Genomic DNA, 56185 nt, shown 5'->3' on the forward strand with positions numbered 1-56185 from the left:
GTGGTGGTGGCGGCGGTGGCGGGGGTGGCGGCGGCGGGGGTGGCGGCAACAACGCCAACCGTCGCCAGAACGTCCCGCTGCGGCACCAGACCTTCGACAGCAACGGCCCGGACGTCCGCATCCGCGGCAACGCCTGGCAGGTCCATGAGAAGTACCTGGCGCTGGCCCGCGACGCCGCGGCGTCGGGCGACCGCATCCAGGCGGAAAACTACCTCCAGCATGCGGAGCACTATTTCCGCATCATCACCCAGATCCAGGAGTCGGAGAACCGTCAGCGCGACGGTCGCGGCAACGGACAGGCCCACGGCCAGCCGCACCAGCCGAACCAGGATCAGGAGGAGTACGAGCAGCCCGAGGTCGAGGCCGACTCCGACGGCGGCGACGAGCGCGCCGCCGCCAACGCCTGAGGGTTCCGCCTACCCAAGCTCCACCGCGTCACCGACGGCCACCCGGCCGCCGGTGACGACGCGCGCGTAGACGCCGCAGTGCGTGTGCCCCAGGCCGCGCCGCATCGCCGTCAGCAGGTTCAACGCGCGTGAGCCGCCCTCCGGCGTGCCCGCCGGCGCCACGTCGATGGCGGCGCAGCGGCCGACCGGCTGCACCACCTCCAGCACCGACGCGCCGACGCGGATCGCCGTGCCGGCCGCCCAGTCGCGCTCCACCCAGGGGGCGAGGCCGTCGAGCCACAGGTTGGCGCGGAAGCGCCCGGGATCGACCGGCTCCTTGGTCAGCCGCTCGAGGTCGTGCACGCTGGCCAGGTTCAACAGGGAGACCATCGGCGCCTCCTTGTCGGTGAAGGCGAAGCCCTTGCCTTCCGCGATCTTCGGCGCGCCGGGCGCGGCACCGGCCATGTAGGCGGCGAAGAACTGCTCGATCAGCGTGCGGCCCATCGGCTGGTCGAGCCGGCCGCGCGCCACTGGACGGCCGTTGCGGCGGATGGTCAGCGCGCTCGTCTCCGTGTCGAACTCGGTGTCGAGCGCCGCCAGCTTCTCGTTGCGCACCAGGGTGAAGAACTCGGACTTCGGCCGCCAGCCCTCCTGGTCCATTTCGGCGGCGGGGCCGTGCAGGATCGCGTAGGTGCGGTCGAAGGGCAGCGTCCGCCCGGCCGTCAGTTCGACGGCGGGCAGATCCTCGGCGCTCAGCCCCTTGATGGGGTAGCGGCGGATGGCGGCGACGGTGGTCATACGATAGTATCTGTTGCGGCTCGCCCGGTCCTGTCAACCGCAGTGCAACAAAAGTATCACCAGTGCTCGGTTGTCACCAGTGCTCGGCTGGGGGCGCCAGCCCGCGATACTCGGCAAGGCGGCGGCGGGTGGACGCGGTGGCGTCCTCCGGCAGCCGGTCGAGGGGGAAGAACGCCACCTCGACGATCTCGAAGCCGTCGGCCTTGGGCGTGCCGCTCCAGCGCTCGGCGACGAAGACGGCGACGTGGTCGCTGGCCCCGCTGCGGAAGCGCGCGTACATGCCCAGGGGCTGCACGGCGGCCTCGACCGTCAGCCCGACCTCCTCGCGCACCTCGCGCCTCATGGCTTCGACCAGCGTCTCGCCCTTCCCCACGCCGCCACCGGGCAGGTGCCAGCCGGGGACGTAGCTGTGGCGGATCAGCAGCACGCGCTCGCCGTCAACAATGCCCCTATCAATGATTATGGCCCGCACCCCCATGGTCAGCGGCCGCGCCACCCGGTGCCACGCCCTGCGGGCGTGCCAGGCGAGGCGGAGGGGATTCAGCGGGTGCGGCATGACGGGCGTCGGCAGCGTGAGGTCGGTCATTGCGGTGGGGCCGTGCGCGGGGCGGGGAAGCCCTCACGGTAGGCGTTTCCCCACCCTGCCGGAAGCGGCGACGGGTGATTACCCCCATCGTTCGCGCGGGCAATAACCCTCCGCTCCGGGTGGTCTTGCATAGGCCGGGCTCCTCGCCATATCTACCACAGCATCCTCCTGGATCGCACATGTCGCGTGGGTCGAGGCTGACCGGGCTGCCTGGCGGACGGTCGGCGAAGCATGGAGAGTTAGGTCATGGATTTCGAGAAGTACACCGAACGCAGCCGCGGCTTCGTTCAGGCGGCGCAGACGCTTGCGCTCCGCCGGGGGCACCAGCTGCTCACGTCAGAACATCTGCTGAAGACCCTGCTCGACGACAAGGAAGGCCTCGCGGCCAACCTGATCCGCAAGGCCGGCGGCGACCCCGCCGCGGCGCTCAGCGGCGTCGATGCCGAGCTGGACAAGCTGCCGAAGGTGGAAGGCTCGGGCGCCGGCCTGCGCGGCATCACGCCGGAGCTGTCGCGCGTCTTCGAGCAGGCCGAGAAGGTGGCGGAGAAGGCCGGCGACAGCTACGTCACCGCCGAGCGCATCCTGCTGGCCCTGGCCATGGCCGACGGCACCCCGGCGGCGCGCGTGCTGAAGACCGCCCAGGTCAACCCGCAGGCGCTCAACACCGCCATCAACGAGATCCGCAAGGGCCGCACCGCCGACACCGCCTCGGCCGAGCAGGGCTACGACGCGCTGAAGAAGTACGCGCGCGACCTGACCGAGGCGGCGCGCGAGGGCAAGCTCGACCCCGTCGTCGGCCGCGACGAGGAGATCCGCCGCACCATCCAGGTCCTCGCCCGCCGCACCAAGAACAACCCCGTCCTGATCGGCGAGCCCGGCGTCGGCAAGACCGCCATCGTCGAGGGCCTCGCCCAGCGCATCGTCAAGGGCGACGTGCCGGAGGGGCTGAAGAACAAGCAGCTGCTCTCGCTCGACCTCGGCTCCATGGTGGCCGGCGCCAAGTACCGCGGCGAGTTCGAGGAACGGCTGAAGGCCGTCCTCGCGGAGATCCAGGCCGCGGCCGGCGACATCGTGGTGTTCATCGACGAGCTGCACACGCTGGTCGGCGCCGGCAAGGCGGACGGCGCCATGGACGCGTCGAACATGCTCAAACCCGCCCTGGCGCGCGGCGAGCTGCACTGCGTCGGCGCCACCACGTTGGACGAGTACCGCAAGCACATCGAGAAGGACGCGGCGCTGGCCCGGCGCTTCCAGCCGGTGTTCGTGTCGGAGCCGACGGTGGAGGACACCATCTCGATCCTGCGCGGCCTGAAGGAGCGCTACGAGGTGCACCACGGCGTGCGCATCACCGACGGCGCCATCGTCTCGGCCGCCACGCTGTCCAACCGCTACATCACCGACCGCTTCCTGCCCGACAAGGCGATCGACCTGATCGACGAGGCAGCCAGCCGCCTGCGCATGGCCGTGGACTCCAAGCCGGAGGAGATCGACGAGCTCGACCGCCGCATCATCCAGCTGAAGATCGAGCGCGAGGCGCTGAAGCGCGAGACCGACGAGGCCTCCAGGAACCGCCTCGACGACCTCGAGGAGGAGCTGGCCGAGCTGGAGCAGAAGTCCACCGAGCTGACCGCCCGCTGGCAGGCCGAGAAGGACAAGCTGAACAGCGCGCAGAAGATCAAGGAGGACCTCGACCACGCCCGGACCGAGTTGGACAACGCCCAGCGCGCCGGCAACTGGGCGCGGGCGGGCGAGCTGACCTACGGCGTCATCCCTGGCCTGGAGAAGGCCCTGAAGGACGCCGAACAGGCGTCGCAGTCCCGCATGCTGAACGAGGAGGTGCGCGACACCGACATCGCCTCCGTGGTCAGCCGCTGGACCGGCGTGCCGGTGGACCGGATGCTGGCCGGCGAGCGCGAGAAGCTCCTGAAGATGGAGGAGCGGCTGGCCACCCGCGTGGTCGGCCAGGACGAGGCCATCGTCGCGGTGTCCAACGCCATCCGCCGGGCCCGCGCCGGCTTGCAGGACCCGCACCGCCCGATCGGCTCCTTCCTGTTCCTCGGCCCCACCGGCGTCGGCAAGACCGAGCTGACCAAGGCGCTGGCCGAGTTCCTGTTCGACGACGAGACCGCCATGGTCCGCCTCGACATGAGCGAGTACATGGAGAAGCACTCCGTCGCCCGCATGATCGGCGCCCCCCCGGGCTACGTCGGCTACGAGGAGGGCGGTGCCTTGACCGAGGCGGTGCGGCGCCGGCCCTATCAGGTCGTGCTGTTCGACGAGGTCGAGAAGGCGCACCCGGACGTCTTCAACGTGCTGCTCCAGGTACTCGACGACGGCCGCCTGACCGACGGCCAGGGCCGCACGGTGGACTTCCGCAACGTGCTGATCATCATGACCTCGAACCTCGGCTCCGACGTCATCGCCGCGATGCCCGAGGGGCAGGACATCGACAGCGTCCGGTCCGAGGTGATGGAGGTGGTCCGCGCCAGCTTCCGGCCGGAGTTCCTGAACCGCCTGGACGAGGTTCTGCTGTTCCACCGCCTGACCCGCGGCCACATGGGCGGCATCGTCAGGATCCAGCTGGGCCGGCTGACCAAGATGCTGGCCGACCGCGACATCGCGCTGGAGGTCGATCCCGCCGCCACCGACTGGCTGGCCGAGGCCGGCTACGACCCGGTGTACGGCGCCCGGCCGCTGAAGCGGGTGATCCAGCGCGAGCTGCAGAACCCGCTGGCGACCATGATCCTGGAGGGCAGGGTCGCCGACGGCGACACGGTGACGGTCTCCGCGGAGGCCGGCGCTCTGACCATCAACGGCCAGCCGGTTGCCGCGCCGGTACGTTCGGCCAAGTAAAGGCCTCTGCCCTCCCCTGCCTCCGGCGGGGGAGGGTTGGGTGGGGGCAACGGTGCATTCGAGAATCCATGCGAGCCACCGACGCCGTTGCCCCCACCTAACCTCCCCCAGCGGGGCTGGGGGAGGGACCGCGGCGGCGCCTACACCACCAACTCCCTCACCAACCGCCCGACCTCGGCGATGGCCGCGTTGCGGTCGTCGAGCGAGGCCTTGGTCTGCGTGACGTAGACACTGACGACCAGCGGCTTGCGCCCCGGCGGCCAGATCACCGCGACGTCGTTCGCCGTGCCGTGGTCGCCGGTGCCGGTCTTGTCGCCAATGCGCCAGTCCTTCGGCAATCCGGCGCGCAGCCGCGCGTCGCCGGTCCTGGTCGCCACCATCCATGCGTTGAACTGCTCACGAGACGATGCGGACAGGTGGTCCCCGACGGCGAGCGCCCGGAGACTGCCCGCCATGGCGGCCGGCGTCGTGGTGTCGCGCGGGTCGCCAGGGATGGCCGTATTGAGTTCGGTCTCCCGCCGGTCGAGACGGGTGACGGCATCGCCCAGCGAGCGCACGAACGCCGTCAGCGCCACCGGTCCGCCCAGGCTGTCGAGGATCAGGTTGGCGGCGGTGTTGTCGCTCAGCGTCATCGCCGCCTCGCAGATCTCCGCCACCGTCATCCCCGCACCGACACCCTCCTTGGTCGCCGGAGAGTAGGTCACCAGATCGCCGGCCGTGTAGCGCACGCGGCGGTCCAGCCGCTCCTTGCCCTCGTCCACCCGCGCCAGCACCGCGCCGCAGGCCAGCGCCTTGAAGGTGCTGCACATCGGGAAGCGCTCGTCGGCGCGATGCCCCCAGGAGCGCCCGGTCGCGGTGTCCAGCACGGCGACGCCCAGCCGCGCGTCGATGCGTTTCTCCAGCGCCGCCAGCGTGCCGCCCAAATCCTTGTCGGCCTTGCCCGCCGCAAGCGCGATGCCCGGCCGCGCCAGCGCGCCCCCGGCGGCCAGAGCTCCCACCAGCGCGGAAAACCCGCGCCGCGTCAGAATCATCGTCACGATACCTCCCCTCACGGCGCACCAACACGCCATGGTTGTCGAACACGCCAGGAGCGTACGGAGGTTGGACGCCCCGCACAAACCACGTTATCTAGGGCGAGCCATAAATTGGATTTGGGCTTCGATGGTTCGGCCGCACCTTCCGCTCAACGCGCTGCGCGCCTTCGAGGCGTCGGCACGGCACCTCAGCTTCACCCGCGCCGCCATCGAGCTGTGCGTCACCCAGGCGGCGGTGAGCCATCAGGTCAAAGTCCTGGAACAGCGGCTGAACGTCACGCTGTTCAAGCGCCTGCCCCGCGGCCTGATGATCACGCCGGAGGGCGAGGCGCTGTTGCCGGTGCTGCGCGACTCCTTCGACCGCATGGCGGACATGCTGGAGCGGTTCGAGGGCGGGCGGGTCCGTGAAATCCTGACGGTCGGCGCGGTCGGTACCTTCGCCGTCGGCTGGCTGCTGCCGCGCCTGCCGCGCTTCCAGGAGGCGCATCCGTTCGTCGACGTGCGGCTGTCCACCAACAACAACCGCGTCGACATGGCGGCGGAGGGATTGGACTACGCCATCCGCTTCGGCGACGGCGCGTGGCACGGCACCGACGCCGTGCAGCTGTTCGAAGCGCCGCTGTCCGCCCTGTGCGTGCCCGAGATCGCAGCGCGCCTGCGGGAGCCGGCGGACCTGCTGAAGGAAACCCTGCTGCGCTCCTACCGGGCGGACGAGTGGGGCAGCTGGTTCGCCGCGGCGGGCGTCGTCGCCCCGGCGCCGCTGGTGAGGGGGATCGTCTTCGATTCGTCGCTGGCGATGATGGAGGCGGCGCTGCAGGGCGCCGGGGTGGCCCTCGCACCACCGCTGATGTTCGCGCGGCGGCTGTCCATCGGCAGCATCGCGCAGCCCTTCGACGTCCACGCGTCGCTGGGCAGCTACTGGCTGGCGCGCCTGAAGTCCCGCCCGCTCACGCCGGCGATGACGGCGTTCCGCGACTGGCTGGCGTCCGAGGCCTGACCTGCCCTACCGCACCACGCGCCAGGAGCCGTCCGGCTGCTGGCAGGCCGTGCCATGCATCGGCTGCCGTCGACCGTCGATCACGGCGGAGGTCTGGAACTCGCGGCAATAGGCGCCGCTCGGGCCGACGTAGGCCGGACCGGTCGGGTCGGCGTACAGGCCGGAGGGCGGCGGGGCGTAGACCACCGGTGGCGGCGGATAGTAGACGACGCGCGGCGGCGGTACGTAGATCGGCGGCGGGTAGGCGAACACCGGGAATCCGATGCCGACGCCGATCCCCACGCGCGCACCGTGTGCGGACGCAGGTGTGGTCAGCAGCGCCAACGCGGCGCTGACCAACAGAACCCCAACGATCTTCCGAGACATGACGCCCTCTGCCCATACGGCACAGCGTTGCGACGACCCATCCATGAAACACCCGATGCCACCCGCCGGTCCAGAGCCGACAGGGGTCCGGCACGAAAAAGGGGACCGGATGGTCCCCTTGATCGTTCGGTCGAGCCGGCTGCGGCTCAGAACTCCTTCCAATCGTCGTCCGGCGCGTCGCCGGCGTGGCGCAGCGTGCCGCCCGCCGCCTTGGGCGCCGCGGCCGGGCGCGGCGCCTGGGCGGGGCGGGTCGGCTTGATCACCCGTTGCACCGCGGCCGGACGCGCCGGCTTGGCCGCCGGGGCCTGCCACGCCGCCGGGCGGGCGACCGCCGCCTGATCCAGCTTGAAGAAGCCGACCAGCGCCTTCAGGTCGCCGGCCTGACCGGCCATCGCCTGGGCGGCGGCGGTGGTCTCCTCGACCAGCGCGGCGTTCTTCTGCGTCATCTCGTCCATCTGCGCCACGGCGGCGTTGATCTCGTCGAGCGCACTCGCCTGCTCGGACGAGGCCGAGGCCATCTCGGCGATCAGCGACGCCACCCCCTGCACGCCCGACACGATGCCCTGCAGCGCGTCGCCGGCCTTCTGCACCAGATCCACGCCGTCGTGCACCTGGCTGTCGCTGGCGAGGATCAGGCCCTTGATCTCCTTTGACGCCTGGGCGGAGCGCTGGGCGAGCTGCCGCACCTCCTGCGCCACCACGGCGAAGCCGCGCCCGGCATCGCCGGCCCGCGCCGCCTCGACCGCCGCGTTGAGCGCCAGCAGGTTGGTCTGGAAGGCGATCTCGTCGATCACGCCGATGATGTCGGTGATCTTGCGGCTGGCGTCCTCGATCCGCCGCATCGCCTCGATGGCCGAGCCGGCGACGTTGCCGCCGTTCTCCGCCGCCTTCCTGGCGTCCTCGGCCATGCGGTTGGCGCGCTGGGCGTTGTCGGCGTTGGAGCGCACGGTGGCGCCCAGCTCCTCCATCGACGCCGCCGTCTCCTCCAGGTTGGAGGCCTGCTGCTCGGTGCGCTCGGCGAGGTCGGTGGAGCCCATCGACACCTCGGACGCCGCCCCCGCCATGGCGTCGGCGGCCAGGGTGATCTGCCCGACGATCTCGCCCAGCTTGGTCGAGGTGGCGTTGACGTCGGTCTTCAGGCGCTGGAAAGCGCCCTGGTAGTCCTTCTCGATGCGGGTGTTGAGGTCGCCCTGCGCCAGGGCGCCCAACACCGCGCCGATGTCGGCGATGACGCCCTCGACGGTGTCGGTCAGGCGGTTGATGCCCTCCGACATGGTCCGGTAGAAGCCGTCCTTGCCGTCCAGGTCGATGCGCTTCGACAGGTCGCCCTTGGAGACGCCGTCGATCAGCTCGGCGATCTCGTGGCCGATAGCCTGCTCGCGCGCCCGCTGCGCCTCGGCGGCCTGACGCTCGGCCTCCAGGCGGGCGCGCTCGGCCTCGTCCATGCGCTTCTTCTCGATGGCGTTGTCCTTGAAGACCTGGACCGCCTGCGCCATCTCGCCGATCTCGTCCTTGTCGGCCAGCGCCGGGATGGTCACGGTCAGGTCGCCGTGCGCCAGGTTGGTCATGGTCTCGGTCATCGCCCGCACCGGGCGGACGATCGAGCGCGCCACCAGCCACGCCAGCAGCAGACCGACCAGCACCGCGGCAATGCCGACGGCGATGTTGGTGTTGGCGGTGCGGGCCAGCCCGGAGTCGATCTCGATCATGGTCTTGGCCAGCAACTCGAGCGCCGCCGCCTTGGTCGCCTCGGCGATCTGGGCGAACTCCGCGACGTCGCGGCCCATCTGGGCGACCACGCGGGTGGTCTCGTTGACCGCCTCCACCGTCTCGTTGAAGGCCGGCAGGTACTTGCGCACGCCGTCCAGCGCCTCGGCGGCCATCGTCTTCAGCGCCGGATCCTGGAGCTGCGCCTGCAGCGCCTCGGTGTTGGCGACGAGCAGCGCGGCCCGCTGGCGGAACTGCTCGACCCACTTCATCTCGGCGTCGATGAGGAAGCGCGCGGCGAACAGCCGCATGGTCAGCACGTCTTCCACCGCCGTGCCGGCCAGCACCGCGGCCTGGTGCTCGTTGCGGTCCTTCAGCGCCTTGAAGATGTCGGCGAGGCCCTTGCGCGCGGCCTCGCCCGCCGGGGTCAGCACCCGGTACATCAGGTCGTCACGCTTGTCGCGGGCCTGCGACATCTTGGCAAACTGCTGGGAGTAGGCGTCGAGGATGCGGCTCATCCGTTCCAGGCTGGCACGCCGCGCCGGATCGGTCGCCTTCGCCACGGCGGCGGCAAGGCCGGTCTTCAGGGCGTCCTGCAACTCCAGCACACGCTTCTGCGCCGCGTCGTCACCGGTGTTGGAGAAGGCCAGCGCGTTGCGGCGCATGTCGGCCACGGTGCCGGCGATCTCCGACACCTGGAGCGTGCCGTCGGCGATACTTGCGTAGCCGTCGAACTGCCGCTCCACCGTGCCCATCGCCTGCACGCCGATCACGACGAGCAGCACCAGGAGCACCAGGACGGAGAGAAACCCGCCGGAAATCCGCGTCGCTACCTTGAAGCGGCCGGCAAAGCTGGCTTGTTGCATGATCGATCTTCCCAACAGCAAAAGCGCGGCCGCGGCTGGCGGAACCCGCAAAGCCCCATCGGCGGTGGGGTAACATATCCCAAATGGGTTACTGAACCCTATACGAACGACTGGGACAAGATGGAGACACTCCCCCCTTCTACCGGACGGGCGCGGTCACCACGTCCACGGCGGTGCCGACCGCCGAGGTGGTGACGCTCACCGCCGTGCCGACGACGCTGGCCGCCCCGCTCACCACGCCGCAGCCGGCGAGAAGCGTCAGGGCGAGGGCGAGGACGGCGAAACGGGTCATGGCGGCGGCTCCGGCGGGACTGGGACAGGACCTGAGGGAAGCACGGACATGGCAACAGAACCGTTAACGCATGCCCGCCGCCTTTGCGAAACCGTCCGGCGCGCCTAGGTTAGCGGGAGCACGCCGCTTTTCCCCCATTCTCCCTCCAAGTCCGGTCGCCGTCCATGCTCGCTCCCGCCCCCGAATCGCCCACGATGCCCGGCCCCGGCGAGGGCGGTGCGCTCCGCATGCTGCTGCCCTACCTGTGGCCGCGCGATTCCGTGGAGATGCGGGCGCGCGTCGCCGTCGCCTTCCTGTTCCTGATCGCCTCGAAGGCGGCGACCGTCGTCATCCCGCTCTACTTCAAGCACGCCATCGACGCGCTGACGGCGACGCCGGAGCGCGCGGTGGTGGCGGTGCCGGTCGGGCTGATCCTCGCCTACGGCGCGGCGCGCGTGCTGTCGCTGGCCTTCGGGGAGCTGCGCGACGCCATCTTCTCCAAGGTCGGGCAGCGCACCATCCGGCGGGTGGCGCTCAGCGTCTTCCGCCACCTGCACGCGCTCAGCCTGCGCTTCCACCTGGAGCGGCAGACCGGCGGCCTGTCGCGCTCGCTGGAGCGCGGCACCTCGGCCATCGAGACGCTGCTGCGCTTCTCGCTGTTCTCCATCGCGCCGACGCTGGTGGAGATCGCGCTGGTCACCGTCATCCTGTGGCGGATGTTCGACGGCTGGTTCGCGCTGGCGACCTTCGTCACGGTGACCGCCTACATCCTCTACACCTTCACCGTGTCGGAGTGGCGCACCAAGTTCCGCCGCCAGATGAACGAGGAGGACCGCCGCGCCAACACCAAGGCGATCGACAGCCTGCTCAACTACGAGACGGTCAAGTACTTCGGCAACGAGGAGCACGAGGCGCGCCGCTACGACCAGGCGCTGAGCGGCTACGAGGCGGCGGCGGTGAAAAGCCAGCGCACGCTGTCCCTGCTGAACGTCGGGCAGGCGGCGATCATCGCCGTCGGCCTGACCGTGGTGATGGCGATGGCGGCGCAGGGCATCGTGCGCGGCAGCATGACCATCGGCGACTTCGTGCTGGTGAACACCTACCTCTTGCAGCTCTACCAGCCGCTCAACTTCTTCGGCTTCGTCTACCGCGAGATGAAGCAGGCGCTGGCCGACATGGAGCAGATGTTCAAGCTGCTGTCGGTCGAGCGCGAGATCGCCGACTCGCCCGGCGCCAAGCCGCTGGTGGTGACCGGCGGCGAGATCGTGTTCGAGGACGTCTCCTTCGGCTACGACCCGCGCCGCCCGATCCTCAAGGGCGTCGGCTTCACCGTGCCGGCGGGCAAGACGGTGGCCATCGTCGGTCCGTCGGGGGCGGGCAAATCGACCATCAGCCGGCTGCTGTTCCGCTTCTACGACACCTCGGCCGGGCGCATCCTGATCGACCGCCAGGACATCCGCGACGTGACGCAGACGTCCTTGCGCGCCGGCATCGGCATCGTCCCGCAGGACACCGTGCTGTTCAACGACACCATCTTCTACAACATCGCCTACGGCCGCACCTCCGCCTCTCCCGCCGAGGTCGAGGAGGCGGCGCGGCTGGCGCACATCCACGACTTCGTGATGGCGCTGCCCGACGGCTACCAGACCACGGTGGGCGAGCGCGGCCTGAAGCTCTCCGGCGGCGAGAAGCAGCGCGTCGCCATCGCCCGCACCATCCTGAAGAACCCCGCCATCCTGATGTTCGACGAGGCGACCAGCGCGCTGGACACCCACACGGAACGCGAGATCCAGGCCAACCTGCGCGAGGTCAGCCGCGGCCGCACCACGCTGGTGATCGCGCACCGGCTGTCCACCGTGGTGGACGCCGACGAGATCATCGTGCTGGAGCAGGGCCGCATCATCGAGCGCGGCCGGCACGCCGACCTGCTGGCCCTGGGCGGCGCCTACGCCGCGCTGTGGGCGCGCCAGCAGGATTCCAGCCAGGGGCCGGAGCCGGTGCCGGGCGTTCTGGCGCCGACCTGAGCGTTGCCCTTGCGCAGGCCGGCCGCTAGTTTGGCGGCCATGACGACGCCCACCTCCCCCAAGGCCCTCGCCGACGCCGTCCGCCGCGGCGAGCGCCGCGCGCTGGCCCGCGCCATCACGCTGATCGAATCGGCCAACCCGGCGCACCGCGCCGACGCCGAGGCCCTGCTGGAGGCGCTGCTGCCGCACACCGGCCGCTCGGTGCGGGTCGGCATCTCGGGCGTGCCGGGGGTGGGCAAGTCGACCTTCATCGAGGCGTTCGGGCTGCACGTCATCGGCCAGGGCCACAAGGTGGCGGTGCTCGCCATCGACCCGTCGTCGCAGCGCACCGGCGGCTCGATCCTCGGCGACAAGACGCGCATGGTGGACCTGTCGCGCGACGCGAACGCCTTCATCCGCCCCTCGCCGGCCGGCTCGACGCTGGGCGGCGTCGCCCGCCGCACGCGCGAGGCGATGCTGGTCTGCGAGGCCGCCGGCTTCGACGTCATCGTCGTCGAGACCGTCGGCGTCGGCCAGTCGGAGACGGCGGTCGCCGACATGGTGGACCTGTTCCTGCTCCTCCTTCTCCCGGCCGGCGGCGACGAGCTGCAGGGCATCAAGAAGGGCATCATGGAGCTGGCCGACGTGGTGGTGGTCAACAAGGCCGACGGCGACCTGGCATCGACCGCCCGCCACACGGTGGCCGACTACCGCCACGCGCTGGCGCTGCTGCGCCACGGCGGGGCGTGGCGGGTGCCGGTGCTGAGCTGCTCGGCCTTCCACAAGAGCGGCATCGACGCGGTATGGGCCACCATCGGCGAGCACCGCGCCGCCATGGAGCAGGCCGGCCTGCGCGCCCAGCGCCGCGCCGAGCAGGCCCGCGCCTGGCTGTGGAGCGAGATCCGCGAGACGCTGCTCGACGCCTTCCGCCGCCACCCGCAGGTCCAGGCCGCCCTGCCGGCGCTGGAGGCCTCCGTCACCGCCGGCACCCACATCCCCACCGCCGCGGCGCGCACGCTGCTGGAGCGCTTCCTGGGGCGGCCGGTGACCAACTCCGATTGATGGGGCCGATTGACGGATTATGCCGCAGCGCAATATTTCTGTTGCACTGCGGTATCCGGATCCCTACCCTGACGCTCGGCGAAGTGCGGGTGCCGTTCTGCTCGGCACCGAGGCAGGGTCTTGTCCGTGAGTTATCCGGGGCGGCCGGCCGGGATCGCCTTTAACTCACTCAGTATTCGAGGGACTTCATCCATGAGCACGAACCTTCTGGACATCTACGCCCAGGCCGGCGCGCTGGCCAAGAGCAACGCCGAGACCGCCGCCGCCCGTTCGGCCCGCATCGCCGGCCTGATCCAGGACGGCGCCCGCCGCTGGGCCGAGGGCGTCACCGCCCAGCTCGGCGAGACCGCCAAGCTCGTCCAGGACCTCGGCAAGGTGCGCAGCCCGGCCGACGTCGCCGAGCTGCAGCGCACCCTGCTGGTGACCGCCTCGACCCGCGCCGCCGAGAACGTGAAGGCCTTCGTCGAGCTGTCGCAGAAGATCGCCGCCGAGGTCGCCGCCCCAGTGGCCGCCGCTCCCCTGGCCGTCGCCAAGGCCGCCCCGGCCAAGGTTGAGGCTCCGAAGGCCGCCGCCCCGGCTCCGGCCCCGAAGGCTCCCGCCGCCAAGGCCGAGGTGAAGACGGCCGAGCCGAAGCCCGCCGCCAAGGCTCCCGCTGCCAAGGTCGAGGTGAAGGCCGAGGCCCCGAAGGCCGTCGCCGCCCCGGCGAAGGCCGAGGAGAGGAAGCCGGCCCCGAAGGCCGCCGCCAAGCCGGCCGCCAAGAAGGCCGCGCCCGCCCCGAAGGCCGCCCCGAAGGCCGAGGTGAAGCCCGCCGCCAAGCCCGAGGCTCCGAAGGCCGCCGCTCCGGCCCCGGCGAAGGTCGAGGCCCCGAAGGCCGAAGCCCCCAAGGTCGAAGCGAAGCCCGCCGCCGCGGCGCCCGCCCCGGCCCCGAAGGCTGAGGTCAAGGCCGAGGTGAAGGCCGAGACCAAGCCGGCCGTCGCCGCCGAGTGACACCGGCATCACCGACGCCTCCGCCGGCCGGGGGCGTCGGTCTCCGAATCCCGATCGGGCGCGCGCCGGAGTCTTCCTGCCTTGACGGGCGCGCGCTTGTTCGACTATAACGCCGGCCTTCTCTGGACGGAGCGCCGTCCGAGACCGGATTTACATTGTTAAAACGAAGGAACCGTCCGATGGCTCGTCGGTGCTCCGTGACCGGCAAGGGCACGCAGTTTGGCAACAACGTCTCGCACGCCAACAACAAGTCCCGCCGCCGCTTCCAGCCGAACCTCCAGGAGACCTCGGTGCTGAGCGACGCGCTCGGCACGTCGGTCCGCCTGCGCCTGTCCACCAACGCGATCCGCACGATCGAGCACAAGGGCGGCCTCGACGCCTTCCTGCTCGACGCCAAGGACGCGGTCCTGAGCCTCGACGCGCGCCGCCTGAAGCGCCGCATCGCCAAGGCCCTGGAAAAGGCCGCCGCCTAATCCGGCACCGGGATCGCCGGGGAGACGCGAGCTCCCCGGCCGCAAGCCTGCCGCGGATCACCGTGGCGGGCTTTTCTCGTTTGGGCGCGTGCCTTGAGCCCTCCCTCGCCTCCGGCGAGGGAGGGTGAATTACCCTATTCCACGCTGTCCGGATCCGCCGCGTCCACGACTCGCCGTGCGATGTCGTAGGCGAACCCCGCCCGCCCCAGCGCCGCCAGGTCCTTCTCCCGGTGCGCCGCACGCAGTTCCGGCAACCGGTACGGTCCGAGTCGCCGCCGCCGCGCCAGCGCCAGGGCGGCCGTGAGGTCGAGGTCGCCCTCCACGTCCTCCTCCACCCGGCCGAGCGCTTGGTCGACATGGTCCCGCCCCACCCCCTTGGCAGCCAGCTTTTCGCGGATGGCGCGGGTCGAGGCGCCGCGGCGGTGCAGGCTCTCCGCCTTCATGCGGGCGTAGCCGGCGTCGTCGAGCAGGCCGCTGCGCCGGTAGCGCTCGATCAGCGCGTCCACCCAGCCGGCGCCCTCCTCGCGGTCGGTGCCGTGCGCCTGGGCCGAGCGCTCGACCTTGCGCATCAGCACGCGCCGCAGGTTGGCGGCCGAGCTGGCGAAGCGCTCCAGGTAGTGCAGCGCCGCGTTCTCCAGGTACTGCGGCGTCACCCGCTTCGGCGGGGGCCTCTCCCTGGAGCCTTTCTGGTCGTCCGTCATGACAGCCTTTCCTCGCGGCGGGTTGCGGCACCGCGATCCGCGCCCTAATCTCCAACGCCCCAGCGTACAACGTGAAACGATGACTCATCCGCTTCCTCCCATGCCGCGCACGGTCGGCTCCGTCAACTGGGTCGGCCTGTGGACGCTCTACGCCCGCGAGGTGCGGCGCTTCATCAAGGTGCACCAGCAGACCGTCTGGGCGCCGGTGGTCACCACGCTGCTGTTCTACGCGGTGTTCGCGCTGGCGCTGGGCGGTGCGGTGCGGGTGGTCGGCGGCGTGCCCTACATGGAGTTCCTGGCGCCCGGCCTGATCATGATGGCGATGACGCAGAACGCCTTCGCCAACACCTCGTCCTCCATCGTCATCTCCAAGGTGCAGGGCAACATCGTCGACATCCTGATGCCGCCGATGGCGCCGCTGGAGCTGGTGCTGGGCTTCGTCGGCGGCGGCGTCACCCGCGGCGTACTGGTCGGCTTGGTGACCGCGGTGGCGATCCGGCTGTTCGTGCCGTACCACGTGGCGCATTGGGGCTTCGTCGTCTACCACGCGATCATGGCGTCGATGCTGCTGTCGCTGCTCGGCCTCGTCGGCGGCATCTGGTCGGAGAAGTTCGACCACATCGCCGCGGTGACCAACTTCGTGGTGACGCCGCTGGCCTTCCTGTCGGGCACCTTCTATTCGGTGGAGAGCCTGCCGCCGGTGTTCTGGTGGCTGGCCCACCTCGACCCGTTCTTCTACATGATCGACGGCTTCCGCTACGGCTTCATCGGCCGCTCGGACGGCACGCTGGGCCTGGGGATCGCGGTGATGGCGGCGATCAACGCCGGGCTGTGGTGGCTGGCGTGGCGGATGCTCAGCACCGGGTACAAGCTGAAGGCGTAGGAGCTTGGCGTAAATCAAGCACCTTCTCCACTCGTCATCCCCGCGAAGGCGGGGATCCAGAAGAGTTGGCAAAGCCACAAGGCTGCAAAGCGCCCTGGATCCCCGCCTTCGCGGGGATGACGGCCAAAGAAGTTCTTGGACAAGGTGGGCAGGTGCCTAACACGACGCCTATCGCGCTTAGCCTCAACTGACCACGCGCACCGCCCCCGTAGGACATCGATATCGGGTTGTCCGCGCCACCGAAAACGTGATAGGCTATATTTCCTATAAATTGAGCGATAAACCGCAGCGGCACCCTCAAATGAGACACCTCCCCGAATCGCGTTTCATAGCGTTTCACGGCGTCTCATCCAACCACGGCGAAGCCCCGCCATGCCCTGACGGCGTAGCCCATCCGTTGACAGAGCGAAGTGATCTCAGGATAGTGGCCGCCTTCCGTCGGGCGGGGTGCCCGCCGGACCCTTTTTTATTGGGGGAATGCCCGTGATTCCGGTCGTCATGCCCACGTACTCCCGTCCCGACATCGAGTTCGAGCGGGGTGAAGGCGCGTATCTCTTCGATACCGCCGGGCGACGATTCCTGGATTTCGCGTCGGGCGTCGCCGTCAACGCGCTCGGCCACGCGCACCCGCATCTGGTCAAGGCGCTGACCGAGCAGGCGCAGAAGGTCTGGCACATCTCCAACCTGTTCAAGGCCGCGGGCACCGCCGGGCAGTACGGGCTGGCGCAGCGGCTGGTGGACGCCACCTTCGCCGACACGGTGTTCTTCACGAACTCCGGCGTCGAGGCGTGGGAGTGCGCGGTCAAGGTCTGCCGCAAGTACCAGTACGAGACCGGCCACCCCGAGCGCTGGCGCATCATCACCTTCGAGCAGGCCTTCCACGGCCGCAGCACCTCGGCCATCTCCGCCGCGCAGCAGGAGAAGCTGGTCAAGGGCTTCGGCCCGCTGGTGCCGGGCTACGACCTGGTCGCCTTCGGCAACCTCAACGAGGTGCGCGCCGCCATCACGCCGGAGACCGCCGCCATCTGCGTCGAGCCGGTGCAGGGCGAGGGCGGCATCCGCGTCGGTTCGGAGGATTTCCTGCGGGGCTTACGCGCCGTGTGCGACGAGTACGGCCTGCTGCTGATGCTGGATGAGATCCAGACCGGCATGGGCCGCACCGGCAAGCTGTTCGCGCACGAGTGGGCGGGCGTCGCCCCCGACGTCATGGCGGTGGCCAAGGGCATCGGCGGCGGCTTCCCGCTCGGCGCCTGCCTCGCCTCCGAGAAGGCCGCGGTCGGCATGACCGGCGGCACGCACGGCTCCACCTACGGCGGCAACCCGCTGGCCATGGCGGTGGGCAACGCCGTGCTCGACGTCGTGCTGGCGCCGGGCTTCCTCGACGGCGTGGAGCGCATCGCCGGCGTGCTCCAGCGCCGCATGGAGGATCTGGTGCGCAAGCACCCCGCCATCTTCACCGAGGTGCGGGGCAAGGGCCTGCTGCTGGGCCTGAAGTCCGTGCCGACCAACACCACCGTCATCGAACGCCTGCGCGCCAACGGCCTGCTGAGCGTCGCCGCGGGCGACAACGTGGTCCGGCTGCTGCCGCCGCTCGTCATCGGCGAGGCCGAGGTCGACGAAGCGATCGGCATTCTCGACCGCACCGCACGGGAGCTGGCGTCATGAGCGCGCCCCAGAACAAGACGATCAGACATTTTCTGGATCTGCACCACTTCGACACCGCCACGCTGCGCGCCATCCTCGACGACGCCGCGACGATGAAGCGCAACCGCGCCGCCTACGCCGACCGGCTGCGCGGCCGGACGCTGGCGATGATCTTCGAGAAACCGTCGACCCGCACCCGCGTGTCGTTCGAGGTGGGCATGATGCAGCTCGGCGGGAACGTCGTGGTGCTGAAGCACGACGACATGCAGCTCGGCCGCGGCGAGACCATCGCCGACACCGCGCGCGTGCTGTCGCGCTACGTCGACGCCATCATGGTGCGCACCGGGCCGGAGACCCGCCTCCAGGAACTCGCCGCGCACGCGGCTGTTCCGGTGATCAACGGTCTCACCAACGAATCGCACCCCTGCCAGATCATGGCCGACATCCAGACCTTCGAGGAGCGTTGCGGCCCCATCGCCGGCCGCATCGTCGCTTGGACCGGGGACGCCAACAACGTCGCCACCAGCTGGGTGCACGCCGCCGTGCGCTTCGGCTTCACGCTGCGCCTCGCCTGCCCGAAGCCCCTGCGCCCGCCGGCCGCCCTCATGGACTGGGCGAACGCGGAGGGCACCGGCGCGGTGGTCAACATGGACACCCCCGAGGAGGCGGTGCGCGGCGCCGACTGCGTGGTCACCGACGCCTGGGTGTCGATGAACCACTCCATGGAGGAGAAGCAGGAGCGCTACGACGCGCTCGGCCCCTACCAGGTGAACGAGCGCCTGATGGGGCTGGCCAAGCCGGACGGGATCTTCCTGCACTGCCTGCCAGCGCACCGCAACGAGGAGGTGACCGACGCCGTCATCGACGGCCCGCGGTCGGCCGTCTGGGACGAGGCGGAGAACCGCCTGCACGCTCAGAAGGCGGTCCTGGCCTGGTGCATGGACGCATGACGGACGCGGCGGTGACCAATCCGGCCCCTCAGAATCCGGCGGTGGACGACCTCGTCCAGCCGTTCCAGATCGAGGCGTCGCACCTGCGCGGGCGCATGGTGCGGCTTGGGCCCGCGCTGGACGAGATCCTCGCCCGCCACGCCTACCCCGACGCGGTGGCGAAGTTCCTCGGCGAGACGATGACGCTCGCCGTGCTGCTGTCCAGCATGCTGAAGTACGAGGGCATCTTCACGCTGCAGACCAAGGGCGACGGCCCCATCAAGCTGATGGTGGTCGACGTCACCTCGGTGGGCGACGTGCGCGCCTACGCCCAGTTCGACGAGGAGGAACTGCGCAAGGCCGGCGACGACGTGGACATCGCCCCGGCCCCGGCGCTGCTCGGCAAGGGCCACATCGCCTTCACGGTGGACCAGGGCCAGCACACCGACCGCTACCAGGGCATCGTCGAGCTGTACGGCAAGACGCTGGCCGACTGCGTGCAGCACTACTTCCGCCAGTCGGAGCAGATCGACACCGGCCTGACCGTGACGGTCGGCAAGAGCGACCAGGGCCACTGGCGGGCCGGCGGCATCATGCTGCAGCGCCTGCCCGAGCAGCAGCCGGGCGCCGGGGTGCAGCTCTCCAGCGACGCCGAGGACGGCTGGCGCCGCGCCATGGTGCTGATGGCAAGCACCACGTCGGACGAGCTGCTGGACCCGGACCTGCGCGCCAACGAGCTGCTGTTCCGCCTGTTCCACGAGGACGGCGTGCGGGTGTGGCCGCCGTCGCACCTGCGCTTCGGCTGCCGCTGCTCGCGCGAGCGGGTGGTGACCATGCTCTCCAACCTGCCCCGCGCGGAAGTCGAGACCATGAAGGTCGACGGCACCGACGAGGTGGAGGTGGTCTGCCAGTTCTGCTCCACCGCCTACCGCTTCGACGACGCCGCACTGGACAAGGTGTACGAAGGGAAAGGCGGCTCCTCCGCGTGAGGTAATGCCGCACGGGCTGTTCTCCCCCTGTCAACAATTGTCAGGGGGAGGTGCGCCATGCGCACGTCAGCCTTTGTGTTCCTGTCGGCCTTTGCGCTGCTGTCCACCGCCGGCTGCGCGCAGACGAACGACTTGTTCGGCGGGTCATCCTCGCAGGCCTCGCAGCCGCTCACCCAGCAAAACACCATGAGCGTCGCCTCGCTGACTCCGCAGGAGATGATGGGCAAGAACGTCATCACCAACAATGGCCAGAAGATCGGCGAGGTCGAGGACGTGCTGCTGCGCAAAAACTCGAGCCGTGCATCGCACGTCGTGATCGGCGCCGGCGGCTTCCTCGGCATCGGCGAACACAACGTGGCGCTCGACGTCGACAAGCTGCGCTGGTCGGGCGACCACAACGCTCTGGTCGCCATGAACACGACCCGTGACCAGATCGCCAACCTGCCCGAATACCATTACGACGGCAGCGTGGTGTCGCTGAACCGCCCGAAGGGGAGCTACTGATAGGACTCCTTCCGGCGCCGCGCCGGCTTGGTGCGGCGCGGCGCCGGGGGTATACAGGGACGCTTTTCCTTCCCCTCCCCGACCGGAGAGAGCATGCCGTCCCGCCGTTCCCTTCTTCTCGCCGCCGCGGCGTCCGTGACGCTCGCCGCCTGCCAGAGCGCCGCGCCGGTCCGTCCCGCCCCGCGCGCGGTCGATTTCTCCGCCTTCGGCCCGATCGTGCTGAACGCCGCGACGATCGACGTCGTCGACGCCACCCGCCCGGCGGCCGGCGTGCACGTCGAACCGCGCGCCGTCACCCCGCCCCTGGAGGCCATGCGCCAATGGACCGCCCAGCGCCTGCAGGCGGCCGGCCGCGCCGGCTCGGTGCGGGTCACCGTGCGCGACGCCAGCATCGTCGAGGTGCCGCTGGCGAAGACCAAGAGCGGCGTGACCGGCTACTTCACCAACGAGCAGTCGCACCGCTATGATGGCCGCGTGGAGGTGGAGATCACCGGCGAGGCGCCGGTGGCCGGCGGCGGCAGCTTCCGCGGCACCACCAAGGCGGCGGCCACCTACTCCGCCACGGTGGCGGAGAACGCCACGCTGCACGACCGCGACGCCACCATCAGCGAGGTGTCCCGCCGCCTCGCCGAGGAGATCAACGCCCGCCTCGACGCCGGCATCCGCAAGGACCTGACCGCCATGGTGGTGCGGTAAAAACCAAAAGGGCGGCCGGGCGCCTCCTCGGCACCCGCCGCCCTGCGGCAGCGTCGAAAAGAAAGGCCGTGTCAGGCGGCCTTCTTCACCTGGGCGGCCTCGAAGAAGACCTTCAGCAGCGTCTCGACGAACGCCGGCACGTCGTCCGCGCCGCGGGCGGTCACCGTCACGCCGTCCACCACCAGGGTCTCGTCGCTCAGCTTGGCGCCGGCCTGCGCCAGCGTCTCGGCCTGGCCCTCGATGGCGACCAGCGTGCGGCTGCGCAGCTTGCCCGGGATGGCGAGCAGCTGGATGCCCTGGTCGATGGCGGCGATCGGCTTGCCGGCGTCGAGGAAGTGGCCGACGATGCGGCGGGTGTGCGCCGACTGCTGCAGCTTGGCGACGCTGCGCTCGCCGCCCGGCAGCAGGAGCATGTCGTAGTCGGAGCCCAGCACGTCGCCAAGCTGCTTGTCGACCGGGAAGTAGTGGCCCCAGGCGCGGCCGTGCCAGCCGTTCACCAGGCCCGTTTCGGTGGAGATCGTGTGCAGGGTCGCACCGGTCTTGAGGAGGGCCCGCTGGGCCTCGGTCATCTCGACCTCCTCGAAGCCGTTGGCGACGAGGATGGCAATTCTCTTACCCGCGAGCGGCTGATCCATACTCATATTCGTCCTTTCACTGTTCATCCTGAACGGGAGACGGGCTGTGGGGCCGCGCTCCCGGTCGACCGAAGCCGCCGCGCGTGTCCTTGATCCTCGGGACGCCTAAGGGAAAGCATCCGCCCACCGCGCCGGTCGGCGCGGTGCGGCGAAGGGACCCGCGGCCGTCTATTGGGGAAAGCCGGCGCAGGGGCGAGCGCGCCCCGGTCGATGTGTTTTGAGCATGGAACACAAGTGGCCTCTAGAAGGTCCCGAGTCAATGGTTGATTCCGCAGCGCAGCGAGGAGAAACCGCGGTTTCCCAGCGTTGTCACACCCCGACAACGGCCTGGGGCTTGGCCTTGCGGCACGTTGGCGCAGGGACAGGGCGCAGTCATACGCAAAGCGGCCATGTGTGTCACGCAAGCCTTGCGGAGCAAGGATCCCGCGTCTCCCGGAACGGTCCGGCCGGAGGTGCGGCGGTTTGCACCGGTTACAATCCGGTTAATCCATTGTTCACCACGCGGCGAAAGACTCCTGCGCAGTGAAAGCCGTAGGGCGTGGCGAGGGCGGCGGCATGAGCGTTTCGGACGAGGTCGAGCAGTTCATCAGCCGCGTGCGGCGCATGGCGCGGTCGTCCTCGCTGTACGTCGTCGTCAACGTCAGCTACAGCGCCTTCCCCTTCATCCGCCAGGACCGCCAACTGCTGCGCATCCAGCTCAACGGCACGCAGGAACTGGCCGAGCATTTCGGCGCCGAGTTCTGGCCGATGCTCGGTATGGACGCCTTCGTGGTGTTTCCGGAGGCGCAGTTCCGCAAGGTGCCGGAGTTCCTCGACCGCGTCACCGCCAACTTCTTTCCCGACCGCGTGAAGGGCGACCTGGACTTCGGCCAGCTGGTGCAGAGCTTCAACGTGCCCGGCGGCTACGGCGACCTGCGCCGGCGCGCCAACGATTACCTGGAGGCCGCCGCTGCCCGCGCCTCGGCCAATCCCTGCGCCGCCGCACCGGCGCCCCCCACGCCGGCCGAGGCGCTGGCCGAACTGGAAGGCCCGTTGAGCGCGCGCGTGGTCGGCCGGCTGGAGGACGCGGTGGAGGACCTGGACATCGGCCGCTACCTGCGCAGCCAGACCGTCTACCGGGCCGACGCCGACGGCTCGTGGCAACCGTTCTACTGCGAGTACTTCACCGGCATGGAGGATCTGCACCGGGACAACTTCCCCAAGGTGCAGCTCGGCGGCCGGCGGCGGATGTTCCACGAGTTCTGCCAGTGCCTGGACGAGAAGATGCTGAGCGGCCTGTCGGTGCACCAGGCCGAGGCCGCCAACGACCGGAACATCGGCATCAACCTCGGCATCAAGTCGGTGTCCGCCCCGCTGCTGTCGACGCTGGGCCGCGCCACCGCGCGCATCGCCCGCAGCGCCGTGGTGGTGGAGCTGGACGTGCTGATGCTGCTGGAGGACGTCGCCGCCAGCCGGCGCGCCACCGCGCTGCTGCGCGAGGCCGGCCACCGCATCGCCGTGGACGGCGTGACGCTCGACCTGCTGGGCTATATCTGCCCGGAGCGCTTCGACGCCGACTTCTTCAAGGTGCACGTGGCCCGCGACCGCCTCGGCTCGCTGAGCGACCCGGAGAGCCTGGGGGCGCTGCGCCGCCTCGGCCGCGACCGGGTCATCTTCAGCCGTTGCGACCACGAAATGGCCGTGACGGTGGGCCGCGCCATCGGCTGCGACAAGTTCCAGGGCCGCCTCATCGACCAGTTGGCCGGGGTGACCGCCCAGTGATGCCGTGGCTCACCCCCCCGCCGCCGCGCGCCGCCGCTTGCGGCGCCCGGCGGCCATGAGGTTCAGCGCCTCGACCAGCGCCGAGAAGGCGATGGCGAAGTACAGGTAGCCCTTGGGGATGTGGAAGCCCAGGCCATCGGCCACCAGCGCCACGCCGACCAGCAGCAGGAACGACAGCGCCAGCATCTTCACCGTGGTGTGCCGGTTGACGAAGTCACCGACCGGGCCGGAGGCGAACAGCATCACCGCCATGGCGATGACCACCGCGGCGACCATAACCGGCAGGTAGTCGGACATGCCGACCGCAGTGATGACGCTGTCCAGCGAGAAGACGATGTCGAGGAACATGATCTGGATCACCACGCCGGTGAAGGTGGCGACGGCCCTGGCCACGCCCTCCTCCTCGTGCCCCTCGACGGTGTGGTGGATCTCCATGGTGCCCTTGGCGAGCAGGAACAGGCCGCCGCCGATCAGGATCAGGTCGCGCCCCGACACCGCAAGGGAGCCGACGGAGAACAAGGGCTGCGTCAGCGTCGCCACCCAGGCGATGGACGCCAGCAGCAGCAGCCGGGTGATCAGCGCCAGCGCCAGACCGACCTTGCGTGCCTTCTCCTGCTGGTGCGCCGGCAGCTTGGCCGCCATGATCGAGATGAAGATGATGTTGTCGATGCCGAGGACGATCTCCAGTGCCGTCAGGGTCAGCAGGCTGGCCCAGGCGTCGGGATCGGAGAGCAGGTCGAGCATGGCGGCAATTCGTTTCGCTGTGCGTCCGCGAAGGGCGTTGCCGGCCTAGATGTGGTCGCCGCCCATTCCATGCAATAGCCCAGGCAACGCTGCTTGCGCCGTTCAGGGGCCCGGCCACATACGGAAGCACGAAGACGCACCCAATTCGTCATCCCCGCGAAGGCGGGGATCCAGCGTAAGCAGCAACAGCGGCGATATGAGTCATGAGGCTCGCGGACGCGAGCACTGGATCCCCGCCTTCGCGGGGATGACGGTGAAGAAGGCTCACTCCTCCACCTTCAGCCGCTCCAGCGCGCGGCGGTCGCGCTTGCTTGGCCGGCCGGCGCTCTGCGGCCGGCCGGGGACGTCCATGGCGGTCTCCGGGGCGGGTGGCGACAGGTCCTCGTAGAGGGTGCGCGCCTCCTCCGCCGGGCCGCGGCGGCTGCCTGGCGCCAGCACCTTGACGACGCGGATGTGCCGGCCCTGCGGGAAGGTCAGCACGTCGCCGGGCTTCACCGCGTAATGCGCCTTGGTCACCAGCGAGCCCGAACACCGCACCACGCCGCCGTTGCAGACCTTGGCGGCGAGGCTGCGCGTCTTGAAGAACCGCGCGAACCATAGCCACTTGTCGATGCGCAGCCGGCCGCCGCCGGGATCGGGTTGGCCGTCATCGAAATCGTCGTCGTGGTCTGTGGTCATCCGGCACCGTGCAGTTGGCGGAGCTTGGCGAAGGGATGGTCGGCGTTGGCGGCCGGCGCCTTCTTCTTCGGGTGGCGCGGCGCGTCGGGGTGCCTGGAGCGGCGGCGGCGCCACGTCACCGCGCCATCCTCCGCCACCGAACGCGTGTAGCCCAACCCGGCGAGAACCGCCAGCAGGTCCTCGGCGCCGACGCCGATGATCTGCGCCAGCGCCGGTTCCGCCACCGGTGTCGCTTCGCCCTTGCTCTGCTTCATCATTTCGACTTCGAGACGGTCGAGCATATCGACGCGCACCGCCCGCGGCCCGGCGGCCGGGTAGCCGATGGCCTCCCAGAAGGCCGGCGGCGCGCCCTCGGCGGCCACCGACACGCGGCCGGGCGGCGGCGTCGGGGCGGGCAGCGCGCGGCCCTCGTGCACGGTCCACAGCAGCGCGCGCAGCCCCACCGCGGCGGGCTTGGCCAGCGCCGGCAGGTACAGGTGGGTGACGCCCAGGCGTACGCCGAGCTTATGGAACGCCTTGCGATCCTCGCGCGACAGCCCTTCGACCATCGCCGCCACCGGCTTGCGCGCCAGCACGCCCAGCCCTTCCATCAGCTGGAACGCCAGACCGCGCGCCGGTCCCGACAGCCCGTCGGCGTCGCGCAGCCGCAGCAGCGGCTTCAGCGTCGCGGCGACGTGGCCGCGCATCCAGGCCTCCAGCCGGGCGCGCACGCGGTCGCTCTGCGCCTGGTCGAGCAGCGCCTCGGCGTTGGGCACGACCGCCGGCGCCAGCACCGACGGCCCGGCGCCCAGCCGCGCCACGGCGATCCCCCGCCAGGACAGAACGCCGTCCTCGCCCAGCGCAAACGCCTCGTCCGGTTCGTTCTCCAGCGCGCGGACACGGTTGGCGATCTCGTCGCGCAGCGCCCGCCGGGCGGCGGTCAGCAGCGCCCGCGCCTCGTCGGAGCGGTCCGGCGCGTCGGGGATGAAGCGGAAGCCCTCCAGTTGGCCGACCGCGTGCCCCTCCACCACCACCTCGCCGTCGGCGCGGACGCCGCCCATCAGCGCCCGCCCGTCCGCCAGCGTCCGCACCAGCGTCGCCGAGCGGCGGTCGATGAAGCGCTGGGTCAGACGCTCGTGCAGGGCGTCGGACAGCTTATCCTCGATGACGCGGGTGCGCTCCTGCCAGTGCACCGGGTCCTTCAACCACGCCGGGCGGTTGGAGATGTAGGTCCAGGTGCGGATGTGGGCGATGCGCGCCACCAGCGCGTCGATGTCGCCCTCGGTGCGGTCGAGGCGGGCCACCTGCTTGGCCACCCAGTCCTCGTCCAGCCGCCCGACCGGCGCGCGCAGGTAGCGGAAGATCTGGCCGAGCAGCCGCGTGTGCGCGTCCGACAGCACCTTGCGGAAGTCCGGGACCTGGCAGACCTCCCAGAGGAGCTGCACCGCCGGCTTCCCCTTGACCAGCGCCATCACCTCCGGGTCGCGCGCCAGCGCCTGCAATGCCAAGTGGTCGTCGGCGTCGCGGGTGCGGATCAGCTCGGGGATCGGCGGGCGCGCCTCCAGCGACTGCAGCAGGAAGCCCGGCGTCTCGAAGCGCAGCGTCGAGTTGCGCCAGCTCAGCGCCTTCAGGGTGTCGAACTCGTGGTTCTCGACGCGGTCGATCAACTCGGGCTCCAGCTCGCCGACCTCGTCGGTGGTGCCGAAGGTGCCGTCGCGCATGTGGCGGCCGGCGCGCCCGGCGATCTGCCCGACCTCCGGCGCCCGCAGGCGGCGCGGCGCGAAGCCGTCGAACTTCACGATGCGGGCGAAGGCGACGTGGTCGACGTCCATGTTCAGGCCCATGCCGATGGCGTCGGTCGCCACCAGATAATCCACCTCGCCGGCCTGGTAGAGCCCGACCTGGGCGTTGCGGGTGCGCGGGCTCAGGGCGCCGAGCACCACCGCGGTGCCGCCGCGCTGGCGGCGGATCAGCTCGGCCATGGCATAGACGTCGGTGGCCGAGAACGCCACCACGGCCGAGCGCGGCGGCAGCCGGGTCAGCTTCTTGTAGCCGGAGTAGGTCAGCTGCGAGAAGCGCGGCCGGGTGATGAACTCGGCGCGCGGCACCAGCTTGCGGATCAGCGGCTGGATGGTGTCGGAGCCGAGGACCATCGTCTCCACCAGACCGCGCGCGTTCAAGAGCCGGTCGGTGAAGATGTGCCCGCGCTCCGGGTCGGCGCACAGCTGGATCTCGTCCACCGCCAGGAAATCGACGGCGCGGTCGAGCGGCATCGATTCGACGGTGCAGACCCAGTAGTCAGGATGCGGGGGGAGGATCTTCTCCTCGCCGGTGACGAGCGCGACCTTGGCCTTGCCCTTGATGCCGACGATGCGCTCGTAGTTCTCGCGCGCCAGCAGCCGCAGCGGGAAACCGATCATTCCCGTGCGGTGACCGAGCATGCGCTCGATCGCGAGGTGGGTCTTGCCGGTGTTGGTCGGTCCGAGGACGGCGACCACCCGGCCCCCCACCCCCGACGGGTCGTAGCGGGCCTCTACCATGGCTCTAAGCATTGGGGTTGGCGGCCTATGATTGCAAGCGTAAGGGAAGCCGTGTCCCGCATCGCCCTTCCCTGCATCGCCCCAATCATCGCCGATGGACCGCAGCCGCAGGACGCGCTCTACTGAACGTCTGCACAGACCAACCCAACCGGGAGGCCCCATGTTCCGCTCCGCCACGCTGGCAGCCGTCGTCGCCCTTGCCCTCTCGGGCCCGGCCTGGGCGCAGTCGGCATCGGCCATCAGCGCCGATGGGGCCGCCGCCATCCGCGCCGCCATCGCCAAGGGCCTGAAGCAGACCTTCCCCGACTCCGAGGACGAGGGCGTCGAGGTCTTCTTCGACGGCGAACCGACCGTCACCCCGGCCGGCGACCATTACGAGGTCGCGCTGCCGCCGCTCACCATCTCCGGCGAGGACGCGAGCCTGGACGTCGGCGTCATCAGGCTGAACGTGGTGCCGAAGGCCGACGCCACCTACGCGGTGGAGGTGACGCTGCCGTCGCGCATGGAACTGACCGACGAGGAGGACAAGCCCTCGGTCCTCACCATCGGCAAGCAGCGCTTCACCGGCGTGTGGAACACGGCGGTGGAGAACTTCGTCTCCGCCGACATCGCCTACGGCGACATCGCGCTGGTGCCGCCGAAGAACCAGGGCGCGCTGCGCATCGGCTCGCTGACCGCGACGCAGGACATGCGGCAAGACGGCGGCCCCAACATCTGGAGCGGCCCGGTGGCCGGCGCCATCAGCGACGTGACGCTGTCGGACAAGAAGGCGACGCTGCTGAAGATCGGTTCGGTGACCATGGAGGCCAACTACGGTCGCATGGACCTGGGCAAGGTGGGCCAGCTGAAGGCGTTGGCCACCAAGCACGCCGCCGCCGGCACCGAACCGCCGGCCGCGCAGTTCCTGCCGCTGCTGGGCGGTATCCTCGGCGACGCCACCATGCGCCTGCGCGTCAGCAACGTCGCCGCCGGCGACGCCGAGGGCCGGGTCGCCTTCGACTTCGCCGGGCTGCAGTTCGGCATCACCGACATGGACCGCGCCGCCTCCACCCTCAGCTTCGGGTTCCAGGGCGACGGCCTGAAGATCGAGCCGCTGCCCGGCCCGCAGCAGTTCATGCCGCAGCGCTTCGACGTCCAGGTCTCGCTGGCCAAGCTGCCCAACGCCGCCATCGGCCAGGCGGTGACCGCCATGGCGGCGCTGGAGGAGCAGCAGCGCGCCAAGCCCAGCGTCAAGAAGAAGGGGGCCGGGGAGAGCAAGAACGAGGCGCGCGACGCGCTGATGGCGGTGACCGGCACCATGCTGACCGAGGCCGCCACCAACGCCGGCACCGAGCTGCGGCTGGACAAGCTGACGCTCGACACGCCCGCCGCCTCCGGCTCGGTCACCGGCGCCCTGCGCATGCTGTCCAAGGCGGCGATGGGCGCCGTGGGCGGTGCCGAGGTGATCCTGCGCGGCCTGGATTCCGCGGCCGAGGCGCTGAAGCCGAAGCCCGGCGCCCAGCCGGACCCCGGCACCCAGGAGACGCTGGGCATGATCGCCATGCTCCAGGCCATGGGCCAGCAGGGCAAGGACGAGGCCGGCAAGGACATCCGCACCTACAAGTTCGAGCTGACCGAAGGCGGACAGGTGCTGCTGAACGGTGCCGACATGAGCGCCATGATGGGCATGGGCGCCGCGGCTCCCGAGCCGGCACCGGAGGCGAAGCCGAAGGGCGGCAAGAAGAACTGAGCGACGGCCTTGCACGCCGGCCGGGAATCCCACACATATCCGGCCGGATCGGCCCGGCGCTCCTCCAGCCCGAACCCTTTCCAACCGTCATCCCCGCGAAGGCGGGGATCCATACGTTCCACAGCCACGCGCTTTGGGAATTATGGATCCCCGCCTCTCGCGCAAACCTTCGGTTTGCGCTGGCGACAGGTGAATGCTTGCAGCATTCACCGAAAGCCTTCGCGGGGATGACGGTACAGGAGGGGCGCCCGGGACGCCGATCCACGTGAACCCGTCCGACCAACAATAAAGAACCAAGGTGAACCCGATGACCGAGGAACGGCTCAATTTCCAGGCCGAGGTCAGCCGCCTGCTCGACATCGTCGCGCACTCGCTCTACAGCGAGAAGGAAGTCTTCCTGCGCGAGCTCGTCTCCAACGCCTCCGACGCCTGCGACCGGCTGCGCTACGCCGCGCTGACGCAGCCCGAGCTGTCGGCCGACGACCCCAATCTGAAGGTCCGGCTGATCGCCGACAAGGAGGCGCGCACCCTCACCATCGCCGACAACGGCGTCGGCATGAACCGCGAGGACCTGGTGGAGAACCTGGGCACCATCGCGCGCTCCGGCACCGCCGCCTTCATGCGCCAGCTGACCGGCGATTCGAAGAAGGACGTCAGCCTGATCGGCCAGTTCGGCGTCGGCTTCTACTCCGCCTTCATGGTGGCCGAGAAGGTCGAGGTGCTGACCCGCAGAGCCGGCGAGGCGCAGGGTTGGCGCTGGGTCTCCGACGGCAAGGGCGAGTTCACCATCGGCGAGGCGGACAACGTGGCGCGCGGCGCCCGCGTGACCCTGCACCTGCGCGAGGGCGACGACGAGTACCTGGAGGAGCACCGCCTGCGCGCCATCGTGCGCAAGTACTCCGACCACATCGCCATCCCGATCCTCTTCGGCGAGGGCGAGGACGCCGCGGCGTTGAACAGCGCGTCCGCCCTGTGGATGCGCTCGAAGAACGAGATCACGCCGGAGCAGTACAAGGAGTTCTACCACCACGTCGGGCACGGCTTCGACGACCCGTGGCTGACCATCCATTGGCGGGCGGAGGGCGCCATCGAGTACACCAACCTGCTGTACGTCCCGGCGACCCGCCCCTTCGACCTGTTCGACCCGAAGCGCGCCCACCGGGTGAAGCTGTACGTCAAGCGCGTGTTCATCACCGAGGGCGCGGAAGGCCTGCTGCCGCCCTACCTGCGCTTCCTCAAGGGTGTCGTCGACACCGAGGACCTGCCGCTGAACATCAGCCGCGAGATGCTGCAGCACAACCCGATGCTGGCGAAGATCCGCGCCGGCATCACGCGCCGCGTGCTCGGCGAGCTGTCCAGGAAGGCCAAGGACGAGGAGGCCGCGGCCGAGTACCAGACCTTCTGGGAGAACTTCGGCGCCGTCCTCAAGGAAGGCCTGTACGAGGACTACGAGCACCGCGACGAGCTGCTGAAGCTGCTGCGCTTCCGCTCCACCAACGGCGACGGGCTGGTCTCGCTGGAGGACTACCTCGGCCGCATGAAGGAGGGGCAGGACGCCATCTACACCATCTCCGGCGACGACGTGGACACCCTGCTCAGGAGCCCGCAGCTCGAGGGATTCCGCGCCAAGGGGGTGGAGGTGCTGCTGCTCACCGACCCGGTGGACGAGTTCTGGGTGCCGGCGGTCGGCCAGTTCAAGGACAAGGCGTTCAAGTCGGTCACCCGCGGCGGCGCCGACCTCGGCAGGATCCAGGGCGGCGAGGACAAGCCGGAGGCCGAGAAGCCGCCCGAGGGCGACGTCGCCAGCCTGATCGCGCTGTTCAAGCTGACGCTGGCCGAGGCGGTGAAGGACGTCCGCCCGTCCGAGCGCCTGACCGACAGCCCGGTCTGCCTCGTCGCCGACGAGACCGACATGGACCTGCACCTGGAGCGCCTGCTGAAGCAGCACAAGCAGCTCGGCGCCGGCGAGTCCAAGCGCATCCTGGAGCTGAATCCCGGCCACCCGCTGATCAAGCGCCTGGTCGACCGCGCCCGGACCGCCGGCGCGTCCGACCAGGATCTCGCCGAGGTGGCGTGGCTGCTGCTCGACCAGGCGCGCATCGTCGAGGGCGAGGCCCTGCCCGACCCGGTCGCCTTCGCCAGGCGGCTGTCGTCGATGATGGCGAAGGGGTTGGCCTGACGCACGTGCGCGTTTGCCGTGAATAACTAGTGATGCTATATTCGGAGGTGGCCGGTGGGTGGGCCAACACCCACCGGCTGACTCCTAGCGCCTCGTGCGACGGATCCGGCGGATCGTGATCAGCCAGTCCTTCCACAAGAGCACCAGGAGAAACGGCATCCTTCGCATGCCTCTTACCTCCTTGAATGCGGCGGGTGGACCATCCACCCGCCGTCTTCCGTTTTAGCGCGACTTTCCGGCATCCGCATACGGTCGCGTGCATGGCGCGACGGTTTTTCGCGCGAATCCCCTAGAACTCCCCCTTTGGAACGCTTCGCCTCCGCACTATCTTTCTTGGGTCAGCCCCGGAAAGTGGAACCTATGCCTTCGCGGATCGAAGACCTCTGCGCCCAGAAGGGCCTCAAGATGACGGACCAGCGCCGGGTGATCTCCCGCGTGCTATCGGAGTCCACCGACCATCCCGACGTGGAGGAGGTGCACCGCCGCGCCGTCGTCATCGACCCGCGCATCTCCATCGCCACCGTGTACCGCACCATGCGCCTGTTCGAGGATGCCCAGGTCATCGAGCGGCTGGACTTCGGCGACGGCCGCGCGCGCTATGAAGAGAAGCGCGACGAGCACCACGACCACCTCATCAACCTGCAGACCGGCGAGGTGGTGGAATTCACCAGCGAGGAACTGGAGCAGTTGAAGTCCACCATCGCCCGCAAACTGGGGTACGAACTGGTCGGCCACCGCCTGGAGCTCTACGGCGTTCCACTCGGTCGCCAGACGGTCTCGCAAGACAACTCCTGATAGAACGGGATTATCCCTAGGGATTCGCCGGTCGCGCCGTCCGGAGTCGGCCGGAGCCTTGGAAACCCTTGCGGAGTGCGCCGCCCGCGGGACTGTGCGTGGCGTCCTCCGCGGTCTAGGTTCAGAATCGACCGCAAAAGCAGGGACTCCGGGCAGCCTATGGATCACCGCGACGACCCCCTTCTGGCGCCGATCCTCGCGCGCCTGGACCGCATCCACGATACCGCCGAGGCCCGTTTCGCGGCGTTCGACGAGCGTCTGCGCCGTCTGGAGCGGGAATGCGGCGAAATCATCAACCTGCTGGTCTCCATCAAGGCCAGCCTCGACTGCACCGTCGACGAACTGATCGAGGAGGCGGAGGAGGACGACGAGGACGAGGACGGCGAGTCCGAGACCGTCTGGCACTTCATTCATTGAGGACGCCATTCCGGCTGCGATCTGCTACACACGCGTCATGCGGACGGAAGCCCCCACCCTCGACCGGCCTGCCGTCGGGCAGCACCCCGGCGTCGCCTTCTTCGACTTCGACGGCACGCTGGTGCACGGCGACACCCTGCCCATGTTCATCGCCGAGGTGATCGGCCGCCGCCGCACGCAGCTGGCCTTCGCCGACGCCATACGCTCCGCCGGGCACCGCCACCTGCGCGGCCGCGGGCCGGGGGTGGACTTCCGCGGCTCGATCAAGGCGATCCTGCTGAAGCGCACGCTGCGCGGCCTGCCGCTGGCCGACGCGCACGCCGCGGCCGAGCGGCTGTCGGCCAAGCTGCGCTGGCACCCGCCCACCGTGCAGGCCCTGCGCGAGCACCGCCGCGCCGGCCGCCGCGTGGTGGTCGCCACCGGCGCGCTCGACGTCTACATGCCGTTCCTGCTGCGGGACGAGGCGGTGGACGACCTCCTCGCCACCGGCATGGAGGTGCAGGACGGCCGCCTGACCGGCCGCCTCGCCACCGGCAACTGCGTGCGCATCGACAAGGCCGACCGCGTGCGCGCCTGGCTGGCCGCCAACGGCCCGGCCAGCGAGACCTGGGGCTATGGCAACCGCCCCAGCGACCTGCCCATGCTGGCGCTGCTCGACCGCAAGATCGTCGTCCGCATCCCTTAACGGCTTCTTTACGCCTTTCCGCCAATAATGTATTACCTTGGTCAGGTATCGCCGTCCTGGCCATATGACGTGAGGCGGAGGCTTGGCCGTGTTCAGCATCGACGTGCAGATCGGGAAGGCTTCTCCAGCGCGGCTGGCCGTGGTCGCCGACGACGATCTGGAGCAGCGCGCCGCCGTCACCCGCCAGTTGGAAGCGCTGGGCTTCACCGTGGCGCAGGCCAGCGACGGCTACGAGGCGCTGTCGATCATCGGCGAGCGCGAGCCCGGCATCGCCCTGCTGCGCCGCCACGCGGAGTCCGACGACGGGGAGCGTGCCGCGGCGCTGGCCCGCATGCTGTACCCGCGCACCCGCATCATCATGACCGCCGGCCCGGCCGATGTCCGGACCGACGACGACGCCTTCACCGTGCTGAGCCTGCCGGCCGACGCCCGCGGGCTCGACCGCTGCCTGCTCGAAGCGGCGTAAGGGCACCTACCCCCCGTCGCGCACCCGGTCCCACACGCCGGTTCCGACGCCGCGCTCGCGCAGCTTGGCCTTCTGCACCTTGGCGGTCGGCGTCTTCGGCAACGCCTCGACGATCTGCACGTAGCGCGGCTGGGCATAGCGCGGCAGCTCGCGCGCGGCGTGGCGGACGACGGCCTCCGGGGTCAGCGCCGCCCCCGGGGACGGCACCACGGCCAGCATGATGTCCTCCTCCATGCCCGCCCCTTCCGAGGGCACGCCGTAGGCCGCCACCTCCTCCACCCCCTCCAGCCGGGATACCGCCGTCTCGACCTCGTAGGAGGAGACGTTCTCGCCGCGCCGGCGGATGCAGTCCTTGATGCGGTCGACGAAGGTGAGGTAGCCGTCCTCCCCCATCACCGCGGCGTCGCCGGTGTGGAACCACAGGTTCCGCCACGCCTCGACCGTCTTGTCGGGCATGCGGTGGTAGCCGGTCATGAAGCCGAACGCCGCCTTGGGGCGCACCATCACCTCGCCGACGTGGCCCGGCGGCACCGGGACGTCGGTGACCGGGTCGCGGATCTCCACCTCGAAATAGCGGCCGTAGAGCCGGCCGCAGGTGCCGGGGCGCGGGTTGCCCATCTCGCAGTACAACGGGATGTTCACCTCCGTCATGCCGTACAGGCCGATGACGTCGCGGATGCCGAATCGCTCGCGCAGCACCGCCTCGGTCGCGGCCGGGTTCGGCGCGGCGCCGACCAGGCGCAGCCGGTGCTCTCGGTCGTAAGGGCGCGGCGGCTGCGCCACCACGAAGGCGGTGACCGCGCCCAGGCTGTTGGTCACCGTGCAGCCATAACGGCGGACGTCGGAGATCCAGGCCGAGGCGCTGAACCGCTCGCGCAGCACCGCGTCGCAGCCGGCGATCATGGTGGCGAACAGCTGCATGAACAGCCCGTTGGCGTGGAACAACGGCAGGCAGACGTAGAAACGGTCCGCCTCGGTCATCGCGTAGTTGTCGATGGAGCCCAGCCCGAACAGGAAGGCGTGCCCGTGCGGCATCAGCACGCCCTTGGACGGCCCGGTGGTGCCGGAGGTGTACATCACGCAGTGCGTGTCGCCCGCCCGCGGCATCGGCCCCTCGTAGGGCCCGGCGCCACGCCAGCCCTCCAGCGCCACCAGTGCGAACGGGAAGCCGGTGGGTGCCACGGCGGTGCCGACGCTCAGCACCGTCTTCAGCGCGGTGAGCCGCGGCCCCAGCTCGGCGAAGCGGTCGAGCAGCGTCTGGTCGGCGATGGCGAGTCTCGCTCCCGCGTTCTCCAGCTGGTGCTCCAGGAAGGATCCCTTGAGGTCGGTGTTGAGCGCCACCAGCACCGCGCCCAGCCGCGCCAACCCCAGCCACACCCGCACGAAGTCGAGCCCATTGGGCAGCATCACCGCCACCATGTCGCCCGGCTTGACGCCGAGCGAGGAGAGGAACCCGGCGACCCGCGCCGCCTCGTCCTGCGCCTGGGTGTAGGTCAGCGCCGGCCCGTCCACCATGGTGACAAATGGCCGATCGCCGCGCGCCGCAGCCTGATACGCCAGCACCTCCGGCACGACCCAGCGCGCCTCGTCGCGCAGATGGGGATACATGCGACGCCCTCCCTGACCCCGGTTCTTATCTCATTGAAATGGAAGGGTAGCGGGGCGGTCGGGGCCGGGGCAAGTCATAGGGTGCCGCTCAGGGGGCTGCTCAGGCTTCCACCTCGACCGTCATCCCCAGCTCCAGTTCCAGGTCGCGGTCCGCGCGGCCACGGTTGACGGCGATCTCCACCAGACCGTTGGAGTTTGCGTACCAGAACGCCTCGCCTTCCGCGGCGGCACCGAAGGTGTGGGCGTGGCGCAGTTCGTAGCCGTTGGCGATCAGCAGCGCCGACTCCGGCACGCCGCCGGCGCGCAGCCCGGTCATGGCGTTGCCGTAGACGTCCACGTAGACGATCCGCGCCAGATCATCCGGCCAGTCCGGCCGGGCGATCTCGTCCTGGCTCAGCGGCGTCGCCAGCGGCGCGCGGCCCAGCGCCGCCCGCGCCGCAACGGGGGCGAACAGGTCGCGGCCGTGGAAGGTGTTCGACAACCGCGGCGGGCGCCAGTCGACGGCGGCGGCCTTGAAGTCCACCGCGCGTCGGCGCACCAGCTCGAACAGGCCGTTGTCCGGGCCGAAGAAGGTGCGGCCGTCGGCCTGCACCCACAGCGGCTTGCGCCCGGTGCCGACGCCGGGATCGACGACGCAGACGAACACCGTGCCGGCCGGGAACTCCGGCGCGTAGGCGGCCAGCAGGTAGGCCGAGAGCTGCGGGTCGAAGGCCGGGGCGTCGGCGAACAGGTCGATCACCGGCACACCCGGCGCCTCGCGCAGGAGCGCCGCCTTGACCTGCCCGGTGTACGGCCCGGAGAGCCCGAAATCGGTGAACAGCACGATCATGGTCGGCAATATAGCTCAGGGGCCGCCGGCCTGTAAGTCGGAGCCGTGCCGCGGCATCCTCGGCCGTGTGCCGGGGCAGCGACGGCTCGCGGCGGCGGTGGTGCAATCCGGCAATTCCCTTGGACGTTGACGGGCTCTAGAATCGACCCGGCCTTCTCCGGAGATCCCCATGTCCCCTGCCGCCCGTCGAGGCCTGCTGATCGCCGTCGCGCTGGTCCTGCTGATGGCCGATCTGGTGCACGATCTGCTGCATTTCTTCGGCTATCCGATCCATGGAGCCTTGAGTGCGCCCTGGACGGCGCTGCTGGAGATGACGGGGCCGCTTGCCGCGGCGCTGCTGCTGACCACGCTCGCCCTCCGGGAAACCGGCGCCGCCGGGCGCGCCCGCGCCGCCGCACAGGAGGCGGAGGAGCGCGCCACCGCCGCCCACCACCGCCTGACCGAGACGGCTGAGGCGATGGCGCAGAAATCCACCCTGCTGGAGGCGACCTTCGCCGCCATGACCCAGGGCATCGTGGTGTGGAGCGCCGACGGCCGCCTGCTGACCTGGAATCGCCGGTACGAGGCGCTGCTCGACCTGCCGCCGGACTTCCTGACGACCGGTCTGCACGCCGACGAGTTCCTGCGGCGGATGGCGCTGGAGGGCGAGTTCGGCGCCGGCGATCTGGACGATCTGGTGGCGCAACGCCACGCCCTCGTCGCGCTCGACGGCCGGTTCGAGCGCACGCGCCCGAACGGCATGGTGCTGGAGATCCTGATCAGCCATCTGGACGATGGCGCGCTGCTGATGACCTACACGGACATCACCGCCCCCCGCCAGGTCGAAGCGGCGCTGCGCGAGAGCGAGGAGCGCTTCCGCCAGCTTTCGGACGCCGCCACGGATTGCATCATCGTTCACGAGGACGGCACCATCGTCGACATCAACCGCGCCGCGCTGGCCATGACCGGCTACAGCGCGGAGGAGCTGATCGGCCGCCCGATCATCACCCTGGTGGCCCCCGAGGACCATGGCAAGGGCCTGAAGCGGATGGCCGACCGCAGCCAGACCCGCTTTGAGATCACCGGCCTGCGCGCCGACGGCTCGCGCTACGTCGTCGGCGGCGAGACGCGCTATGTTCCCTACCGCGGACGCACGGTGGCCATCGTCTCGGTGCACGACATCACCGCCTACCGCGACGCCGAGGCGCAGCTGCGCCGCGCCAAGGAGCAGGCGGAGCAGGCCAGCCAGGCCAAGTCCGACTTCCTGCGCATGATCAGCCACGAGATCCGCACGCCGCTGAACGGCGTGCTGGGCATGATCGGCGTGCTGCTGGACGGCCACCTCAGCGAGCAGCAGCGCACCTACGCGGCGACCGCCCGCGAGTCGGGCGAGGCGCTGCTGGCGATCCTCAACGACATCCTCGACCTGTCGAAGATGGAGGCCGGCAAGCTGGAGCTGGAGCCCGCCGGCTTCGACCTCGTCGAGCTGGTGGAGGGCACCATGGAGCTGCTGTCGCCGCGCGCCGCCGCCAAGGGCATCGGCCTCGCCGCAGCGGTGCCGGCGACGTTGCCCGCGGCGCTGCGCGGCGATGCCGGCCGGCTGCGGCAGGTGCTGCTGAACCTCGCCGGCAACGCCGTGAAGTTCACCGAGGACGGCGGCGTCGCCGTTACCGTCGCCTCCGAGGGCCTCGACGGCCAGGGCCGCGAGCGCGTGCGCTTCGAGGTGACCGACACCGGCGTCGGCATCCCGCCCGACGCGCACCCCCACCTGTTCGAGGAGTTCACCCAGGCCGCCCCGATCCTGTCGCGGCGCTACGGCGGCACCGGTCTGGGCCTCGCCATCTCGCGTCGGCTGGTCGACCTGATGGGCGGCAGCATCGGCTTCGACAGCGCGCCCGGCCACGGCAGCCGCTTCTGGTTCACCGTGCCGCTGGAACCGCAGCCCGGCGGCGCCCTCCCCGCCGCACCACCGCTGGCCGGCCGGCGGGTGCTGCTGGTGGCCCCCTGCCCGCTCAACCGCGCGACGCTGCGCCTGCAGATCGCCTCCTGGGGTGCGGAGGTGGCAGAGGCGCCGGACGCCGCCGCCGCCCTGCGCGCCGGCCCGGTCGACGTCGCACTCCTCGATACCGTCGCCAACGGCGCCGCGGCCCTGGCCGACGCCCTGCGCGAGGCTGGCGCCAAGCGCGTCGTGCTGCTCGCCGAGGTCGGGCCGGCGCCCCACCGCGCCCCGCCGGGGATCGACGCCACGCTGGTCAAGCCGCCGCGGCAGGCCCGCCTGCTCGCTGCGCTGGACGGCAACGCCGCGCCCCCCGAACCGGCCCTGCCCGCCGCGCGCCCGGCGCCGCGCCCCAACGGCCGCCGCCTGCTGCTGGTGGAGGACAGCCCGACCAACCAGATGGTCGCCACCGCCTTCCTGAAGGCCGCCGGCTACCGCATCGACGTCGCCGCCAACGGGCTGGAAGGGGTGGAGGCGGTGCGCACCGTGCCCTACGATCTGGTGCTGATGGACATCGCCATGCCGGAGATGGACGGGCTGAGCGCCACCCGGACAATCCGCGCGCTGCCACCACCGGCCGGCGCGCGGCCGATCATCGCCATGACCGCCGACACCATGGAGGGCGACCGCGAGCGCTGCCTCGCCGCCGGCATGAACGACCACGTCGGCAAGCCGGTGGACCGCGCCCGCCTGCTCGAGGTGGTCGAGCGCTGGCTGCCCCCCGAACCGGTGGCGCCCTCCGCCGACGCGGAGGACGGACCGGCGCCCGATACGCTGGACGACGAGGTGCTGGCGCAGCTCGCCCGCGACCTCGATCCCGAGCTGCTGGCTGACGTCATCCGCCAGTTCCTGGAGGAAACGCGCGAGCGCGTCGAACGCATCGCCGGGGCGGAGGCCGACGCCACGGCCCTGGCGCAGGAGGCCCATACGCTGAAGAGCACCGCCGCCACCTTCGGCGCCCAGCGCCTGTCGGCCGCCGCGCGCGAGCTGGAGATGGCCTGCCGCGGCCACGCCACGGCGGAGATCCGCACCCTGCGCCGCCAGATCCCCCGTCTCACCCGCGAGGCGGCGGAGGCGTACCGGGTGCGGGGGGTGGTGGGATAATCAAAGGCCCCTCTCCCTTGCGGTGAGGGGCTTGATGCCGTCGCTCAGCTCACCACCGCGATGTTCACCGCCGCGTCCTTGCCGTTGGCGCCGCGGGCGACCTCGAACTGGACGCGCTGGCCTTCGGCGAGGCCGTGCAGGCCCGAGCGTTGCACCGCGGTGATATGGACGAACACGTCCTTGGCGCCGGCCTCCGGCGCGATGAATCCATATCCCTTGGTGGTGTTGAACCATTTGACGGTGCCGGTGGCCATGGGCGTGCTCCGAAGACGATGAGCGCCGAGGCTAGCCTCTGCACTTGGCCATCGACAAGACCCGTCGAGGAGATATGCCGATCGACACGCCCTTCCACAATGGAATACGCCGTTTATTCCAAATCCTTTCCAGTCGAAACTTTCGATCGTCCAGTGCGATTCGGAAAGGGAACTTGAGCAAAGGGCGTATAACCCTAGATCTTGCCCTCCGCTTGCCAGGCAAGACGCTTGCGGTAGATGGTGGACGCGCTGATGTCCAGCAGCGCCGCGGCGCGCGGGATGTTGCCGTCGCAAGCGGTGATGGCGTCTTCGATGGCGTCCTTCTCGATCTGCCACAGCGGCCGGATCGTCTTCGGACCGGCGGCGGGCGTAACGGCGGCGAGCGGCGGCGGAGATGCCGCCTGCGGCGCCAGCGGCGGCGGCAGCGTGCCGGGCAGCACGGTATCGCCGTCGTGCAGCACGACGATGTTGCGCACCACGTTCTGCAGCTGCCGCACGTTGCCCGGCCAGTGGTAGAGGCGCAGCACCTGCTCCGCCTCCGGCGCGAAGCGCTGGAAGCCCTTCCCCTCTTCGCGGGCGTACTCGACGAGGATGTGGCGCGCCACCTCGATGACGTCGTCCTCGCGTTCACGGAGCGCCGGCAGATGGATGGGGATGACGTGCAGGCGGTAGTAGAGGTCCTCGCGGAAGCGGCCCTCCTCCACCTCCCTCAACGGGTCGCGGTTGGTGGCGCAGACGATGCGCAGGTCGACCTTCTCCAGCTTGTTGCCGCCGACCGGCATGAAGGTGCCGGTCTGGATGAAGCGCAGCAGCTTGGTCTGCAGGTTCGGTTCCAGCTCGCAGATCTCGTCGAGGAACAGCGTGCCGCCGTTGGCGCGCGCCGCCGCGCCCTCGCGGTCGGCCACCGCCCCGGTGAAGGAGCCCTTCATGTGGCCGAAGATCTCCGACTCCATGAGGTCCTTGGGGATGGCGCCGCAGTTGATGGCGACGAAGGGCTTGTCGCCGCGCGGGCTCTGGCGGTGGATCGCCTCGGCGCAGACCTCCTTGCCGGTACCCGACTCGCCGGTGATGAACACGGTGGCGCGGGACGCGGCTGCGCTGTCGATGATCCGGTACACCGCCTGCATCGCCAGCGATGAGCCGATGAAGCCATGGTAGCGGGTGCGGGCCAGATCCTCCCGGTAGGTGTCCACCAGCTGCGCCAGCCGCAGCCGCTCCACCGCGTTGCGCACGGTGACGATCAACCGCTCAGCCGAGAAGGGCTTGACCAGGAAATCATAGGCGCCGTGCCGCATCGCCTCGACCGCTACGTTGACCGAGCCGTGCGCGGTGATCACCACCACGGCGCAGGGCAGCCCCTGCGCCTCGATTCGGCGCAGCACCTCCATGCCATGCATGTCCGGCAATTGCAGGTCGAGCAGCACGATGCGCGGCGCCCCGTCGGACACCGCGTCCAGCGCCGCCGCCCCCGTCTCCACGGCGACGACGGTGAACGCCTCCTTCTTCAGATACTCGGCGTAAACCCGCGCCAGCGAGGGCGTGTCTTCGACCAGCAGGACGGTGGCGGGAGCGGAGAGCATGCGGTTGTGCTCGGTAAACTGGTGTCGCCACAGGCTACGACGTTTTGGGGGGCCGGCGCAAACCGCGATTCGGCACGGCCCCTCCGCATCGGTTTCACAGGATGGGCACAACCAACGGGTGACGCCCGCACAGTGGGAGTGGAATACGCATCCGACTTGTCCGCGGAGCCGCGATGGAATATCTAGATTCTACACTTCCAACCGCGTACTCCGCGAGGCGGCGTTGAGCGACCACTCCATCCTGTCCGGCAAGCGGGTCCTGCTGATCATCGCGGGCGGCATCGCCGCGTACAAATGCCTGGACCTGATCCGCCGCCTGCGCGAGCGCGGCTGCGCCGTGCGCGCCATCCTGACCAGGGCGGGTGCGCAGTTCGTGACGCCGCTCTCGGTGCAGGCGCTGACCGGCGACACCGTCTACCAGGACCTGTGGTCGCTGACCGACGAGTCGGAGATGGGGCACATCCAGCTCTCGCGCGCCGCCGACCTGCTGGTGGTGGCGCCGGCCACCGCCAACATCCTGGCGCGCATGGCCGCCGGCATGGCCGACGACCTCGCCACCACCGCGCTGCTCGCCACCGACAAGCCGATCCTGGTCGCCCCGGCGATGAACGTGCGGATGTGGCTGAACCCGGCGACGCAAGCCAACATGGCGCTTTTGGCATCGCGCGGCGTGACCAGCGTCGGCCCGAACGACGGCGAGATGGCCTGCAACGAGTACGGTCCCGGCCGCATGGCCGAGCCGATGGAGATCATCGACGCGATCGCCGACCACTTCACCGCCCGCGAGGCGCCGAAACCGCTGGCCGGCACGCGCGCGCTGGTCACCAGCGGCCCGACGCACGAGCCCATCGACCCGGTCCGCTACATCGCCAACCGTTCTTCCGGCAAGCAGGGGCACGCCATCGCCGCGGCGCTGGCCCGGCTGGGCGCCGACGTGACGCTGGTCAGCGGCCCGACCCGTCTGCCCGACCCGCCCGGCTGCACGGTGACGCACATCGAGAGCGCCCGCGACATGCTTGCCGCGTGCGAGGCGGCGCTGCCGGTGGACGTGGCGGTGTTCGCCGCCGCCGTCGCCGACTGGCGCGTCAAGGATGCGGCGGAGCGCAAGTTGAAGAAGGACGGCGGCGGCCCGCCGACGCTGGAGCTGTGCGAGAACCCGGACATCCTCGCCACCGTTTCGAAATCCGCCCGGCGCCCCACCCTGGTGGTCGGCTTCGCGGCGGAGACCGGCAACGTGGTCGCCTACGCCGAGGCCAAGCGCGCCCGCAAGGGCTGCGACTGGATCGTCGCCAACGACGTGTCCCTGGGCACCCAGACCTTCGGCGGCGACGCCAACACCGTTCACCTGATCCGCTCAGACGGAGCGGTCGAGGACTGGCCGACCTTGGACAAGGACGCCGTCGCCGACCGCCTCGCCCACACCATCGCCGACCATTTGAAGGGAACCGCTTCGTGACCCCCGTGACCGTCCCCGTTCTCCGCCTGGCCCACGCGGAGGGCCTGGAGCTGCCGGCCTACGCCACCGCCGACTCGGCGGGACTCGACCTCGTGGCCGCGGTGACGGAGCCGGTGGTGCTGCCGCCGGGCGGTCGGGCGCTGGTCCCCACCGGCCTGGCCATCGCCCTGCCGCCTGGGTTCGAGGCGCAGGTGCGGCCGCGCTCCGGCCTGGCGCTCAAGCACGGGGTGACGGTGCTGAACACGCCGGGCACCATCGACGCCGACTACCGCGGCGAGGTTGGCGTCATTCTCATGAACCACGGAGCCGAGCCCTTCACCGTCAACCGTGGCGACCGCGTCGCCCAGCTGGTGCTGGCGCGCTATGAGCGGCTCGCCTGGGCGCCCACCGACCGCCTGCCGGAAACGGCGCGCGGCGCGGGAGGCTTCGGCTCCACCGGCCATACCAATCAGAGGTCGTGATGCTGCGCATCTCCAAGAAGCTGATGTTCGCCATCGAGGCGGTGCTGGACATCGCCTACAACGCCGGCACCGAGCCGGTGCAGTCCGGCGAGATCACCCGCCGCCAGGGCATCCCAAAGCGCTATCTGGAGCAGGTGCTGCAGCAACTGGTGCGCGACGGCATCCTGGCCGGCGTGCGCGGCCCCCGCGGCGGTTACCGGCTGGCGCGCGAGCGGCGGCGCATCACGCTGGGCGAGATCGTCCGCGTCGTCCGCTCCATGGAGACCGCCTCGGACCCCATCGAGGATCCCGCGGGCTCGATTCTCGGCCACAAGGTGGTGCGGCCGATGTGGGCGGAACTGCAGGACGAGTTCATCGCCAAGCTGGAAGGGATCACCATCGAGGATCTCTGCCTGCGCGCCCGCGCCGCCGGCGTCGAAAGCGAGACCGAGGACCGGATCGACTTTACCATTTGATTCTGGTCAAGAGACGCCTAAACTCACATTTCAAGTGTGAGATATCATCAATTTACGCGTTCGAGGGGTGAAATCATGGCCGAGTTCCGCGGCAGGATCTACGACAGCATCGTCGACACCATCGGTGCCACGCCGCTCGTGCGCGTGAAGCGCTTGGCGCAGGACGCCGGGGTGAAGGCCGACATCGTCGGCAAGCTGGAGTTCTTCAACCCGCTCGCCAGCGTCAAGGACCGCATCGGCTTCGCGATGATCGAGTCGGCGGAGCGCGAGGGCAAGATCGCCCCCGGCCGCACCACGCTGGTCGAGCCGACCTCGGGCAACACCGGCATCGCGCTGGCCTTCGTCGCCGCCGCCAAGGGCTACAAGCTGATCCTGACCATGCCCGAGAGCATGTCGATCGAGCGGCGCAAGATGCTGAAGCTGCTGGGCGCCGAGCTGGTGCTGACCCCAGCGCCGGAGGGCATGAAGGGCGCCATCCGCCGCGCCGAGGAGTTGGTCGCCCAGGGCCCCGACACCTACATGCTCCAGCAGTTCAAGAACCCAGCCAACCCGGAGATCCACCGCAACACCACGGCGGAGGAGATCTGGCGCGACACCGACGGCAAGGCCGACATCCTGATCTCCGGCGTCGGCACCGGCGGCACGCTGACCGGCGTGTCGGAGGTGCTGAAGGCGCGCAAGCCCGGCTTCAAGGCCGTGGCGGTGGAGCCCGAGGACAGCCCCGTGCTGTCCGGCGGCATGCCCGGCCCGCACAAGATCCAGGGCATCGGCGCCGGCTTCGTGCCCGACATCCTGAACACCAAGCTGATCGACGAGGTGGTGCGCATCTCCAACCAGCGCGCCTTCGAGACGGCGCGCAAGGTGGCCAAGCTGGAGGGTCTGCCGGTCGGCATCTCTTCGGGCGCTGCGCTCGCCGCGGCGCTGGAGGTCGGCGCCAAGCCGGAGAACGAGGGCAAGCTGATTGTCGTGATCCTGCCGTCCTTCGCCGAGCGGTACCTGTCGACGGCGCTGTTCGAGGGGCTGGAGTAACCGCCCACCTGCCCCCACCCCTTACCCCTCCCCCTGCGCAGCGGGGGAGGGGTAAGGGGTGGGGGCAGGTGTGTTCGCTTAAGGGAACCTCCTGCGCTACACTGGCGCCCATGGACTTCACCGACACGCAGCTGCACCGCTATTCCCGCCACATCATCCTGCCGGACGTCGGCGGGGTTGGGCAGGAGAAGCTTCTGAACTCCAAGGTCCTGGTGGTGGGCGCCGGCGGGCTCGGCTCGCCGCTGCTGCTGTACCTCGCCGCCGCCGGGGTGGGCACCATCGGCGTCGTCGATGACGACGTGGTGGACCTCTCCAACCTGCAGCGCCAGATCATCCACGACGAATCCACCCTCGGCACGCCGAAGGTTGAGAGCGCCGCCGCCCGCATCCAGGCGCTGAACCCCGACGTCAAGGTAGAGGCGCACAAGGCCCGCATCACCAAGGACAACGCGCTCGACCTGATCGGGCGCTACGACGTGGTGGCCGACGGGTCGGACAATTTCGGCACGCGCTTCCTGCTGAACGACGCCTGTTTCCTCGCGAGGAAAACGCTGGTCTCCGCGGCGATGCTGCGCTTCGACGGGCAGGTCTCGACCTTCAAGGCGCACGAGAGCGGCCCCTGCTACCGCTGCATCTTCCGCGAACCGCCGCCGCGCGGGCTGGTGCCGTCCTGTTCCGAGGGCGGGGTGCTGGGCGCGTTGGCGGGCGTCGTCGGTTCCTTGCAGGCGACCGAGGTGCTGAAGGAACTGCTGGGCATCGGCGAGAGCCTGTCGGGCAGCCTGCTGATGCTCGACACGCTCAACGCCGGCTACCACCGGATCACCGTGAAGCCCGACCCGGCCTGCCCGCTGTGCGGCACCGACCGCACGCTTCACGATTTGTCGCATCACTGAGGGCGCCATGCAGGGACCCGACAGCCTGTCCATCGTGGTGTTAGCCGGCGGCTTCGACCGCGTGCACTACGCGCTCGTCATGGCGAGCGCCGCAGCGGCGACCAACCGCAAGGTGACCCTGTTCTTCACCGGCCGGGCGTTGCGTGCCCTGGTGCACGAGCAGGAGCCAGGCGTGCTCGGCTGGCACGACCTGGACGCCGCCGACGATGGCAGCCGCCCGACCGAGCGCGACCACTATTTCGCCAAGAACGGGCTGGCCACCTTCGAAGAGTTGCTGGATGCCTGCGTGGCGCTGGGCGTCACCGTCATGGCCTGCGAGATGGGCCTGAAGGCGCTGGGCCTGCCGCCGGGGGCCGGGCTGCGGCCCGACGTGCCGGTGCAGAAGGGCGGCGTGGTAACGTTCCTCAACGAGTCGCCGGCCGGCGGGGCGATGCTGTTCGTGTAACCTTCCCGGTCCCTCCCCCGCCTCCGGCGGGGGAGGTTAGGTGGGGGCTGGTTGTTTTCCGCAAAGCCGCGGCCCCCACCCAACCCTCCCCCAGCGGGGCTGGGGGAGGGTTGGGTACGCATCACGGACACGGGTCCGGCAGCCGCGCGTGCACCGCGTCGATCTCCTTCAGCACCGCGTCGCCGAGCGTCACGTCCAGTGCCTCTATGTTGGACTTCAGATCCGCGATGTTCGTCGCCCCGATCAGCGCCGAGGCCACGAACGGCTGCCGCGCCACGAAGGCGATCGCCATCTGCGTCGGCGACAGGCCATGCCGCTTGGCGATGTCCAGATAGGCCCGGGTGGCCTCGTCGGCGCTCGGCGTGTCGTAGCGCGACTTGCGGTGGTCGATGGCGCGCCGGGTGCCTGGCGGGATCCTGCCGTCCAGGTACTTGCCCGACAACGTCCCCGCCCCCAGCGGCGCGTAGGCGAGCAGCCCGACGTCCTCGCGCAGCCCGATCTCCGCCAGCGCGGTCTCGTAGGCGCGGTTCAGCAGGTTGTAGGCGTTCTGAACGCTGGCGATGCGCGGCAGGCCGTGCATTTCCGACAGCTTCAGGCAGGTCATCACGCCCCAGGGCGTCTCATTGGACAGGCCGATGTGGCGGATCTTGCCCGCCTGGATGAGATCGCCCAGCACCGCCAGCGTCTCGGCCAGCGGGGTGCCGTCCATCTCCGGCTTGTGCTGGTAGCTGCGGCCGCCGAAGCGGTTGGTGACGCGGTCGGGCCAGTGCAGCTGGTAGAGGTCGATGACGTCGGTCTGCAGCCGCTTCAGGCTGGCGTCCACCGCCGCCACGAGGTTGGCGCGGTCGAGCTTCGCGGTGCCGCCGCGCACCCACGGGAAGCCGCCATGCGCCGCGCCGATGGCCTTGCTGGCGAGGATCACCTGGTCGCGCTTGCCGCGGCTCTTGAACCAGGTGCCGATGATCTCCTCGGTGGTGCCGTGGGATTCGGCGATCGGCGGGATCGCGTACATCTCGGCGGTGTCCCAGAAGGTGATGCCGTGGTCGAGCGCCAGATCCATCTGGGCGTGTCCCTCGGCTTCGGTGTTCTGGCGGCCCCAGGTCATGGTGCCGAGGCCGATGACGCTCACCTGGAGGCCGGTGCGGCCCAGCGGGCGGTATTGCATGCGTGAAAATCCCTTGGAATATCGTCAGAGGAAGAGGGTGAGGACGCCGGTGTAGCCGTACAGCCGCGCGTTGGAGATCTCGCCGTTGGCGAAGAAACCGGCCAGGGGGAACTCCCCCAGCGCGCGCTGGATCATGGCGACCTCCTGGTTGCCCTCGCCGAAGAAGTTGGGGCCGCGGGCGACGCAGCTGACATAGACGCCGCCCTTCGGCGGGCCGGACAGCCGCTTCTTCAGCTTCTCCAGCATGCGCTCCATGTCGAGCACGGCGGACTGCCGGTCGCGGCGGGTGAACAGGATGCGCCGGCCGGGCTCGACCCGCTCGCCCACCGCCAGCCAGCCCATGCGCGCGTCGATGGCGATGATGTCGCGCACCAGATAGTCCGCCGTGTCCGACCCGGCGATGGGCAGCCCGGCGAAGATGTAGCCGGCGACGCGGTTGAGGTCCCGCGCCAGCAGCTCGCCGATGTCCTCCTTGAACACCTCCAGCGCCGGGCGGCCGTCGATCTCGATGATCAGGTTTTCCTCGGCCGCGGAGATGGTGCGCATCGGCCCGATGGGCGAGCAGCCCTGCGTCAGCCCGGTCGCCACCTCCAGCCCGTTGCCGAACAGCACGCCCGACACGCCGCCGTCGCCAACTGGGCCCTCCTTGATTTTAGGGGCCGTCATGGTCGCCGACGAGGCCGGCACGCTGAACTGCGGGTACTCGCCGCGCGACGAGGCCAGCCCGCCGACCAGGAATGCTCCGGTCGCCTCGCCCAGCCGCGTCGCCAGATCGGGCAGGTCTGCGTTGCGCGGGTCGGCGTGCACGAGGCCGAGCGTCGCCCCGTTGCGGTCGAGCCAGCCGCCGGCGACGCGGCGCATCGGTTCCAGGTCGCCGCTGACCACCGGGAAGACGCGGAAGGACTCCTCGGGCAGGCGGGCGGCCATCACCGCGATGGCCGGCTGGTCGAACAGCTCCTCCCCGCCACCCAGCACGCCGATCCCGACGCTGCCGACCCAGTCGCGGATCCCGGTCACCCCGCGCAGCAGATTGAGGATGCTGGAAGCCTGCTCGGCCAGCGAATCGGTGACGTACAGGAAGCCCAGGTTGCAGCCGCGCACGTCGCCCAGCTTGTCCAGGCACGCCTTGACCGTCTGCCCCCAGTCCGGCCCGACGGCCGAGGCGGCGTGGAAGCGCGTTGCCGTGGTGGTGCCCATGCCTTCAGCCTCCGTGCGCCCGCTGGTCCAAAAGGCGCGTGACATAGGGCAGGATGCCCTCGACGATCCGTTGTACGCCGGTGGCGTTCGGGTGGATGCCGTCCCCCTGGTTCAGGCGGGCGTCCGTCGCCACGCCATCAAGGAAAAAAGGGTAGAGCGGCACCCCGTACGCCTGCGCCAGCTCCGGGTAGATGGCATTGAAGCGGTCGACGTACGCCTTGCCGTACGTGCCCGACGCGTACATCCCGGCGAGCAGCACGGGAATCTTCCGCTCGCTGATCGTCTTGAGGATGGCGTCCAGGTTGGCGCGCGCCACGCCGGGGTCGATGCCGCGCAGCATGTCGTTGGCGCCCAGTTCGACGATCATGGCGTCCGGCCTGTCGCCCAGCGTCCAGTCCAACCGCGCCCGGCCGCCGGCCGTGGTGTCGCCGGACACGCCGGCGTTGACCACCGTCACGTCGTAGCCCTTGGCCTTCAGCGCCGTCTCCAGAACGACGGTGAAGCCCTGCTCCGGCGGCAGGCCGTAGCCGGCGGTCAGGCTGTCGCCCAGCGCCACCAGCCGCACCGGCGCCGCGTGCGCGGCTGCGCTCATCGACCACACCCCGAGGGCCAGCAGGCCGGCCAGCGCGGCGTTGAAAAGGCGGTATGCCATGCCATATGGCGGAAGTCCCATTCGTTCCCCGTCCCGTATCCCGGTGAGACCCTTCGCATGTCCCGACCCGATTCCGCGGCGTCTCCGATCGTCCAGCTCCAGGACGTCCACCTGAGATTGGACAGCGCCGCCGGACCCGTCAACATCCTGAGGGGCCTGGATCTCTCGGTCGGGCGCGGCGAACGGGTCGGCGTGGTCGGCCCGTCGGGCTCCGGCAAGTCCACCATGATGATGGTGATGGCGGGGCTGGAGCGCCCCAGCTCCGGCCGGATTTCGGTGGCGGGGCACGACCTCGGCACGCTCGACGAGGACCGGTTGGCGCGCTTCCGCCGCGACCATGTGGGCATCGTCTTCCAGGCTTTCCACCTCGTCCCCACCATGACCGCGCTGGAGAACGTGGCCATCCCGCTGGAGTTCGCCGGGGCGCCGGACGCCTTCGAACGCGCCCGCGCCGGGCTGGAGGCGGTCGGCCTCGCGCACCGGCTGACGCATTATCCTGGCCAGCTGTCGGGCGGCGAGCAGCAGCGCGTCGCCATCGCCCGCGCCTTCGTCGCCGAGCCGTCGCTGCTGCTGGCCGACGAGCCCACCGGCAACCTCGACCTCGACACCGGCGCCACCATCGTCGAGCTGTTGTTCGGGCTGGCCGAGCGGCGCGGCACCACGCTGGTGCTGATCACCCACGACTCGGCCTTGGCGCGGCGCTGCGACCGCACGGTGACGCTGCGCGACGGGCGCATCGCCGCGGATGAGCGGCGGATGCGCGAAGACCTGCGCGTGGCGGGGGAGTGAGATGCTCGCCTTCCGCCTCGCACTCCGCGAGCTGCGCAGCGGCTTGCAAGGATTCCGCATCTTCCTGGCCTGCCTGATGCTGGGCGTCGCGGCCATCGCCGCCGTGCAGTCGGTGTCCAGCGGCATCCTGACCGGCTTGCAGGAGGACGGGCGCGCCATCCTCGGCGGCGACGTCAGCGTCCGCCAGATCTACACCCCGCCGGACGGCGACGCGCTGGCCTTCCTGAAACGGTCCGGCCGCGTCTCCGAGTCGGCGGAGATGCGCGGCATGGCGCGCTCGCTGGACGAGCAGCGCTCCACCCTGGTCGAGCTGAAAGCGGTGGACGGCGCCTACCCGCTGTTCGGCACAGCCGAGCTGCGCGGCGGCAACGGCCTGCACGCCGCGCTCGTCCAGCGCAACGGCGTCTGGGGCGCGGTGGCCGAGGACACGCTGCTCGACCGGCTGGAGCTGAAGCCCGGCGACCGCCTGCGTCTCGGCGACGCCGAGATCGAGGTGCGCGCCGTACTGGCCCGCGAGCCGGACAAGGCCTCGTCCGGCGCCTTCGCGCTTGGCCCCCGGCTGATGGTCTCCACCGCCGCCCTGCCCGACACCGCGCTGCTGCAGCCCGGCAGCATCGTCTATTGGACCGAGAAAGTCGCCCTGGCCCCCGGCACCACCGCCAAGGCGTGGCAGGAGGATCTCGCCAAGCGCTTCCCCGACGCCGCGTGGCGGGTGCGCGACACCACCAACGCCTCGCCGCAGATCGAGCAGTTCATCGAGCGGATGACGCTGTTCCTGACGCTGGTCGGCCTGACCGCGCTGCTGGTCGGCGGCGTGGGGGTGAGCAACGCCGTGCACGCCCACCTCGACGCCCGCGCCGAGACCATCGCCACGCTGAAATGCGTCGGCGCGCCCGGCGCGCTGGTGTTCCGCACCTACCTGATCCAGGTGCTGCTGCTGGCGGCGCTGGGCATCGGTTTCGGCCTGATGATCGGCGGCGCCGCGCCGCTGCTGCTCGGCCGGCTGCTGGAGGGCGTGCTGCCGATCAACGCGCATTTCGGCGTCTACCCCGGCGCGCTGGCCGTCGCCGCGCTGTTCGGGCTGCTGACCGCGCTGACCTTCTCGCTGTGGCCGCTCGGCCGGGCGCGCGAGGTGCCGGCGGGGGCGCTGTTCCGCGACGTGATCGCGCCGTCCGGCGGCCGGCCGCGCTGGGTCTACGTGGCGGCGCTGGCGGCGTCGGCCACCGCGCTGGCGGCGCTGGCCATCGTCACCGCGGCGGACAAGCGCTTCGCGTGGTGGTTCGTCGGCGGCGCCGTCGCCACGCTGCTGGCCTTCCGGGGCGCGGCGTGGCTGGTCACCCGCGGCGCCGCGCGCGCCGGGCGGCCGAAGCGGCCGGGGCTGCGCCTGGCGCTCGCCAACCTGCACCGGCCCGGCAACCCGACGGCCAGCGTGGTGTTGTCGCTCGGCCTCGGGCTGACGGTGCTGGTCGCCATCGCGCTGGTCGAGGGCAACTTTGCCCGCCGCATCAACGATGTCATCCCCAAGGATGCGCCCAGCTTCTTCTTCGTCGACGTGCAGCCCGACCAGTTCGACGCCTTCAGGCAGACCGTGCTGTCGATCCCCGGCACGCACGGCTTCGAGGCGGTGCCGAGCCTGCGTGGCCGCCTCGCCACGGTGAACGGCGAGGAGGCGGAGAAGGCGCTCAAGAACCCGGAGAAGGGCTGGGTCATCCGCAACGAGCGCGGCATCACCTATTCGGCCGCCCCGCCGCGCAACGGCGAGATCGTCGCCGGCTCCTGGTGGCCGGAGGACTACCGCGGGCCGCCGCTGCTCTCCATCCACAAGGACGTGGCGGAGGCGTTCGGCATCGGCGTCGGCGACCGGCTGGGCCTGTCGATCCTCGGCCGCGTCATCGAGGCGAAGGTGGCGAACGTGCGCGCCGCCGACTTCTCGACCATGTCCATCAACTTCGCGCTGGTGCTGTCGCCGGGCGTGCTGGAGTCCGCTCCGCAGACTTGGATCGCCACCGTCCGCGCGCCCGTCGACGTGGAGCCGGCGGTGCAGCGCGCGGTGCTCAAGCGCTTCCCCAACATCACCAGCGTGCGCATCAAGGACGCGCTGGAGACGGTGGCCGGCATGCTGGGCAACATCGGCCTCGCGGTGCGGCTGACCGCGGCGATCACGCTGATCGCCGGCACGCTGGTGCTGGCCGGCGCGGTGGCGGCCGGGCACCGGCGGCGGGTCTACGATTCGGTGGTGCTGAAGGTGCTGGGGGCGACGCGGAAGGACGTGCTGGGCGCCTTCCTGATGGAATACGGCCTTCTGGGGCTGGTCACCGCGCTGATCTCCGGTGTCATCGGCACCATCACGGCGTGGGCCATCCTGACGCGGCTGATGCGCTGGGACTGGACCTTCCTGCCCTCGGCCGTGCTGTGGACGGCGGCGCTGTGCACGGCGATCACGCTGGTCTTCGGCTTCCTGGGCACGTGGCGGGCGCTCGGCCAGCCAGCGGCGCCGCTGCTGCGCAACGAGTAGCGGCGCTTGCATGACAGTGGCATGAAGCTTCGTTCATGAAGCCCGGGCCGCCCGACGGACATCTTGAACGAAGCGGTGGACTCCACGATATGCTACGATGTCGAGACCAACATCGCTTCTGAGGAAACCACAATGGCTGACCCGATTTTCCAGCGCTACGACACCGCCGCGGGCCGGGCGTTCGATCGGGGCTACTTCGACGAAGGCCTGCGCCAGCACATGCTGCGCGTCTACAACTACATGGGCGGCGGCCTGATCGTGACCGGCCTGGTCGCGCTCTTCGTCGCGTCCAGCCCGGCGATGCTGCAGGCCATCTTCGGCACCCCGCTGAAGTGGGTGGTCATGCTGGCGCCGCTGGCCTTCGTGATGGTGCTGTCGTTCGGCATCAACCGGCTGTCGTTCGCGGCGGCCCAGGGCGTGTTCTGGGCCTACTGCGCCGCCATGGGCCTGTCGATGGCGTCGATCTTCCTGGTGTTCACCGGGGCGTCGATCGCGCTGACCTTCTTCGTCACCGCCGCGACCTTCCTGGCGATGAGCCTGTGGGGCTACACCACCAAGCGTGACCTGTCCGGCATGGGCAGCTTCCTGGTGATGGGCCTGATCGGCATCCTGATCGCCAGCCTGGTCAACATCTTCTTCGCCTCGAGCGCGCTGCAGTTCGCGATCTCGGTGATCGGCGTGCTGATCTTCACCGGCCTGACCGCCTACGACACGCAGGCGATCAAGGAGAGCTACGCCGAGGGCTATGACCGCGAGAGCGGCGGCAAGCTGGCCCTGATGGGCGCGCTGACGCTGTACCTGGACTTCATCAACCTGTTCCAGTTCATGCTGTCGTTCCTGGGCCAGCGCGACGAGTAAGCGGCGAAACGCTCGAACCAACCGCCCGGGGCCATCCCCCGGGCGGTTTTCGTTTGGGCGCAAAGCGCCAATGCGCTTCCATTCCGTCATGGCCGGGCTTGTCCCCATGGGCGCCAAGTTAAGTCCTCGTACGTCGCTCCAGATACTTTTCCTGACCGTCATCCCCGCGAAAGCGGGGATCCATAACCCGCAAAGCAAGAGGCTGTGGAACGTATGGATCCCCGCCTTCGCGGGGATGACGGCCAAAAGGGTGCAGGAGGTGGTAACAGGTACCTAAGTTAGCACCCATGGGGACAAGCCCGGCCATGACGGCAAACAAGGCATCCGCACGGCGCAGGAAATAGCGCCCTACTGCGCCGCGTCCGCCATCTCGACCGCCACGATGCGGTCCTTGCCGGCCTGCTTGGCGAGGTACATGCGGTGGTCGGCGAGGTCGACCATTCGCTCCCAGTCCTCGGGGCGGTCGGCCATGTACTCGGCGATGCCGATGCTGGCGGTCTGCGGGCTGCCGTCCGGCCGATTGCCGAATCCCAGCGAGCGCAGCCGCTCGGCCGCCGCCCGCGCACCCTCGCGCGCGGTGTTGGGCATCACCAGCAGGAATTCCTCGCCGCCCCAACGCACCAGGATGTCGCTCTGCCGCAGCATGCCGCGGATGGCGTCGGCGGCGTTGCGCAGCACCCGGTCGCCCTCGTCGTGGCCGTAGCGGTCGTTGACCTTCTTGAAGTCGTCGAGATCGACGAACACCAGCGCCAGCGGGTGCTCGCTGCGCTGGGCGTGGGCGAACTGCAGGCGCAGCAGCTCCTCGCCGATGCGCCGGCCGAAGGCGCCGGTCATGCCGTCGTGCGAGGCCTGGTCGACCAGCGCCATCATGAAATGCAGCTGGCTCATCGCCGCCAGCGCCGCCACCACGGTGATCAGCAGCAGCAGCCACAAGGCGCCGACATAGCTGGGGAACGGGAAGACCAGCGAGCCGTAGAGCCCCGCCGCCAGATGCGCCGACAACAGCGGCAGCGCGAACACCAGCCCCTCGATGGCGGTCAGCGGGAAGACGCTCAAGCCCGCCACCATGACGAAGGGCAGGAACGCATAGCCCGCCCCGACCGCGGCGGCGACGCCGACGATCTCCTGCTGGTTCAGCATGGGGTGGGAGAGCAGGAAGAACACCGTCGGCACCGCCAGCAGCAGCGCCAGCCCGCGCCACGCCGAGCCGATGTCGTCGCTGATCCGGTAGCCGAGCGCCAGCGCGCCGAACGCCGCGCTGGCGACGATGCGCAACAGGGCCAGCCAGCCCCACAGCGGCCACTGGAAGATGACGACGTCGATGCCGATCCACAGCGGCGTCAGCACGGCGAACGCCGCCGCCACCATGCGCACGCGGGAATGGATGAGGACGGCCCGGCGCCGCTGGATGATCGGCGTGTGGCCACCGGGGTGCACCAGGTCGCGCAGCTGCTCGAGGGACAGATCACCGCTCACGGCCTGGAACGCCTTTTCCGCAAAGCGTCTGAGGAGATTCGAGGCCCCTGGATACACGCGATCCTCCCTCCCGGCAACTTACTTCGCTGTGTAATCTTCGGCACGCGGGCGAAGACGGCCCGGCCCCGTGGAGCGTGCACGAACGGCCCGATAACTCCTCTTACAATGAGCACCCGTCAAGGCGTCAGTGGTAGGACCGGCTGCGACGCGATGACACGACGAAAGGCGCAGACAAAGAAAAACGGGAGGGCAACCGCCCTCCCGTTTCGTTCCACAGCGGACCCGAAGCCGCGTGCTACTCCTTCAAGTCCTCCCACAGCTCCTTCACCTTGGCGAAGAAGCCCTCGGACTGCGGGTTGGTGCCGCCGTCCTTGCCGCCGGCCTTCTCGAACTCGCGCAGCAGTTCCTGCTGGCGCTTGGTCAGGTTCATCGGCGTCTCGACCATCGCCTGGATGAACATGTCGCCGCGGTGCGGGCTGCGCAGCACCGACATGCCCTTGCCCTTCAGGCGGAACTGGTGGCCCGACTGGGTGCCGGCCGGCACCGTGATCTTGGCCTTGGTGCCGTCGATGGTCGGCACCTCCACCGCGCCGCCCAGCGCCGCCGTCACCATCGGGATCGGCACCCGGCAGTGGATGTTGGCGCCGTCGCGCTGGAACAGCGGGTGCGGTGCTATGGCCAGGAAAATGTAGAGGTCGCCCGGCGGCGACCCGCGCAGGCCCGCCTCGCCCTCACCCGCCAAGCGGATGCGGGTGCCGTCCTCGACGCCGGCCGGGATGTTGACCTGGAGGGTCTTCTCCTTGCGCTGGCGACCGGCGCCGCCGCAGCTCTTGCAGGCGTCCTTGATGATGCGGCCCTGGCCGTGGCAGGCCGGGCAGGTGCGCTCGATGGTGAAGAAGCCCTGCTGCGCGCGCACCTTGCCGTGGCCGGCGCAGGTCGGGCAGGTGATCGGCTGCGTGCCGGCCGCGGCGCCGGTGCCGCTGCAGCTCTCGCACGCCACCGAGGTCGGCACCCGGACCGTGGCCTGCGAGCCCTTGAAGGCTTCCTCCAGGCCGATCTCCAGGTTGTAGCGCAGATCCTGGCCGCGGCCGGAGCCGCCGCCGCCCTGGCGACGCCCACCGCCCATGAACTCGCCGAACATCTCGTCGAAGATGTCGGCGAAGCCGCCGCCGCCGAAGTCGAACCCGCCGCCGCCGAAGCCGCCGCCCGGGGCGCCCCGGCCGCCGTTCTCGAACGCCTGATGGCCGAAGCGGTCGTAGGCCGCGCGCTTCTGCTCGTCCTTGAGGACGTCGTAGGCCTCGTTGATTTCCTTGAATTTATGCTCGGCTTCGTCGTTCCCGGGATTGCGGTCCGGGTGGTACTGCATCGCCAGCTTGCGGTACGCCTTCTTGAGATCGTCCGCGCTGGCGGTTTTCGCCACGCCGAGGAGTTCGTAATAGTCCTGTTTCGCCATGGAAGCCCCGAGCGCCTCGCGTTAGCCCCAAAACACCGTTCCGGCCCGCCCCCGGAACTTCGGGCGGCGGGCCGGACGGTATAGCACGAGTCCGGTCGGACCCGGGCGTGACTTACGCCGACTTCTTCTTGTCGTCGTCGACTTCCTCGAAATCGGCATCGACCACGCCCGGCTCGGCCTGATGCCCGGCGCCCGCACCGGCGGCCCCGGCGGCGGCACCCGCCGCCGCACCGGCGGCGTCACCGGCGCCGGCCTTGTACATGGCCTCGCCGATCTTCATGGAGGCCTGGGCCAGCGCGTCGGTCTTCGACTTGATGGCGTTCAGGTCGTCGCCGTCGAGCACCGCCTTCAGGTCGGCGATGGCGCGCTCGGCCGCGTCCTTCTCGGCCGCCGGCACCTTCTCCGCGCCCTCCTTGATGGAGCGCTCGGTGGTGTGGATCAGACCGTCCGCCTGGTTGCGGGCGTCGATCAGCTCGCGCCGCTTCTTGTCCTCGGCGGCGTGGGCCTCGGCGTCCTTCACCATCTTCTGGATGTCGGCGTCCGACAGGCCGCCCGAGGCCTGGATGCGGATCTGCTGCTCCTTGCCGGTCGCCTTGTCCTTCGCCATCACCGAGACGATGCCGTTGGCGTCGATGTCGAAGGTCACCT

General features: G+C 70.0%; 51 protein-coding genes (1 of these 51 cut by a window edge). 30 read left to right on the forward strand and 21 right to left on the reverse strand.

Annotated features, from left to right (window positions below; all coding sequences use genetic code 11):
- Positions 1-407: DUF4167 domain-containing protein (locus TSO221_RS12485; protein WP_109118825.1), on the forward strand; the 407-nt coding region annotated here is incomplete at its 5' end.
- A gap of 9 nt (positions 408-416) precedes the next feature.
- On the opposite strand, the gene TSO221_RS12490 is transcribed toward TSO221_RS12485, so the two are convergent.
- A complete protein-coding gene (locus tag TSO221_RS12490; protein WP_109118826.1) occupies positions 417-1184 on the reverse strand; it encodes an MOSC domain-containing protein in 768 nt (255 codons plus the stop codon).
- A gap of 73 nt (positions 1185-1257) precedes the next feature.
- Positions 1258-1770, reverse strand: coding sequence for an NUDIX domain-containing protein (locus TSO221_RS12495; RefSeq protein WP_199229466.1), 513 nt, complete (start codon positions 1768-1770; stop codon positions 1258-1260).
- Positions 1771-2016: 246 nt separating this feature from the next.
- Here TSO221_RS12495 and clpB point away from each other — a divergent pair, with 246 nt between their 5' ends.
- The gene (clpB, locus tag TSO221_RS12500; RefSeq protein ID WP_109118827.1) at positions 2017-4623 is read left to right on the forward strand and encodes an ATP-dependent chaperone ClpB; all 2607 of its coding nucleotides are present in this window, start codon (positions 2017-2019) and stop codon (positions 4621-4623) included.
- 140 nt (positions 4624-4763) lie between these two features.
- On the opposite strand, the gene bla is transcribed toward clpB, so the two are convergent.
- On the reverse strand, positions 4764-5654 hold the full coding sequence (gene bla / locus TSO221_RS12505) for a class A beta-lactamase (protein WP_109118828.1): 891 nt from the start codon (positions 5652-5654) through the stop codon (positions 4764-4766).
- Between the two features lie 130 nt (positions 5655-5784).
- Here bla and TSO221_RS12510 point away from each other — a divergent pair, with 130 nt between their 5' ends.
- The gene (locus TSO221_RS12510; RefSeq protein ID WP_109118829.1) at positions 5785-6654 is read left to right on the forward strand and encodes a LysR family transcriptional regulator; all 870 of its coding nucleotides are present in this window, start codon (positions 5785-5787) and stop codon (positions 6652-6654) included.
- 6 nt (positions 6655-6660) lie between these two features.
- Here TSO221_RS12510 and TSO221_RS12515 read toward each other — a convergent pair whose 3' ends face one another.
- The 3 genes from TSO221_RS12515 to TSO221_RS35375 form a co-directional block, all read right to left on the reverse strand.
- Positions 6661-7020, reverse strand: a complete 360-nt coding sequence (locus tag TSO221_RS12515; protein ID WP_146208790.1) for a hypothetical protein — start codon at positions 7018-7020, stop codon at positions 6661-6663.
- Positions 7021-7166: 146 nt separating this feature from the next.
- The gene (locus TSO221_RS12520) at positions 7167-9593 is read right to left on the reverse strand and encodes a methyl-accepting chemotaxis protein (protein ID WP_109118831.1); all 2427 of its coding nucleotides are present in this window, start codon (positions 9591-9593) and stop codon (positions 7167-7169) included.
- Between the two features lie 139 nt (positions 9594-9732).
- Positions 9733-9885 carry a hypothetical protein gene (locus tag TSO221_RS35375; protein ID WP_158284072.1) on the reverse strand — a complete coding sequence of 51 codons (153 nt, stop codon included), beginning with the start codon at positions 9883-9885 and terminating at the stop codon, positions 9733-9735.
- Between the two features lie 164 nt (positions 9886-10049).
- Here TSO221_RS35375 and TSO221_RS12525 point away from each other — a divergent pair, with 164 nt between their 5' ends.
- From TSO221_RS12525 to rpmB, 4 genes are all read left to right on the forward strand, one after another.
- Positions 10050-11888, forward strand: a complete 1839-nt coding sequence (locus TSO221_RS12525) for an ABC transporter ATP-binding protein/permease (RefSeq protein ID WP_109118832.1) — start codon at positions 10050-10052, stop codon at positions 11886-11888.
- A 39-nt stretch (positions 11889-11927) separates the two neighbouring features.
- On the forward strand, positions 11928-12929 hold the full coding sequence (gene meaB, locus TSO221_RS12530; protein ID WP_109118833.1) for a methylmalonyl Co-A mutase-associated GTPase MeaB: 1002 nt from the start codon (positions 11928-11930) through the stop codon (positions 12927-12929).
- A gap of 192 nt (positions 12930-13121) precedes the next feature.
- Positions 13122-13916, forward strand: coding sequence for a phasin family protein (locus TSO221_RS12535; protein ID WP_109118834.1), 795 nt, complete (start codon positions 13122-13124; stop codon positions 13914-13916).
- 179 nt (positions 13917-14095) lie between these two features.
- Positions 14096-14389, forward strand: a complete 294-nt coding sequence (gene rpmB / locus TSO221_RS12540; protein WP_109118835.1) for a 50S ribosomal protein L28 — start codon at positions 14096-14098, stop codon at positions 14387-14389.
- Positions 14390-14523: 134 nt separating this feature from the next.
- Here rpmB and TSO221_RS12545 read toward each other — a convergent pair whose 3' ends face one another.
- Positions 14524-15090: a RecX family transcriptional regulator gene (locus tag TSO221_RS12545; RefSeq protein WP_109118836.1), complete on the reverse strand. Its 567-nt coding sequence runs from the start codon at positions 15088-15090 to the stop codon at positions 14524-14526.
- A 79-nt stretch (positions 15091-15169) separates the two neighbouring features.
- On the opposite strand from TSO221_RS12545, the gene TSO221_RS12550 reads away from it, so the two are divergent.
- The 6 genes from TSO221_RS12550 (at position 15170) to TSO221_RS12575 (ending at position 20735) form a co-directional block, all read left to right on the forward strand.
- The gene (locus TSO221_RS12550) at positions 15170-15973 is read left to right on the forward strand and encodes an ABC transporter permease (RefSeq protein WP_109118837.1); all 804 of its coding nucleotides are present in this window, start codon (positions 15170-15172) and stop codon (positions 15971-15973) included.
- Between the two features lie 498 nt (positions 15974-16471).
- Positions 16472-17638 carry an aspartate aminotransferase family protein gene (locus TSO221_RS12555; RefSeq protein WP_199229467.1) on the forward strand — a complete coding sequence of 389 codons (1167 nt, stop codon included), beginning with the start codon at positions 16472-16474 and terminating at the stop codon, positions 17636-17638.
- Positions 17635-18567 carry an ornithine carbamoyltransferase gene (gene argF / locus TSO221_RS12560; protein ID WP_109118838.1) on the forward strand — a complete coding sequence of 311 codons (933 nt, stop codon included), beginning with the start codon at positions 17635-17637 and terminating at the stop codon, positions 18565-18567. Before TSO221_RS12555 ends, argF begins: the two co-directional genes overlap by 4 nt.
- A complete protein-coding gene (locus tag TSO221_RS12565; protein ID WP_109118839.1) occupies positions 18564-19535 on the forward strand; it encodes an Hsp33 family molecular chaperone in 972 nt (323 codons plus the stop codon). The genes argF and TSO221_RS12565 overlap by 4 nt, the downstream gene beginning before the upstream one ends.
- A gap of 57 nt (positions 19536-19592) precedes the next feature.
- Positions 19593-20039: a PRC-barrel domain-containing protein gene (locus tag TSO221_RS12570; protein ID WP_109118840.1), complete on the forward strand. Its 447-nt coding sequence runs from the start codon at positions 19593-19595 to the stop codon at positions 20037-20039.
- Positions 20040-20132: 93 nt separating this feature from the next.
- Positions 20133-20735, forward strand: a complete 603-nt coding sequence (locus TSO221_RS12575) for a hypothetical protein (RefSeq protein WP_109118841.1) — start codon at positions 20133-20135, stop codon at positions 20733-20735.
- A gap of 71 nt (positions 20736-20806) precedes the next feature.
- Here TSO221_RS12575 and TSO221_RS12580 read toward each other — a convergent pair whose 3' ends face one another.
- Entirely contained in the window at positions 20807-21370 is a 564-nt protein-coding gene (locus TSO221_RS12580; RefSeq protein WP_109118842.1) for a DJ-1/PfpI family protein, read from the reverse strand.
- 555 nt (positions 21371-21925) lie between these two features.
- Between TSO221_RS12580 and TSO221_RS12585 the strand changes: the two genes are divergently transcribed.
- On the forward strand, positions 21926-23131 hold the full coding sequence (locus tag TSO221_RS12585; RefSeq protein WP_109118843.1) for a hypothetical protein: 1206 nt from the start codon (positions 21926-21928) through the stop codon (positions 23129-23131).
- Between the two features lie 9 nt (positions 23132-23140).
- Here TSO221_RS12585 and TSO221_RS12590 read toward each other — a convergent pair whose 3' ends face one another.
- The 3 genes from TSO221_RS12590 to TSO221_RS12600 form a co-directional block, all read right to left on the reverse strand.
- Complete coding sequence (locus TSO221_RS12590) at positions 23141-23875, reverse strand: TerC family protein (RefSeq protein WP_109118844.1); 735 nt, start codon at positions 23873-23875, stop codon at positions 23141-23143.
- 264 nt (positions 23876-24139) lie between these two features.
- Positions 24140-24553 carry an RNA-binding S4 domain-containing protein gene (locus TSO221_RS12595; protein ID WP_109118845.1) on the reverse strand — a complete coding sequence of 138 codons (414 nt, stop codon included), beginning with the start codon at positions 24551-24553 and terminating at the stop codon, positions 24140-24142.
- Positions 24550-27072, reverse strand: coding sequence for a helicase-related protein (locus TSO221_RS12600; protein WP_247878026.1), 2523 nt, complete (start codon positions 27070-27072; stop codon positions 24550-24552). The genes TSO221_RS12595 and TSO221_RS12600 overlap by 4 nt, the downstream gene beginning before the upstream one ends.
- 160 nt (positions 27073-27232) lie before the next feature.
- Here TSO221_RS12600 and TSO221_RS12605 point away from each other — a divergent pair, with 160 nt between their 5' ends.
- The 6 genes from TSO221_RS12605 to TSO221_RS12630 all read left to right on the forward strand — a co-directional run bounded on the left by TSO221_RS12605 (position 27233) and on the right by TSO221_RS12630 (position 33343).
- Positions 27233-28801: a hypothetical protein gene (locus TSO221_RS12605; protein WP_109118847.1), complete on the forward strand. Its 1569-nt coding sequence runs from the start codon at positions 27233-27235 to the stop codon at positions 28799-28801.
- 307 nt (positions 28802-29108) lie between these two features.
- Positions 29109-30980, forward strand: a complete 1872-nt coding sequence (htpG, locus tag TSO221_RS12610) for a molecular chaperone HtpG (RefSeq protein WP_109118848.1) — start codon at positions 29109-29111, stop codon at positions 30978-30980.
- A gap of 360 nt (positions 30981-31340) precedes the next feature.
- On the forward strand, positions 31341-31775 hold the full coding sequence (locus TSO221_RS12615) for a Fur family transcriptional regulator (RefSeq protein ID WP_109118849.1): 435 nt from the start codon (positions 31341-31343) through the stop codon (positions 31773-31775).
- Positions 31776-31934: 159 nt separating this feature from the next.
- A complete protein-coding gene (locus TSO221_RS12620; protein ID WP_109118850.1) occupies positions 31935-32192 on the forward strand; it encodes a hypothetical protein in 258 nt (85 codons plus the stop codon).
- Between the two features lie 37 nt (positions 32193-32229).
- The gene (locus TSO221_RS12625; RefSeq protein ID WP_109118851.1) at positions 32230-32877 is read left to right on the forward strand and encodes an HAD family hydrolase; all 648 of its coding nucleotides are present in this window, start codon (positions 32230-32232) and stop codon (positions 32875-32877) included.
- A gap of 88 nt (positions 32878-32965) precedes the next feature.
- Entirely contained in the window at positions 32966-33343 is a 378-nt protein-coding gene (locus TSO221_RS12630) for a response regulator (protein WP_247878027.1), read from the forward strand.
- Positions 33344-33349: 6 nt separating this feature from the next.
- Here TSO221_RS12630 and TSO221_RS12635 read toward each other — a convergent pair whose 3' ends face one another.
- Positions 33350-34951 carry an AMP-binding protein gene (locus tag TSO221_RS12635; protein ID WP_109118853.1) on the reverse strand — a complete coding sequence of 534 codons (1602 nt, stop codon included), beginning with the start codon at positions 34949-34951 and terminating at the stop codon, positions 33350-33352.
- Positions 34952-35051: 100 nt separating this feature from the next.
- Entirely contained in the window at positions 35052-35780 is a 729-nt protein-coding gene (locus TSO221_RS12640; RefSeq protein WP_109118854.1) for an SAM-dependent chlorinase/fluorinase, read from the reverse strand.
- Positions 35781-35949: 169 nt separating this feature from the next.
- Here TSO221_RS12640 and TSO221_RS12645 point away from each other — a divergent pair, with 169 nt between their 5' ends.
- Positions 35950-38859 carry an ATP-binding protein gene (locus TSO221_RS12645; RefSeq protein ID WP_109118855.1) on the forward strand — a complete coding sequence of 970 codons (2910 nt, stop codon included), beginning with the start codon at positions 35950-35952 and terminating at the stop codon, positions 38857-38859.
- A 44-nt stretch (positions 38860-38903) separates the two neighbouring features.
- Here the strand turns inward: TSO221_RS12645 and TSO221_RS12650 are convergent, their stop codons facing one another.
- Both TSO221_RS12650 and TSO221_RS12655 read right to left on the reverse strand, forming a co-directional pair.
- Positions 38904-39113: a cold-shock protein gene (locus TSO221_RS12650; RefSeq protein WP_109118856.1), complete on the reverse strand. Its 210-nt coding sequence runs from the start codon at positions 39111-39113 to the stop codon at positions 38904-38906.
- Positions 39114-39307: 194 nt separating this feature from the next.
- The gene (locus TSO221_RS12655; RefSeq protein ID WP_109118857.1) at positions 39308-40693 is read right to left on the reverse strand and encodes a sigma-54 dependent transcriptional regulator; all 1386 of its coding nucleotides are present in this window, start codon (positions 40691-40693) and stop codon (positions 39308-39310) included.
- Between the two features lie 223 nt (positions 40694-40916).
- Here TSO221_RS12655 and coaBC point away from each other — a divergent pair, with 223 nt between their 5' ends.
- From coaBC to TSO221_RS12680, 6 genes are all read left to right on the forward strand, one after another.
- Positions 40917-42149: a bifunctional phosphopantothenoylcysteine decarboxylase/phosphopantothenate--cysteine ligase CoaBC gene (gene coaBC, locus TSO221_RS36385; RefSeq protein ID WP_247878028.1), complete on the forward strand. Its 1233-nt coding sequence runs from the start codon at positions 40917-40919 to the stop codon at positions 42147-42149.
- Complete coding sequence (gene dut, locus TSO221_RS36390; protein WP_247878029.1) at positions 42146-42610, forward strand: dUTP diphosphatase; 465 nt, start codon at positions 42146-42148, stop codon at positions 42608-42610. Before coaBC ends, dut begins: the two co-directional genes overlap by 4 nt.
- Entirely contained in the window at positions 42610-43065 is a 456-nt protein-coding gene (locus tag TSO221_RS12665) for an Rrf2 family transcriptional regulator (RefSeq protein WP_109118885.1), read from the forward strand. Before dut ends, TSO221_RS12665 begins: the two co-directional genes overlap by 1 nt.
- 75 nt (positions 43066-43140) lie before the next feature.
- On the forward strand, positions 43141-44094 hold the full coding sequence (gene cysK / locus TSO221_RS12670) for a cysteine synthase A (protein WP_109118858.1): 954 nt from the start codon (positions 43141-43143) through the stop codon (positions 44092-44094).
- 110 nt (positions 44095-44204) lie between these two features.
- A complete protein-coding gene (moeB, locus tag TSO221_RS12675; protein WP_109118859.1) occupies positions 44205-44987 on the forward strand; it encodes a molybdopterin-synthase adenylyltransferase MoeB in 783 nt (260 codons plus the stop codon).
- Between the two features lie 7 nt (positions 44988-44994).
- Positions 44995-45432 (forward strand): DsrE family protein, encoded by a 438-nt coding sequence (locus tag TSO221_RS12680; RefSeq protein WP_109118860.1) that lies wholly within the window; start codon positions 44995-44997, stop codon positions 45430-45432.
- A gap of 121 nt (positions 45433-45553) precedes the next feature.
- Here TSO221_RS12680 and TSO221_RS12685 read toward each other — a convergent pair whose 3' ends face one another.
- Genes TSO221_RS12685 through TSO221_RS12695 form a run of 3 tightly spaced genes read right to left on the reverse strand, consistent with a single transcriptional unit; the run spans position 45554 to position 48446 of the window.
- On the reverse strand, positions 45554-46597 hold the full coding sequence (locus tag TSO221_RS12685; RefSeq protein WP_109118861.1) for an aldo/keto reductase: 1044 nt from the start codon (positions 46595-46597) through the stop codon (positions 45554-45556).
- 24 nt (positions 46598-46621) lie between these two features.
- Positions 46622-47794 carry an FIST N-terminal domain-containing protein gene (locus TSO221_RS12690; RefSeq protein ID WP_109118862.1) on the reverse strand — a complete coding sequence of 391 codons (1173 nt, stop codon included), beginning with the start codon at positions 47792-47794 and terminating at the stop codon, positions 46622-46624.
- Positions 47795-47798: 4 nt separating this feature from the next.
- Entirely contained in the window at positions 47799-48446 is a 648-nt protein-coding gene (locus tag TSO221_RS12695; RefSeq protein ID WP_109118863.1) for an arylesterase, read from the reverse strand.
- A gap of 57 nt (positions 48447-48503) precedes the next feature.
- On the opposite strand from TSO221_RS12695, the gene TSO221_RS12700 reads away from it, so the two are divergent.
- From TSO221_RS12700 to TSO221_RS12710, 3 genes are all read left to right on the forward strand, one after another.
- Entirely contained in the window at positions 48504-49235 is a 732-nt protein-coding gene (locus TSO221_RS12700; RefSeq protein ID WP_109118864.1) for an ABC transporter ATP-binding protein, read from the forward strand.
- 1 nt (position 49236) lies between these two features.
- Positions 49237-51750 carry an FtsX-like permease family protein gene (locus tag TSO221_RS12705; RefSeq protein WP_109118865.1) on the forward strand — a complete coding sequence of 838 codons (2514 nt, stop codon included), beginning with the start codon at positions 49237-49239 and terminating at the stop codon, positions 51748-51750.
- Between the two features lie 132 nt (positions 51751-51882).
- Positions 51883-52608 (forward strand): Bax inhibitor-1/YccA family protein, encoded by a 726-nt coding sequence (locus TSO221_RS12710; RefSeq protein ID WP_109118866.1) that lies wholly within the window; start codon positions 51883-51885, stop codon positions 52606-52608.
- Positions 52609-52956: 348 nt separating this feature from the next.
- Here TSO221_RS12710 and TSO221_RS12720 read toward each other — a convergent pair whose 3' ends face one another.
- From TSO221_RS12720 to dnaK, 3 genes are all read right to left on the reverse strand, one after another.
- A complete protein-coding gene (locus TSO221_RS12720; RefSeq protein ID WP_109118868.1) occupies positions 52957-54084 on the reverse strand; it encodes a GGDEF domain-containing protein in 1128 nt (375 codons plus the stop codon).
- 295 nt (positions 54085-54379) lie between these two features.
- Positions 54380-55537, reverse strand: coding sequence for a molecular chaperone DnaJ (gene dnaJ / locus TSO221_RS12725; RefSeq protein WP_109118869.1), 1158 nt, complete (start codon positions 55535-55537; stop codon positions 54380-54382).
- Between the two features lie 112 nt (positions 55538-55649).
- Positions 55650-56185: the final stretch of a molecular chaperone DnaK gene (gene dnaK / locus TSO221_RS12730; protein WP_109118870.1), read on the reverse strand. 1402 nt of this gene lie beyond the right edge of the window; only the last 536 of its 1938 coding nucleotides appear in the window; its start codon lies off the right edge, out of view — the gene reads right to left on this strand; the stop codon is at positions 55650-55652.

The sequence above is a fragment of the Azospirillum sp. TSO22-1 genome (assembly GCF_003116015.1).
GTDB lineage: Bacteria > Pseudomonadota > Alphaproteobacteria > Azospirillales > Azospirillaceae > Azospirillum.

Excerpts from the sequence above, each read along its gene's own strand:
- TSO221_RS12595 (WP_109118845.1), bottom strand. The coding sequence starts at position 24,553 with ATGACCACAGACCACGACGACGATTTCGATGACGGCCAACCCGATCCC.
- TSO221_RS12600 (WP_247878026.1), bottom strand. The coding sequence starts at position 27,072 with ATGGTAGAGGCCCGCTACGACCCGTCGGGGGTGGGGGGCCGGGTGGTC.
- TSO221_RS12495 (WP_199229466.1), bottom strand. The coding sequence starts at position 1,770 with ATGACCGACCTCACGCTGCCGACGCCCGTCATGCCGCACCCGCTGAAT.
- TSO221_RS12640 (WP_109118854.1), bottom strand. The coding sequence starts at position 35,780 with ATGATCGTGCTGTTCACCGATTTCGGGCTCTCCGGGCCGTACACCGGG.
- TSO221_RS12665 (WP_109118885.1), top strand. The coding sequence starts at position 42,610 with ATGCTGCGCATCTCCAAGAAGCTGATGTTCGCCATCGAGGCGGTGCTG.
- TSO221_RS12695 (WP_109118863.1), bottom strand. The coding sequence starts at position 48,446 with ATGGCATACCGCCTTTTCAACGCCGCGCTGGCCGGCCTGCTGGCCCTC.
- TSO221_RS12625 (WP_109118851.1), top strand. The coding sequence starts at position 32,230 with ATGCGGACGGAAGCCCCCACCCTCGACCGGCCTGCCGTCGGGCAGCAC.
- TSO221_RS12590 (WP_109118844.1), bottom strand. The coding sequence starts at position 23,875 with ATGCTCGACCTGCTCTCCGATCCCGACGCCTGGGCCAGCCTGCTGACC.
- TSO221_RS12655 (WP_109118857.1), bottom strand. The coding sequence starts at position 40,693 with ATGCTCTCCGCTCCCGCCACCGTCCTGCTGGTCGAAGACACGCCCTCG.
- TSO221_RS12685 (WP_109118861.1), bottom strand. The coding sequence starts at position 46,597 with ATGCAATACCGCCCGCTGGGCCGCACCGGCCTCCAGGTGAGCGTCATC.
- clpB (WP_109118827.1), top strand. The coding sequence starts at position 2,017 with ATGGATTTCGAGAAGTACACCGAACGCAGCCGCGGCTTCGTTCAGGCG.
- TSO221_RS12605 (WP_109118847.1), top strand. The coding sequence starts at position 27,233 with ATGTTCCGCTCCGCCACGCTGGCAGCCGTCGTCGCCCTTGCCCTCTCG.
- TSO221_RS12700 (WP_109118864.1), top strand. The coding sequence starts at position 48,504 with ATGTCCCGACCCGATTCCGCGGCGTCTCCGATCGTCCAGCTCCAGGAC.
- TSO221_RS12550 (WP_109118837.1), top strand. The coding sequence starts at position 15,170 with ATGACTCATCCGCTTCCTCCCATGCCGCGCACGGTCGGCTCCGTCAAC.
- TSO221_RS12710 (WP_109118866.1), top strand. The coding sequence starts at position 51,883 with ATGGCTGACCCGATTTTCCAGCGCTACGACACCGCCGCGGGCCGGGCG.
- TSO221_RS12535 (WP_109118834.1), top strand. The coding sequence starts at position 13,122 with ATGAGCACGAACCTTCTGGACATCTACGCCCAGGCCGGCGCGCTGGCC.
- bla (WP_109118828.1), bottom strand. The coding sequence starts at position 5,654 with ATGATTCTGACGCGGCGCGGGTTTTCCGCGCTGGTGGGAGCTCTGGCC.
- TSO221_RS12615 (WP_109118849.1), top strand. The coding sequence starts at position 31,341 with ATGCCTTCGCGGATCGAAGACCTCTGCGCCCAGAAGGGCCTCAAGATG.
- TSO221_RS12520 (WP_109118831.1), bottom strand. The coding sequence starts at position 9,593 with ATGCAACAAGCCAGCTTTGCCGGCCGCTTCAAGGTAGCGACGCGGATT.
- TSO221_RS12570 (WP_109118840.1), top strand. The coding sequence starts at position 19,593 with ATGCGCACGTCAGCCTTTGTGTTCCTGTCGGCCTTTGCGCTGCTGTCC.
- dnaJ (WP_109118869.1), bottom strand. The coding sequence starts at position 55,537 with ATGGCGAAACAGGACTATTACGAACTCCTCGGCGTGGCGAAAACCGCC.
- TSO221_RS12680 (WP_109118860.1), top strand. The coding sequence starts at position 44,995 with ATGCAGGGACCCGACAGCCTGTCCATCGTGGTGTTAGCCGGCGGCTTC.
- TSO221_RS12580 (WP_109118842.1), bottom strand. The coding sequence starts at position 21,370 with ATGGATCAGCCGCTCGCGGGTAAGAGAATTGCCATCCTCGTCGCCAAC.
- cysK (WP_109118858.1), top strand. The coding sequence starts at position 43,141 with ATGGCCGAGTTCCGCGGCAGGATCTACGACAGCATCGTCGACACCATC.
- TSO221_RS12490 (WP_109118826.1), bottom strand. The coding sequence starts at position 1,184 with ATGACCACCGTCGCCGCCATCCGCCGCTACCCCATCAAGGGGCTGAGC.
- TSO221_RS12690 (WP_109118862.1), bottom strand. The coding sequence starts at position 47,794 with ATGGGCACCACCACGGCAACGCGCTTCCACGCCGCCTCGGCCGTCGGG.
- TSO221_RS12650 (WP_109118856.1), bottom strand. The coding sequence starts at position 39,113 with ATGGCCACCGGCACCGTCAAATGGTTCAACACCACCAAGGGATATGGA.
- TSO221_RS12555 (WP_199229467.1), top strand. The coding sequence starts at position 16,472 with ATGCCCACGTACTCCCGTCCCGACATCGAGTTCGAGCGGGGTGAAGGC.
- argF (WP_109118838.1), top strand. The coding sequence starts at position 17,635 with ATGAGCGCGCCCCAGAACAAGACGATCAGACATTTTCTGGATCTGCAC.
- TSO221_RS35375 (WP_158284072.1), bottom strand. The coding sequence starts at position 9,885 with ATGACCCGTTTCGCCGTCCTCGCCCTCGCCCTGACGCTTCTCGCCGGC.
- rpmB (WP_109118835.1), top strand. The coding sequence starts at position 14,096 with ATGGCTCGTCGGTGCTCCGTGACCGGCAAGGGCACGCAGTTTGGCAAC.
- htpG (WP_109118848.1), top strand. The coding sequence starts at position 29,109 with ATGACCGAGGAACGGCTCAATTTCCAGGCCGAGGTCAGCCGCCTGCTC.
- TSO221_RS12705 (WP_109118865.1), top strand. The coding sequence starts at position 49,237 with ATGCTCGCCTTCCGCCTCGCACTCCGCGAGCTGCGCAGCGGCTTGCAA.
- TSO221_RS12545 (WP_109118836.1), bottom strand. The coding sequence starts at position 15,090 with ATGACGGACGACCAGAAAGGCTCCAGGGAGAGGCCCCCGCCGAAGCGG.
- TSO221_RS12510 (WP_109118829.1), top strand. The coding sequence starts at position 5,785 with ATGGTTCGGCCGCACCTTCCGCTCAACGCGCTGCGCGCCTTCGAGGCG.
- TSO221_RS12565 (WP_109118839.1), top strand. The coding sequence starts at position 18,564 with ATGACGGACGCGGCGGTGACCAATCCGGCCCCTCAGAATCCGGCGGTG.
- moeB (WP_109118859.1), top strand. The coding sequence starts at position 44,205 with ATGGACTTCACCGACACGCAGCTGCACCGCTATTCCCGCCACATCATC.
- TSO221_RS12575 (WP_109118841.1), top strand. The coding sequence starts at position 20,133 with ATGCCGTCCCGCCGTTCCCTTCTTCTCGCCGCCGCGGCGTCCGTGACG.
- TSO221_RS12585 (WP_109118843.1), top strand. The coding sequence starts at position 21,926 with ATGAGCGTTTCGGACGAGGTCGAGCAGTTCATCAGCCGCGTGCGGCGC.
- TSO221_RS12525 (WP_109118832.1), top strand. The coding sequence starts at position 10,050 with ATGCTCGCTCCCGCCCCCGAATCGCCCACGATGCCCGGCCCCGGCGAG.
- TSO221_RS12620 (WP_109118850.1), top strand. The coding sequence starts at position 31,935 with ATGGATCACCGCGACGACCCCCTTCTGGCGCCGATCCTCGCGCGCCTG.
- meaB (WP_109118833.1), top strand. The coding sequence starts at position 11,928 with ATGACGACGCCCACCTCCCCCAAGGCCCTCGCCGACGCCGTCCGCCGC.
- TSO221_RS12515 (WP_146208790.1), bottom strand. The coding sequence starts at position 7,020 with ATGTCTCGGAAGATCGTTGGGGTTCTGTTGGTCAGCGCCGCGTTGGCG.
- TSO221_RS12635 (WP_109118853.1), bottom strand. The coding sequence starts at position 34,951 with ATGTATCCCCATCTGCGCGACGAGGCGCGCTGGGTCGTGCCGGAGGTG.
- TSO221_RS12645 (WP_109118855.1), top strand. The coding sequence starts at position 35,950 with ATGTCCCCTGCCGCCCGTCGAGGCCTGCTGATCGCCGTCGCGCTGGTC.